Annotated in this window: 42 protein-coding genes (1 of these 42 running past the window's edge); 33 read left to right on the top strand and 9 right to left on the bottom strand. The window is 40.0% G+C overall.

The window, feature by feature from the left end; all coding sequences use genetic code 11:
* The first annotated feature begins 3 nt into the window (after window positions 1–3).
* Window positions 4–99 carry an IS3 family transposase gene (locus tag JKG61_RS23315; protein ID WP_394371087.1) on the top strand — a complete coding sequence of 32 codons (96 nt, stop codon included), beginning with the start codon at window positions 4–6 and terminating at the stop codon, window positions 97–99.
* 42 nt (window positions 100–141) lie between these two features.
* On the opposite strand, the gene JKG61_RS11815 is transcribed toward JKG61_RS23315, so the two are convergent.
* The 3 genes from JKG61_RS11815 to miaE form a co-directional block, all read right to left on the bottom strand.
* Complete coding sequence (locus tag JKG61_RS11815) at window positions 142–1,014, bottom strand: DUF4349 domain-containing protein (RefSeq protein WP_202103197.1); 873 nt, start codon at window positions 1,012–1,014, stop codon at window positions 142–144.
* A gap of 154 nt (window positions 1,015–1,168) precedes the next feature.
* Window positions 1,169–2,203: an Atu2307/SP_0267 family LLM class monooxygenase gene (locus JKG61_RS11820; protein ID WP_202103198.1), complete on the bottom strand. Its 1,035-nt coding sequence runs from the start codon at window positions 2,201–2,203 to the stop codon at window positions 1,169–1,171.
* A 113-nt stretch (window positions 2,204–2,316) separates the two neighbouring features.
* Window positions 2,317–2,898 (bottom strand): tRNA-(ms[2]io[6]A)-hydroxylase, encoded by a 582-nt coding sequence (gene miaE / locus JKG61_RS11825; protein WP_202103199.1) that lies wholly within the window; start codon window positions 2,896–2,898, stop codon window positions 2,317–2,319.
* A gap of 314 nt (window positions 2,899–3,212) precedes the next feature.
* Between miaE and JKG61_RS11830 the strand changes: the two genes are divergently transcribed.
* On the top strand, window positions 3,213–4,439 hold the full coding sequence (locus JKG61_RS11830) for a glycosyltransferase (RefSeq protein WP_202103200.1): 1,227 nt from the start codon (window positions 3,213–3,215) through the stop codon (window positions 4,437–4,439).
* Here the strand turns inward: JKG61_RS11830 and JKG61_RS11835 are convergent.
* The gene (locus tag JKG61_RS11835; RefSeq protein WP_202103201.1) at window positions 4,429–6,174 is read right to left on the bottom strand and encodes an aromatic amino acid hydroxylase; all 1,746 of its coding nucleotides are present in this window, start codon (window positions 6,172–6,174) and stop codon (window positions 4,429–4,431) included. The genes JKG61_RS11830 and JKG61_RS11835 overlap by 11 nt on opposite strands.
* A gap of 224 nt (window positions 6,175–6,398) precedes the next feature.
* On the opposite strand from JKG61_RS11835, the gene JKG61_RS11840 reads away from it, so the two are divergent.
* Window positions 6,399–7,454 carry a sugar phosphate isomerase/epimerase family protein gene (locus JKG61_RS11840; protein WP_202103202.1) on the top strand — a complete coding sequence of 352 codons (1,056 nt, stop codon included), beginning with the start codon at window positions 6,399–6,401 and terminating at the stop codon, window positions 7,452–7,454.
* A gap of 29 nt (window positions 7,455–7,483) precedes the next feature.
* Here the strand turns inward: JKG61_RS11840 and def are convergent, their stop codons facing one another.
* A complete protein-coding gene (gene def / locus JKG61_RS11845) occupies window positions 7,484–8,068 on the bottom strand; it encodes a peptide deformylase (protein WP_202103203.1) in 585 nt (194 codons plus the stop codon).
* 102 nt (window positions 8,069–8,170) lie between these two features.
* Here def and JKG61_RS11850 point away from each other — a divergent pair, with 102 nt between their 5' ends.
* The 11 genes from JKG61_RS11850 to JKG61_RS11900 all read left to right on the top strand — a co-directional run bounded on the left by JKG61_RS11850 (window position 8,171) and on the right by JKG61_RS11900 (window position 23,078).
* On the top strand, window positions 8,171–8,917 hold the full coding sequence (locus JKG61_RS11850) for a hypothetical protein (protein WP_202103204.1): 747 nt from the start codon (window positions 8,171–8,173) through the stop codon (window positions 8,915–8,917).
* Between the two features lie 49 nt (window positions 8,918–8,966).
* A complete protein-coding gene (locus JKG61_RS11855; RefSeq protein ID WP_202103205.1) occupies window positions 8,967–10,139 on the top strand; it encodes a Gfo/Idh/MocA family protein in 1,173 nt (390 codons plus the stop codon).
* The gene (gene miaA, locus JKG61_RS11860; protein WP_202103206.1) at window positions 10,136–11,047 is read left to right on the top strand and encodes a tRNA (adenosine(37)-N6)-dimethylallyltransferase MiaA; all 912 of its coding nucleotides are present in this window, start codon (window positions 10,136–10,138) and stop codon (window positions 11,045–11,047) included. Before JKG61_RS11855 ends, miaA begins: the two co-directional genes overlap by 4 nt.
* A gap of 127 nt (window positions 11,048–11,174) precedes the next feature.
* The gene (locus JKG61_RS11865) at window positions 11,175–11,738 is read left to right on the top strand and encodes an RNA polymerase sigma factor (protein ID WP_202103207.1); all 564 of its coding nucleotides are present in this window, start codon (window positions 11,175–11,177) and stop codon (window positions 11,736–11,738) included.
* A 136-nt stretch (window positions 11,739–11,874) separates the two neighbouring features.
* Window positions 11,875–12,996, top strand: coding sequence for a FecR family protein (locus tag JKG61_RS11870; protein WP_202103208.1), 1,122 nt, complete (start codon window positions 11,875–11,877; stop codon window positions 12,994–12,996).
* Between the two features lie 165 nt (window positions 12,997–13,161).
* Window positions 13,162–16,638, top strand: a complete 3,477-nt coding sequence (locus JKG61_RS11875) for a SusC/RagA family TonB-linked outer membrane protein (RefSeq protein ID WP_202103209.1) — start codon at window positions 13,162–13,164, stop codon at window positions 16,636–16,638.
* A 12-nt stretch (window positions 16,639–16,650) separates the two neighbouring features.
* A complete protein-coding gene (locus tag JKG61_RS11880) occupies window positions 16,651–18,087 on the top strand; it encodes a RagB/SusD family nutrient uptake outer membrane protein (protein ID WP_202103210.1) in 1,437 nt (478 codons plus the stop codon).
* 10 nt (window positions 18,088–18,097) lie between these two features.
* A complete protein-coding gene (locus JKG61_RS11885; protein WP_202103211.1) occupies window positions 18,098–18,865 on the top strand; it encodes a DUF4843 domain-containing protein in 768 nt (255 codons plus the stop codon).
* A 17-nt stretch (window positions 18,866–18,882) separates the two neighbouring features.
* Window positions 18,883–20,403 carry a PKD-like family lipoprotein gene (locus JKG61_RS11890; RefSeq protein WP_202103212.1) on the top strand — a complete coding sequence of 507 codons (1,521 nt, stop codon included), beginning with the start codon at window positions 18,883–18,885 and terminating at the stop codon, window positions 20,401–20,403.
* Between the two features lie 64 nt (window positions 20,404–20,467).
* Entirely contained in the window at window positions 20,468–21,685 is a 1,218-nt protein-coding gene (locus JKG61_RS11895; protein WP_202103213.1) for a thioredoxin family protein, read from the top strand.
* A 49-nt stretch (window positions 21,686–21,734) separates the two neighbouring features.
* On the top strand, window positions 21,735–23,078 hold the full coding sequence (locus tag JKG61_RS11900) for a TlpA family protein disulfide reductase (protein ID WP_237249464.1): 1,344 nt from the start codon (window positions 21,735–21,737) through the stop codon (window positions 23,076–23,078).
* 54 nt (window positions 23,079–23,132) lie between these two features.
* On the opposite strand, the gene JKG61_RS11905 is transcribed toward JKG61_RS11900, so the two are convergent.
* A complete protein-coding gene (locus tag JKG61_RS11905; protein ID WP_202103214.1) occupies window positions 23,133–23,729 on the bottom strand; it encodes a methyltransferase domain-containing protein in 597 nt (198 codons plus the stop codon).
* Between the two features lie 262 nt (window positions 23,730–23,991).
* Between JKG61_RS11905 and JKG61_RS11910 the strand changes: the two genes are divergently transcribed.
* From JKG61_RS11910 to JKG61_RS11970, 13 genes are all read left to right on the top strand, one after another.
* The gene (locus JKG61_RS11910) at window positions 23,992–24,573 is read left to right on the top strand and encodes an RNA polymerase sigma factor (protein ID WP_202103215.1); all 582 of its coding nucleotides are present in this window, start codon (window positions 23,992–23,994) and stop codon (window positions 24,571–24,573) included.
* Between the two features lie 67 nt (window positions 24,574–24,640).
* Complete coding sequence (locus tag JKG61_RS11915; protein WP_202103216.1) at window positions 24,641–25,783, top strand: FecR family protein; 1,143 nt, start codon at window positions 24,641–24,643, stop codon at window positions 25,781–25,783.
* A 39-nt stretch (window positions 25,784–25,822) separates the two neighbouring features.
* Window positions 25,823–29,320, top strand: a complete 3,498-nt coding sequence (locus JKG61_RS11920) for a TonB-dependent receptor (RefSeq protein ID WP_202103217.1) — start codon at window positions 25,823–25,825, stop codon at window positions 29,318–29,320.
* Window positions 29,321–29,332: 12 nt separating this feature from the next.
* Window positions 29,333–31,222 (top strand): RagB/SusD family nutrient uptake outer membrane protein, encoded by a 1,890-nt coding sequence (locus tag JKG61_RS11925; RefSeq protein ID WP_202103218.1) that lies wholly within the window; start codon window positions 29,333–29,335, stop codon window positions 31,220–31,222.
* Window positions 31,223–31,241: 19 nt separating this feature from the next.
* Complete coding sequence (locus JKG61_RS11930; RefSeq protein ID WP_202103219.1) at window positions 31,242–32,420, top strand: DUF5000 domain-containing lipoprotein; 1,179 nt, start codon at window positions 31,242–31,244, stop codon at window positions 32,418–32,420.
* Between the two features lie 3 nt (window positions 32,421–32,423).
* On the top strand, window positions 32,424–35,090 hold the full coding sequence (locus tag JKG61_RS11935; protein ID WP_202103220.1) for a M14 family metallopeptidase: 2,667 nt from the start codon (window positions 32,424–32,426) through the stop codon (window positions 35,088–35,090).
* Between the two features lie 231 nt (window positions 35,091–35,321).
* Window positions 35,322–35,903 (top strand): RNA polymerase sigma factor, encoded by a 582-nt coding sequence (locus tag JKG61_RS11940; RefSeq protein ID WP_202103221.1) that lies wholly within the window; start codon window positions 35,322–35,324, stop codon window positions 35,901–35,903.
* 88 nt (window positions 35,904–35,991) lie between these two features.
* A complete protein-coding gene (locus tag JKG61_RS11945) occupies window positions 35,992–37,131 on the top strand; it encodes a FecR family protein (protein ID WP_202103222.1) in 1,140 nt (379 codons plus the stop codon).
* Window positions 37,132–37,345: 214 nt separating this feature from the next.
* Entirely contained in the window at window positions 37,346–40,630 is a 3,285-nt protein-coding gene (locus JKG61_RS11950) for a SusC/RagA family TonB-linked outer membrane protein (protein ID WP_202103223.1), read from the top strand.
* Between the two features lie 11 nt (window positions 40,631–40,641).
* Window positions 40,642–42,087, top strand: coding sequence for a RagB/SusD family nutrient uptake outer membrane protein (locus JKG61_RS11955; RefSeq protein WP_202103224.1), 1,446 nt, complete (start codon window positions 40,642–40,644; stop codon window positions 42,085–42,087).
* A 9-nt stretch (window positions 42,088–42,096) separates the two neighbouring features.
* Window positions 42,097–42,804, top strand: a complete 708-nt coding sequence (locus JKG61_RS11960) for a DUF4843 domain-containing protein (protein WP_202103225.1) — start codon at window positions 42,097–42,099, stop codon at window positions 42,802–42,804.
* A gap of 12 nt (window positions 42,805–42,816) precedes the next feature.
* Window positions 42,817–44,322 carry a PKD-like family lipoprotein gene (locus JKG61_RS11965; protein WP_202103226.1) on the top strand — a complete coding sequence of 502 codons (1,506 nt, stop codon included), beginning with the start codon at window positions 42,817–42,819 and terminating at the stop codon, window positions 44,320–44,322.
* A 10-nt stretch (window positions 44,323–44,332) separates the two neighbouring features.
* Window positions 44,333–45,754: a TlpA disulfide reductase family protein gene (locus JKG61_RS11970; RefSeq protein WP_202103227.1), complete on the top strand. Its 1,422-nt coding sequence runs from the start codon at window positions 44,333–44,335 to the stop codon at window positions 45,752–45,754.
* Between the two features lie 297 nt (window positions 45,755–46,051).
* Here JKG61_RS11970 and JKG61_RS11975 read toward each other — a convergent pair whose 3' ends face one another.
* Complete coding sequence (locus JKG61_RS11975; protein ID WP_202103228.1) at window positions 46,052–46,516, bottom strand: hypothetical protein; 465 nt, start codon at window positions 46,514–46,516, stop codon at window positions 46,052–46,054.
* 104 nt (window positions 46,517–46,620) lie between these two features.
* Complete coding sequence (locus JKG61_RS11980; RefSeq protein WP_202103229.1) at window positions 46,621–47,187, bottom strand: RNA polymerase sigma-70 factor; 567 nt, start codon at window positions 47,185–47,187, stop codon at window positions 46,621–46,623.
* Between the two features lie 116 nt (window positions 47,188–47,303).
* Here JKG61_RS11980 and JKG61_RS11985 point away from each other — a divergent pair, with 116 nt between their 5' ends.
* The 6 genes from JKG61_RS11985 to JKG61_RS12010 all read left to right on the top strand — a co-directional run bounded on the left by JKG61_RS11985 (window position 47,304) and on the right by JKG61_RS12010 (window position 57,119).
* On the top strand, window positions 47,304–48,413 hold the full coding sequence (locus tag JKG61_RS11985) for a FecR family protein (RefSeq protein ID WP_202103230.1): 1,110 nt from the start codon (window positions 47,304–47,306) through the stop codon (window positions 48,411–48,413).
* Between the two features lie 62 nt (window positions 48,414–48,475).
* Window positions 48,476–51,739: a SusC/RagA family TonB-linked outer membrane protein gene (locus tag JKG61_RS11990; protein WP_202103231.1), complete on the top strand. Its 3,264-nt coding sequence runs from the start codon at window positions 48,476–48,478 to the stop codon at window positions 51,737–51,739.
* Window positions 51,740–51,750: 11 nt separating this feature from the next.
* Window positions 51,751–53,241, top strand: coding sequence for a RagB/SusD family nutrient uptake outer membrane protein (locus JKG61_RS11995; protein ID WP_202103232.1), 1,491 nt, complete (start codon window positions 51,751–51,753; stop codon window positions 53,239–53,241).
* A gap of 5 nt (window positions 53,242–53,246) precedes the next feature.
* Window positions 53,247–54,095, top strand: coding sequence for a DUF4843 domain-containing protein (locus tag JKG61_RS12000; protein WP_202103233.1), 849 nt, complete (start codon window positions 53,247–53,249; stop codon window positions 54,093–54,095).
* A 15-nt stretch (window positions 54,096–54,110) separates the two neighbouring features.
* Window positions 54,111–55,676, top strand: a complete 1,566-nt coding sequence (locus tag JKG61_RS12005) for a PKD-like family lipoprotein (RefSeq protein WP_202103234.1) — start codon at window positions 54,111–54,113, stop codon at window positions 55,674–55,676.
* Window positions 55,677–55,688: 12 nt separating this feature from the next.
* Complete coding sequence (locus JKG61_RS12010) at window positions 55,689–57,119, top strand: thioredoxin fold domain-containing protein (RefSeq protein ID WP_202103235.1); 1,431 nt, start codon at window positions 55,689–55,691, stop codon at window positions 57,117–57,119.
* A 326-nt stretch (window positions 57,120–57,445) separates the two neighbouring features.
* On the opposite strand, the gene JKG61_RS12015 is transcribed toward JKG61_RS12010, so the two are convergent.
* Window positions 57,446–57,671 carry the 3' portion of a hypothetical protein gene (locus JKG61_RS12015; protein WP_202103236.1) on the bottom strand. It continues 149 nt past the right edge of the window, so 226 of the gene's 375 nt are visible here — the last part of the coding sequence; its start codon lies off the right edge, out of view — the gene reads right to left on this strand; it ends in the stop codon at window positions 57,446–57,448.

The following is a 57,671-nucleotide window of genomic DNA, read 5'->3' on the forward strand; positions in this document are numbered from 1 at the left end:
TATATCGAATATTATAATAACAACAGGATAAAACTCAATTTAAACGGAATGAGCCCGATGGAATATCGAGCTCATTACAATAACAAATCTAATAACTAAATTTGTCTAAACTTTTGGGGGCACTCTATTTTGCCCCTTTTTTTATTTAGTTCTTTTATATTTTTTATATTTCCGCCAACCTATAAACGTACCGAGCAACAATAGTAGAATAGGCCAGATGCCAATTGCTCCAATAAAAATATTTTCTATAAGCTCCCAGCCGAAACCAAAAGCTTCCTTCGTTTTTAGCCAAAAGCCACTGTCACTATAGGCAATTATAGAGTCCGAGTTATAGAGGTTTAAGACAAGTGTACTATAGCTCACTTGATCCTTCATTGCTCTTAGGGCACTTTCTGTACTCTCTATCTCCTCTTGCAATTGTCTTATTTGTTCCTCTATTTCTAATAGTTCCTTTACGTTTTTTGCATTCGCTACCATATTTTGATACCGAGCTAGATATATTCTTTTACTTTTTACCCTTGATTCCAGGTCATAGTACTGAAGGGATACATCTTGAGCATGAATAGATTTTTCCGTTATTTTATCATTACTTTTCTCTATTCCCTGGAGAAAGGTGTCAAATTGAGAGGAGGGAATCCGTAGGGTTAGGTTATAGTTTGTGTAAGTTGTTCCTGTGGTGGTACTTTCCTGCTCATAGTAGCCATTAGCCTTTTTTACAAGGGCGTCGATTGCTGTTTTGCTTTTTTTGAGGTCCTTAGATTCTACCGATATATTTCCGGTTCGTATTATTTTTTTTCCTTGGTTTAGTTTTTCTGCTTCTAGTTTCTCGGTTCCTAATTCTGTTGCTTCGCTTTTTAAAGGCATCGCGGTTGTGGCAGCCGCATCTACTGTTTTTAAGTCATAAGCCGTTGCTTGGTCAGCGCTGCTTTCCATTGACACCTCTTTAGAGCCTTGCCCACATGCTAAAACACCTGTTAAGCTTAATAGAGCGAGTAGGAATGTTATCTTGTTCATCTTCTTGTTTTTTAGTTTGACAAATAGCTAAACCCTAAATATCGGTTTTTAGTTTTGGGGTTTTCAGATAGATGCACAAACAGGTACTATTCCATACTTGATCGATATATTATAACTAAAAATGCGCTTAATACTGTATTAAGCGCATTTTTAGTTATTTGGTAGCCTCTTTTACTTTTGGGGCTATTTTCGTTCCGTATATTTCGATGGCTTTCATCATGTCTTTATGGTCCGGACTTCCCACATCAGTATGAGCGGAGAATCGCGTTAAACCGAAAGCTTCCTTTACAGCCAGAATCTTATCTATAGACTCATTTGCATCTCCTACAATGAGATGTCCATGGGCCGAACGGCCAAAGTCATACTGCGATTTTTGATACGGTGGCCAGCCTCTGGAAGCTCCTATTCTATTCATTTGTGCTCCATATATAGGATAGTATTTTTCAGCTACGGCTTTACTGTCTTCTCCAAAGAAGGCGTGCATATGTACACCTACTTGAAATTTTTCCATATCATGCCCATTATCTTCATAAGCCTGTTTGTACATTTCGAATAGTGGTGTAAACTGTTCCCAAGCACCACCTATGATGGCAAACATAACTGGCAAACCTAGTTTTCCTGCTCTGATTACCGAAGATGTCGTGCCACCTACAGCAACCCATATAGGCAATCCATTTTCTGTTGCTCTTGGATGGATTTCCTGATTTATTAGCGATTTTCTAAATTTTCCGGTCCAGTTAATGGATTTGTTTTTCTTTATTTTGAGTAATAGTTCTAATTTTTCTTCGAACAATTCGCTATAATCCTTCAGATCATAACCAAAAAGAGGAAAGGATTCGATAAAAGACCCACGACCGGCCATTATTTCCGCCCGTCCGCCTGATATAAGATCTACAGTAGCGAAATCCTGATATAGTTTTACAGGATCTGTAGAGCTTAAAACCGATACCGCTGAACCCAATTTAATATTTTTTGTTACGGTTGCGGCTGCAGCAAGAATTATTTCAGGAGAGGCTACAGCATAATCTGGTCGGTGATGTTCACCCATACCAAAAAAATCAAGGCCCACCTCATCCATCAATTTGATTTCCTCAATTATTTCTTGAAGACGTTGTTGTGTGGATTGTATTTGACCTGTTTTAGGATCTATCTGAAGATCACCAAACATACCTATTCCTAATTCTAACATAGTTTTTTAATGTAAGCGTATAACAAAAGTCAATTTATCTATCTTGACCACTTTAAACTTATACAAATATACTCCTCCTTGGGTTTGCAAAAATTAAGATAGGTTAAGAAAACTTACCCATGTATATACTCTTTGGTACCATATGACTGTATCAGTTTACCTTCAAAATCCAACCATTCTTTCCAGCGTTTATCTACATCTACGTCTTTACTGTACTTTTTCGCAAAGTTTAAAAATGTAGTATAGTGGTTTGCTTCCGAGACCATCAGCTCATGGTAGAATTTTGCCAGTTCTCTGTCTTTAATGTTTTTAGAAAGGACTCTGAACCTTTCGCAACTTCGTGCCTCTATCATCGCTGCAAATAATAGGCGGTCTATAAAAGCTTGGTTTCTAGAACCATCTTTCTTTAAAAACTTCATCAGTTGTCCCACGTAATCATCTTTTCTTTCCCGTCCTAGTGTATATCCTCTTTCTTTGATAATACCAATTACCATTTTGAAGTGTTCTATTTCTTCCAGCGCAATATCCGTCAGTTCGTGTACGAGATCTTCAAACTCTGGATTCTGAGTAATCAACATTATAGCATTAGAGGCTGCTTTTTGTTCGCACCACGCATGGTCCGTCAAAATTTCTTCCAAATTGGACTCGGCAATATTGGCCCAGCGAGGGTCTGTAAGTAGTTTTAATCCTAGCATTATTATTCTCGATTTGTTTCCGAACTACAAACTTAGATAATTTCCTTTACATAAACTTTCTTTAGGAATGGTGCTTAGGCAGTATTGTGTCAAAGCTAAAAACCGGTCCCCAGAAAGAAAGATCCTTGAGACCGGTGTGGGCTGGGATTAGCCTGCCATCCCCATTCACATTATTCCCACAATCTTATCATAGGTAGTAACTGTCATGTATGAATTCAGAAGAAGCCATTTATTCGGTTAATTTAATTGTGTTATTTTTGCGTAATTAAGGTTGTTTAAATATAGTTAAAAAATAAAAGCAGAGATAGTTAAAAATGCTAAAAGTTCTCTTTATCGGTTTAGTATGGCCTGAACCCACTTCTTCAGCAGCCGGTTGGAGAATATTACATTTGGTACGCTTATTTTCAGAATATTATGAGGTTCATTTTGCTTCAGCGGCTGCAACCGGGCCTTATTCTTTCGACATGGATTCCATAGGAGTAATATCACATTCTATCCAGCTGAATGATTCTTCTTTTGATGATTTCATTAAGGACCTAAATCCTCATATTGTTGTTTTCGATCGTTTTATGGTCGAAGAACAATATAGTTGGCGGGTTGCGGAGCAATGTCCAGATGCACTTCGCATATTGGATACAGAGGATTTACATTTCGTCAGGTTGGCCAGACAGGAAGCTTTTAAGAAGAAAAGGAAAATAGACTATAGAACAGACCTTGCTAAACGCGAGATAGCATCTATATTGCGTTCTGATTTGTCTTTAATTATTTCCCAAGATGAGATGAAGCTTCTGATTAATGATTTTATGGTGCCCAATGAGCGTTTATTTTTTCTGCCTTTTCAGGAAGAAAAGTTAACACAGGTACATAAATTATCTTTGCCATCTTTTGAGCAGCGTAAACACTTTGTATTCATCGGTAATTTTATACACGAACCAAATTGGCGTACAGTAGAGATTTTAAAACACAAGATATGGCCTGAGATACGCAAAAGGGAAGGTCAGGCAGAGCTTCATATTTTTGGAGCATATGCTTCGGAAAAAGTATTTCAATTGCACAAGCCTAAGGAAGGGTTCTTTATTAAAGGAAGGGCGGAGGATGCAAGAGAGACTGTTGCCCAATATAGCGTATTGTTGGCCCCCATACCCTTTGGAGCTGGTGCAAAAGGAAAATTAGTCGATGCCATGTACGCTGGTACACCATCGATGAGCAGTACGGTAGCTGCGGAGTCGATGCTATCCGGCAGTGAGTGGGCTGGTTTCATTGCTGATGACACCGATTCTTTTGTTGAAAACACGTTGAGATTGTATCGTGACAAGAGCCTTTGGCAAGAAAAACAAGAGGTTGGTTTTCGTATCTTTAACGATTTATATGCCGATAATTCTTACAGTCAAGAGTTTATTGCTAAACTTCAAGTGCTTCAGGCAGACCTTAAACCCTTTAGAAATAGAAATTTTTTTGCAGATATATTGATGTATCAATCGCTTCAATCCACGAAGTATATGTCATTGTGGATTGAAACGAAGAATAAAACTAGGCCATAATCAATTCCATGCCATCTTTAATAAGATGAGCGATAGATGATTTGGTGTTTTGTAGATCATTTAGTCTTTTCGTGCATTGATCGAGCAGTTGATTATTTCCTGCTTGATAAGCAAGTTCAGCGATTTCTAGAGTCAATAGCCAATCCTCTGGGTAGATTTTGTGGACTTCATGGAAGATTTGCTCTAGATCAAGTTTTGAATTTGCTTCTTCGCGATGATTGCGGACAGCCAGATACAGGTTTTCTAGATCGATTTTTTCTTGAGTCTTGTGCTGTTTTATGGTTTTGGTCGCAGAAACATGTGAAATGAGATCAAAACTGCTATTATCTGCTGGCCCAGAATAGCAAGAACTCACTTTTTTTCCTATTGCCATATCATAGATTCCCCATTCCGGCTGGAACAAAATTTCATCCTGATGACGTACTGTACAGTTTTCCAAAGAGATCAGGATAATTTTTCCTTTTATATTTCTTCGACCTGTTATAATACGGCCCTCTACGGTGATATTACCTTCAAATTCCAATTTGATATCTTTTCCTTCTTCTATATTATAAGCCTGTAAATCTTTTGGGCTCATGTCTTCTATAGAAAGGTTGATTCCCTTGAGTTTACCTATGGGAGATCCAAATCCTTGGCTATGGTAATCGGTACCATGATTAATAAGTTCCCGATCATGATAAGCTAATGACGTCGGAGATGAAGTATGTATATATATAGGTTTTCCCTGGTGCTCAATTACCCGACTGAATATTCCGGATATCTGTATTCCTGTAGAGAGTTCTATCGTACCCAGTGCTTTGGATTCTATAAGCTTGTTTAATCCACTGATTCCTCCCGTCCGTAATGCCATTGTATTGGCAAATTCTTCCAAAACCAAGCTAAGGTAAGCAAAATCCGGTGTGACATATAGTTGGGGCTGTGGTTTGGTTATATCAAATCCTTGATAGGCAGCGCTGATATCATAAGGTATCTTCTTGACTTCTTCGCGCATACACGAAGCAGACTCTCCAATAGACGACAGTAGTCCTGCACCATATATCTTAGGGTCATTCAACGTACCGATTAAGCCATATTCTACCGTCCACCAATGTAAATTTCGAATCAGTGCCATCTCAGAAGGTTCTATTTTCTTGTTCTGAAGTTCGTTAACCAAGTATTCTACCTTTTCTATTTTTTCTAAAGGAGTACCTTCTGCTTCTTTAAGAATAGAGAGTTCGCGTATGGCCTCGTATATTTCATAGTCATGAGCAGAAGATATTGCCTTACTCCCGATCTCCCCAAAGCGCCTGAGATATTCTGCATATTCTTTATTCGCTATAATAGGAGCATGACCAGCCCCTTCATGAATAATATCGGGAGCCGGAGTATATTCAATATTCTCGAGCTGGCGGATATCCGAAGCTATTACGAGCACATGGTATGCCTGAAACTCCATAAAAGCATTTGGAGGAATAAAACCATCAACAGCAACAGCAGCCCAGCCTATTTCTTTCAGAATGCGATTCATACCATACATGTCCGGTATTTTGTCTATTTCCAATCCTGTTTTTTTTAGCCCTTCCAGATAGGATTCATGAGCTACCTTAGATAGATAATCTACATTTTTACGCATTACATAGCGCCACACCGCTTGGTTTATAGGTGTGTATTCATTGTAGTTCTGGGGTTTAATAAACTGCCTTAAATGTTTCGGAAGGCGGTCTAGAATTGGGTTTGACTCATAATTTGTATGCATGACTTGCTATATTATTTATCAAACTTAATAAATTCCGATATAAATTCTAAGGAAAGACTGTCGTAAGAAATTATATTTTTCACTACTTTCTTTGCCATCTTCAGAATAAGACCTATAATTTTATCAAAAAATAAGCTTATCTTTCATTACTTAAACTTATATATTACTAATGAGCTTGTGAACAAAGATGTTTGATCATAAGCCAATCAACAAAAACAAATTAGATGAAAACGATAAAAGGCCCCGGTATTTTTCTGGCACAGTTTATTGCTAACGAAGCTCCATTTGATTCTATAGACAATATTGCAAAATGGGCGAAATCTTTAGGGTTTAAGGGGCTTCAGATCCCGACAGGTGACCCTCATTACTTTGATTTGCAAAAAGCTGCCGAGAGCAAAACCTATGCAGATGAGTATAAAGGAAAGTTAAATGAATTAGGGCTTGAGATTACCGAATTATCAACCCATTTGCAGGGGCAATTGGTCGCGGTTCATCCGGCCTATGACAAGCTTTTTGATGCATTTGCCCCTGAAAAGTTCCGGAATAATCCAAAAGCGCGCACGGAGTGGGCTATACAACAGCTAAAGTACGGAGCTAAAGCCTCTCAGAATCTAGGATTAAAAGCTCATGCTACTTTTAGTGGGTCTCTATTGTGGCAGTATTTTCATCCTTGGCCGCAACGGCCAGAAGGATTGGTAGATGAAGCATTTACTGAGTTAGCCCGACGTTGGACTCCGATATTAGATACCTTCGAAGAATGTGGTGTAGATCTATGTTACGAGATACATCCCGGCGAAGATCTATTTGATGGTATTACCTATGAGATGTTCTTAGAAAAGGTAAATAATCACCCAAGAGCTTGCCTATTATATGATCCGTCTCATTTTGTTCTGCAGCAACTGGATTATATACAATATATTGATTTTTACCACGAACGTATCAAGGCATTTCATGTCAAAGACTCTGAGTTCAATCCCACAGGTAAACAGGGGACATTTGGCGGCTACCAAAGTTGGTTGAATAGAGCTGGTAGATATCGTTCTCCGGGAGATGGTCAGGTAGATTTTAAAACCATATTCAGCAAGCTGAGCCAGTACGGTTACGACGGGTGGGCAGTAATGGAATGGGAGTGTTGTATCAAAAATCAGATCGATGGAGCGACAGAAGGATCCAAATTTATCGCTGATCATATTATTCGCGTCACTGATAAGGCATTTGATGATTTCGCTTCTACAGGAGCGGATGCTGCCTTTAATAAAGAAATTTTAGGACTTAGTTAACAAAAAAGGCGCTCTGCAGAGCGCCTTTTTTATCTTCCTTTCTTTTGCATTGGGAATTTCATTTTATACCCCACACGTATTTGTCCTTTAGAAATCTGATCTAATTTCGCTTTCAGCATAGTCTTTTTCAATGGCCCCAATTTGTCCACAAAAAGCTTTCCCTCAATATGATCATACTCATGCTGTACGATACGTGCCGCTAGTCCAGTAAGTTCAATCTCATGCTCTTCAAAGTTTTCATCCAAATAGTTTATCACCACATTGGGCGGACGCATTACCTCCTCATTAATATCTGGAATAGAAAGACATCCTTCGTTAAAGGCCCATTTCTCGCCAGTTTCTTCAACAATAATTGGATTGATAAATACCTTTTTAAAATCCTTTAAATTAGCATCGCCTTCTCCATCCTCGTCTTCGGCAAATGGAGAACCGTCAACAACAAACATACGTATGGCAAGACCTACCTGTGGGGCGGCGAGACCCACGCCGTGGGCACCATACATCGTCTCAAACATATTATCAATCAATTCTTTTAATTGAGGATAATCTTCATCTATCTCCTCGGTTTTTTTCCGTAATACCGGATCACCGTATGCAACTATTGGTAATTTCATTTTTCTTAATCTTTTGCAAAGGTATGAATTTTTATTTTTCCTGATTAGGCGGTCGGATCTATAGTTTGATAGGTTACGATTATAAATTGTAATTTTGTGTCTGTGGATGATAAAAAAAAGAATATAAAGGACTTTATTCAAACACTTTCTTTATCTATTCCCGTAATACAGATAGATGAAGGAATAGACATGTTTAAAGTAGACATTGATCGGGCTATTCTTTATTTATATATGCCAGGGGCTTTACGAAGAGAGGAAGAAAATAATTATCCTGTAATACATATTGATTACGATCAATTGTGTTCTGCTCCCGAAAAGATAATTAACCGATTGAAAGGGCAACATGGTCTGGGGAAGCGATTTTATGCGCGGGCTACCGTCGTAGCCCGTATTGACAAAAGAGTTGCCTTAGCTTTTCAAGAAGAACACCACTTGCAGAGTGCATTGCCCGGAAAATATAGATATGGTCTGTTTTATCAGGGAGACTTGGTCTCTGTTGCTATATTTAGCGGAGGCCGAATCATGCGACAGGAAAGACTAGGTTATCGATCCTTTGAATTAATTAGATTTTGCCATAAGAGTGATACGTTAATCGTAGGTGGTCTTTCTAAGCTGCTCAAAGCATTTATAAAAGATTTTTCTCCACAGGATATTATGACCTATGCCGATAGAGATTGGTCTCATAATCACTCCTCCTTACAGACCATCGGTTTTGAAATCATAAAAGTAGTGGCTCCACAGCGGTTTGCGATCGTCGGGAAGCAACGATTTAGTGTTACCACCGAAGAGCAACAAGTAGACTATTATATTGAAAATAAAGGAAGTTTAAAATTAAAGCTCGTTCTTTAAATAGATTTTGTTATTTTAACATCCTTCAACATTAAACTTATAAATAATTATGGAACGTAGATTACGCATGGGCATGGTCGGTGGAGGAAAGGACGCCTTTATTGGTGCTGTGCACCGGATCGCTGCTTTTATGGATGGCAAAATTGAACTGGTGTGTGGTGCCTTTAGTATAGATCCTGATATATCCAAAGAATCTGGCAGAGAATTATTTGTTGCTCAGAACCGTGTATATCCCGATTATAAAACGATGATCGAACAAGAAGCCCTGCTTCCAGAAGGAGAGCGTATGGACTTTTTAACTATTGTCACCCCAAATTTTTTACATTTTGAACCAGCAAAGCTTGCCATGGAAAATGGTTTTGATGTGGTGGTCGAAAAGCCAATGACAGTCTCTTTGGAAGAAGCTTTGGCTTTGCAGGAGGTTGTGCAACGGACAGGTCGTACGTTATGTCTTACCCATACCTATTCTGGATATCCAATGGTCAAGCAAGCCAAAGCAATGGTACGTGAGGGGCACTTTGGTAAGATCCGTAAGATTGTCGTAGAATATCCACAAGGCTGGCTGAGTCGTCTTTCAGAGCGCGAAGGCAACGCCGGCGCGGCTTGGCGAGCAGATCCCAAGCGTTCGGGTAAATCTTTAGTAATGGGAGATATAGGTACACATGCGGCTCATCTGGCCGAATATGTATCGGGCTTGCGGATTACCGAACTGTGTGCAGATCTTACCACATTCGTAGAGGGACGTCTGCTGGATGATGATGGTTCTGTGCTTTTAAGGTTTGAAAACGGAGCAAAAGGCGTTTTGATGGCTTCGCAGATTTCCGCTGGTGAAGAGAATGCGGTCCGGATACGTATTTATGGCGAAAAAGGAGGAGTAGAATGGGCTAATGAAGATCCGAATAATCTTATTGTTAAGATGTTAGATCAACCGCGGCAGTTGTACCGTACCGGTAATGCTTATGCTGCGCCTTACACGTTGAGTTCTTTTGCTACACATAATACCCGTATCCCTGCTGGTCATCCCGAAGGTTTATTAGAGTCTTTTGCGAACATTTACCGCAATTTTGCGTTGACCGTCTCCGCAAAGCGCAAGGGAGAGACTCCGAGCCCTGAAGCTTTAGACTTTCCGACCGTTGATGATGGCGTACGTGGTATGGCATTTATTGATACTGTCGTAAAAAATAACGAGAGCAACGAAAAATGGACTAAATTTGTGCTGTGATAAACAGTAAACAGGTCCTTGAATATCTTTCTCGGGAGACATCGTTTCTTGAGAAAGATATTTTAGTAATAACAGGCCCTACAGCTTCTGGCAAAACCAAATTAGCCGTGGAGTTAGCAAGAGCCCTGAGCGGTGAGATTATTAGTGCCGATTCCCGACAGGTATACCGACAGATGGATATTGGCACGGGCAAGGACATCCAGGAATATGAAGAAATTCCCTACCACCTTATCGATATAGCCGACCCTGGCGATCAATATAATGTAAGCCGGTTTCTAGAAGATTTTGAACGAGCCTATCGCACGATAAAGGCCAAAGGCAAGATTGCAATAGTCTGTGGAGGTACAGGTTTTTATATACAGGCATTGTTGACATCTCATCCCTACAATCAGATACCTACCGACATGGCTTGGCGTGCAGCGCAAGAGCAAAGAAATAAACAGGAGATACAGGAGGAGTTAGGACGTTTTATTATCCCCACAGATTTTAAAATTGATTATTCTTCCAAAAAGAGAATGGTACGAGCACTGGAAATTCTAACCTGGTTGACTGATAGCAGAAATTCATTGCCCGAGCCAGTTCCTTCTTATATAGCGACGATTATTGCGCTTGATCCTTTGAAGGATATCCGACGCCAACGTATTAGCAAAAGATTACGTGAGCGCCTAGAACAAGGGATGGTAGAGGAAGTTCAGCAATTGATTAAAGGGGGACTGAATTATACCGAGATTGAGTATTACGGCTTAGAATACAAATATTGCAGCTATTATCTTCGCAAACTACTCAATTATGATTCTTTTGTCAACAAACTTGAAACCGAGATACATCGTTATGCCAAGCGGCAGATGACCTACTTGCGGAAGATGGAAAAGGATGGTGTTCATATTCATTGGTTTACCGCGGTGTAAAATAAACTACTTGTTTAGTCGTCTTTGTTTTGTATTTTTGAAATACGGCTAATCGATTGGGCTGTCGCAAAATATGCTTCACTCTCGTTTGTATTATAAAATTTGTTAGCTTTAGCGGCGAATAGTTATGAAGGATAGCAAATTAACGGATTTTAGGGCTCTGTTAGAGCGTATCGTTACTGGCGATGAAAGAGCCTTTTCCATTCTCTATGACTTATTTTCCGCTGATCTCACCAAGCATATTCTTTCCAAAGTATCCGATGCGCAAGTGGCAGAGGATATCCTTCATGATCTTTTCCTTTCCCTTTGGCGTAATCGTCAAAATATGTTGGAGATAGAATCATTACCAGCTTATCTGTATTCTTCCTGTCGTTATCTTATACTGGCCCATTATCGTATGGAACTTAAACGAGCGTCGTCTAAGGAAGTTGAAGATCTGGATATTCTAGATGAGACCGTTCCTTTAGAAGAGCGCCTTCATTACCGCTATATTATAGACATCGTTTCCAATGAAATTGAAAACCTCCCCGAAAAATGCCGGGAAGTATTTAAATTAAGCAGGAGCGAATTTGTCAGCAACAAAGAAATTGCGCAACGATTAGCCATTTCAGAATCTACTGTTGAGAAACATATTAATAAGGCAATCAGGAGATTACGTGATGTAACTAAAAAATTTTTACTTTTTTTCTAAAACGAGTAGAAGGTACCCTTCTTTTTATACACTTATCTAATAACTAGCCTTATATTTTGACCATTTTTTGTTTTTATGGTTAAAAAGAATGCCTGACGGCGCTCATTGTGGTTGGGACTAATACACACAAGCGGTTATGATGTACATCAAGCAATTATACCAACAGCTAACAAATTTTTTAAACACGAAGGAAGAAGACCGTCGTGAGGTGACTACTTGGTATGAAGGAGTGCATGTAAAGCCTTCTTTAGACGAGGACTCTCAATTTCTGATACAACAACAGGCCAAAGAAAGGATTCTTGCCTCTATAAAAAGTGAATCTAAGAGGTTAGATGTTAGGCGATTATATCGTTGGTCAGCGGTGGCAGCAATATTTTTGGTTGGCGGATACTTGATGTGGACAGCCCTTATGCAACAGGAGCTAGCTACACAAGAGCAGCTTGCTTTGATCGAACCTGCTAAGCAACGGGCCATCATTGTGCTTGAGAACGGTCAAGAAATAGATTTGGATCGATTGGCACTCAATGAGAGCCTCCAAGTAGGCGAGACAATCATTACGAAAGATGCAGAGGGTAAGGTGCGCTATCATCATGCGGCAGACGGCACTGAAAAGGTACAAGCGAATAGCTTGCGTATCCCCAAGGCAGCAACTTATCAATTGACCTTGGTGGACGGCACACGTGTTACACTTAACTCGGATTCCAAGCTTACCTATCCATCAGCCTTTGGTACAGGAGATCGAGTGGTCCAGCTCGAGGGAGAGGGTTATTTTGAAGTAAAAAAAACAAGCAATAAAAGTCGGTTTATTGTAGAGGCGAGGGGACAGAAAATACAAGTTTTGGGAACCAAGTTCAATGTAAAATCTTATCCTGAGGATAAGAAAGAACAGACCACCTTAGAAGAAGGATCTGTAGAGGTTTCTTTCGCTTCAAACACAGCCGTACTAAAGCCAAATCAACAGGCGACTTCTGTTGGGCAGCACTTAGAAACCAAAATTGTTGATATTGATGATGTTTTGAGCTGGACCCGTGGTCAGTTTAGTTTTGACGGAACCAATACTGCGGAGGTTTTGCAGGAAATAGCACGATGGTACGATATAGACATTGTCTATGAAGGGAAAAACAGCGTCGGGCAATATATAGGGAAGATCCCACGCAATCTATCCTTAGATCGATTGATAGAACTGTTGAACTATGCCGAGTTGGAGACCAAGGCTTTTATTGGAAATAATAAGAAAATTAACTTAATCATTACATAATCTAAAAACATGAAAGGAAACAAAATGGAATACTATAACACAGAATAATCTAGATCGTGCAAACAAAAATCGGATTCTGTTGGCGCAGAACCCGATGAGTCGTTTGATGCCGTAGATCAATAAGTGAACTAATTTTTAATCGTTACAACCAAACATTCGAAATTAATGAAAATTTCTTTAAATCCGTTCTTGCAGAATGGGAAAGGTGGCGTGTCTCTAATTGAGCCATCTCAAACCAACCCACGGGTGGTGTTTGATTATGCAAAGACCCCGGTTTTTCTAGCAAGACCGCTAACACGAACATTGATGAAACTCAACCTAATTGCCTTATTATTAGGACTGGGTTTGTCTCAGGTAGATGCAAGGACCTATGCCCAACAGGTCACGTTAAAACGTCAAAAGACAAACTTAGAAACTATCTTAAAAGACTTTGAGAAGCAGAGTGGCTATACTTTTTTTTACAAGAAGACTGATATTGCTCCAGTAAGGGGAGTAGATATAGATGTCAAGAACATGCCCTTGAATCAGGCCCTGAACAGCGTACTGAAGAACGGTAATTTTACTTACGAGTATTTTGATAAGACTATTGTTATAAAGAAAGGAAGATCTTTACAGCCTCAGTCGGTCTCCCGAGAGTTGCCTCAGAATACTATAAAAGTAGTGGAATCTTCTTTGCAACAAGTGGTGCGTGGACAGGTATTGGACGAGAATGGTAAACCTATCAAGGGCGCCTCGGTCCGGCTAAAGTCCGATCCAAAGCTGTCCATGGCTACTCAGGAAGATGGTTCGTTCAATCTGCCTATCACTTCGTTGAATGAGATCATTGTTATTTCTTATCTCGGCTATGAGAGCAGAGAAGTGAAAGCAAGTTTGGAGCGGGAGTCGATGGTGATAAGCCTTAAGAGGAGAGAAAGCAAAGTTGATGAGGTCGTTGTTACCGGAACAGGTATTAATCGTAATAAAGATAGTTTTACAGGGACCACAGCAAAATTCTCAGGAGATGAGCTTAAGGCTATAAGTAACAATAATATTATTCAGTCACTCCGTACTCTAGATCCTTCCTTTTTGCAGATTGAGAACAATTTGGCAGGCTCTAATCCTAATATGATGCCAGTGATAGAGGTTCGAGGTAAGAGTAGTATTCCCAGTTCTACTTTGAAGGATGAGTTCGGAGCCGACCCGAATCAGCCATTGTTCGTATTAGATGGTTTTCCTACCACACTACAGACTATTGTCGATTTGGATATGAACAGAGTCGCCTCGGTCACCATTTTAAAAGACGCGGCTTCGACAGCATTGTACGGTTCACAAGCATCTAATGGTGTTGTGGTCATTGAGACCATAAAGCCAAAACCGGGGGAACTACGGTTTACCTATAATCAAGATTTCCGATTCGAAGTAGCAGATCTTTCTGCCTATAACATGATGAATGCAGAAGAAAAGCTTCAATTTGAGCTTTTATCAGGCCGTTATACTTCTGGAACGATCAGTCAGCAAGTTTTTCTTGATAGCTTATATCAAAGCCACCTTTTTAATGTTAGAAAAGGGATAGATAGTTACTGGTTGATAGAGCCTATCCAGACGGGATATTCGACCAACAACTCCATAAATGCATCAGGAGGAGACCAAAATTTTACTTACAATTTGGGGTTAAATTACCGAAATGGAAGAGGAGTAATGAAGGGATCCGGAAGGGACAGTTATAGCGGTAGTATCAATTTGTCTTACAGAAAGGATAAAATTAGTTTCAATAACATTACCTATATACGAGGAAATAAGACCAACGAATCTAATTACGGAAACTTCTCCACTTGGGTAAATACAAATCCTTATTTTGAAAAATCGTATGACAACCCCTATTTGGAGAAAAGTCGGGAATCAGCAGGAAGAGATCTACTCATAAAAAACCCGCTATTTGATGCGATGTCTACCCAGTACGATCGTTCAAAGACAATAGAGGTACAGAATAATTTTAATGCCAACTATGATATTGTCAACTATCTAAGATTGACGGCAGGACTACAGATTACCAGAGGTGTTGTGGAATCCGAGAAATTCAGATCACCAGGCATGAGTGACTTTTTTAATACACCACTATTACGGAAAGGGAAGTATACAGAAAATGGTAATAACACTTTTTCTTATCAGGGAAACATGATGTTGACGTTTTATAAAACTTTTGCACAGAAACATAATATCAATGCAAACTGGAGAAATACAGTTTCAGAAAATAGAGGACAATCTTATGGAACGATAGCCGAAGGCTTTCCTGAAGGAAGCACAGGAAATCCGAAATTCGCGTATTCCTATTTACTAGATGGCTCTCCTTTGGCTTCAAGTAATATTTATAGGTCATTAAATACAACATTTAGTACCAACTATGCCTATGATAATCGCTATTTGTTTGATTTGGTTTATCGACTTGATGGTTCTACGGCATATGGTAGTAACAAACGATATTCACCCTATTATTCTTTCGGCTTGGGATGGAATATACACAAAGAGACCTTTGCTAAAAATATAGCTTGGATTAATTCACTCCGATTAACAGGAAATTATGGTACCACCGGTAATCAGAACTTTGCGAATGTCAGTTCTATTTCTGTTTACAATTATAGTTCGGGTTCTAACTACAATCACTTTGGACAGGGAACAAGTCTTTTAATGTTAGGGAACCCCAATTTACAGCCACAAAAGACAGGTCAACTCAGTGTATCTTTAGACTTTAGTTTATTTAACGAACGTTTCAGTGGCTATGTCAATGCTTATAACAAAAAAACAGACCCTTTAATAGTTCCCGTAGATCTACCGTCTTCTACAGGGGTCTTTTCTTATCCCTATAATGTCGGAAACCTAACTTACAAAGGTGTCGAAACCAAATTGACTGTATCGCCTATTTATAAACCTGCACAGGGTATTATATGGAATATCGGTTTAACAGCATCTAGTTATAAAAGTCGCTATGATGGGTTCGGAAATATCTTAGAAACACTGAACAAGCAACAGGAAACGAGTAAAACTCTCGTGCGTTATATTGATGGGAATAGTGCCGAAGCGATCTGGGCTACCAAATCTTTAGGGATTGACCCCGCAACAGGACGCGAGGTTTTTTTGGGCAGGGATGGTCAGTACAGCTATGATTACCGAGCCAGTGATATTGTGAATGTTGGCAATACAACCCCGAAAGTTGAAGGTGTTTTATCAACTAATCTTCGTATTCAGGGTTTTACTTTTGGTTTAGGCCTGAGATATAGGCTTGGCGGCGAAATCTTTAACACGGCATTATTTGATAAAGTTGAAAATATATCACTTGCTGGTACAGCCAATAATCAGGATAAGCGTGCGCTGTACGACCGTTGGCAAAAAACCGGTGATGTCGCAAAGTTTAAAGCGATATCGCAAACAGCGACGACCCCTATATCATCACGATTTGTTCAATCTTTAAGTACCCTAAGCAGTGAAACATTAAATATTGGTTACCTATTTGACGGGGCACCATGGTTATATTCCGCTGGATTAAAAACTCTTTCAATCAATCTAATGGCAAATGATTTTATGTACTTCTCGACCGTAAAGCGGGAGCGGGGGATAGATTATCCGTATGCTAGGACATTTGCATTTTCATTTAGAGCAACATTTTAAAATATTGGATTCATGAAAAAGAAAAACATCATATTATTTACTTGTCTTATAGCCGTGGGTATCGTGACATCTTGCAATAAGTTCTTGGATGTTCAGCCCGAAGACAAGGTTTTAGAATCCGAACTCTATTCCACAAAAGAAGGAGTCAGAACGGTACTAAACGGATTTTATTTGGACTTAGCTAACAGTAATCTCTATGGAGATAAATTGACGCTTTCTACTGTCGAAATTCTAGGTCAGCGATATAATCTGTCGTCCTCTAGTCATAATGAATTCAAAACAGCAACCTATGCCTATAAGGAAAAGCCGACGATTACGCACCTAGATGATATTTGGTCCAAATCATTTTCTACAATTTTGAATATTAATGCCTTTGTAGAGAATCTAGAAAAGTATAAAGGAGTAATTGATCAAAAGACTGAAGATATCTACAAAGGAGAAGCTTTAGCGATGCGGGCTTTTTTACATTTTGATTTGTTTCGATTATACGGGCCCCGTTACTCGACTGCTGATTCGACTAAGCAAAGTTTGCCGTACTATCAAGGTAGCAAAACAACTATTAACCCCCTCCTACCTGGTAACGAATTTATCGATAATGTTATTGCTGATTTAAATGAGGCAGAGACATTGCTTCAACAAGATGCAATTATCGCGTTAGGCCCCAATATCGCCAAACCCGAAGCGATGGTTGACTTCTTGATTAATAATAGAAATTATAGAATAAACTATTATGCTGTTAAGGCATTGAAGGCACGCGTTTTATTGTATAGAGGAGATAAGGTGAGTGCTTTAAAATATGCGAAAGAAATTATTGCAGTTTCTGAAAAGTTTCCTTGGACTACCTCGGGCAATGCGTTGGTTGAAAAACAAAATCCGGATAGGGCATTCACCACGGAGATGCTGTTTGGAATAATGAATTCGCAGTTATATGACCGGTATCAAAAACTGTTTGACCCATCCAACCAAGATAAGCAGATTTTGGCCCCTATTGAAGCCAGATTGTCTGCACTTTATGAAAATAATGAAAATGACTATCGTTATAATCTAAATTGGGCAAAGCCGTCAAATGGATCAAAACCGTATAAAACCTTTTTGAAATATGCTGATATAGTAGACAAGGAAAAAAGCTTCCGGTATACAATTCCCTTGATCAAGAAAAGCGAAATGTTTTTGATTGCTGCGGAGAGCGAGCCAGTTGCTGCAGAGGGGGTAGCCCATTTGAATGAGTTACGAGCCAATAGGGGATTACTTCCCCTTGCTGCAACTGCTAATATAAACACAGAATTACAGAAGGAATACCAAAAAGACTTCTTTGGCGAAGGGCAGTTATTCTTCTTCTATAAGCGTCGTAATGTTACCTCTATTCCTAACGGGTCGGCTTTGAGCGGTAATATTTCCGTTAACTATAATATACCAATGCCTGATTCGGAAGCTATCTATAGACCATAAAAAAAACAACATGAAACAGTTAAGTAATATAATTTTGCTCTTTATCTTTTTGATTGGTGTAATAGCCTGTGAAAAAGATCTTCACAGTTTTGACGTAAAGCCCGCTGTTTATTTTAATGAGACAGCTAGACTTCCTTTGTACCAAAATGAAGTGCTTCGGGATTCTACCATAATATCCTTTGGTTTAAGTGGGAATACAGTTGTGGACTCCATTATACCTATGGTGGTGACGTGTATCGGAGCTAAGGAAAGCTTTGATCGGCCGTATGAGTTACAAATCGATAGTAAATCGACGGCCGTTGAGGGAGTTCATTACCAAATCATGAATAATGAATATTCTATAAAAAAGAATAGGCTACAAGATACAGTCTTTTTGAAAATATTTCGATTAGAAGAGATGAAAACCAAGGAGTATACCTTGTTTTTCAGCCTTTTGGATAATGACAACTTTTCGACTAGCATGAAGGAAAAGGTTCGTAATCCTACCACAGGAGAGAAAATTTCATTTGTAACCTATAAATGGTATCTAAATGATATTGTGCGTAGACCAGGACGCTGGTTGGACGGGTTTTTAGGTCCATTTTCGAGAAAAAAACTCTACCTAATGGTTGATGTGTTGGGGATAGAAGCAGAGTATTTGGATAAGAATGTTTCTATCGCGGAGACTAATGCTTATGGACAGTATATGCAACGTTATTTAAATGAACAGGCGGCCCAGGGAAATATTATTTTGGACGAAGATGATCAACCTATGGTGATGGGGAGTTCTGTTCAATAATTTAAAAGAAGATAATCATGAGTATAAAACAATATATCGTTTTTTGTATATCGCTTCTAGCTTTGTACATAGCCGTATCCTGTCAGAAAGATATCGGTAACTATAGCTACAATGAGATGAATGCGTTGGACACCGTGTACAATTTGCCAAAAGAAGTTGTAGCAAAAGTTGGAAAACCATTGGAGATAAAGACGGATCCCAAGTTTGCATTGGATCCAGAGTTTAAGCAAGAAAATTACTCCTTCAGATGGTATTATATTGGCTTAAATGAGAAGAAAGTGACCACTTTTTTGACATTAAGCACAGAGAAAGACTTAAAGCTTCCCAATATGGGGTTGGCGGCAGGAAACTACGAGTTTTTTTATGCGATTACAGATAAGAACACAGGAGTAACCTATACCCAACGGTTTAAGTTGAAAGTCGAGAATGAAATCAATGAAGGTTGGATTATGATGAATGAAGCCAATGGCGTCGCTCGGGTTGATATGTTGGTGTTGAATAGCCAAGGAGGGTTTGATCTCTATAACAATCTACTCTCGCTTACAGGTTCTGAATTAAAACTCGAGGGCAAGCCTGTCATGACTTACAACTATTCGACAGGGTTATTGATCGGACCCGATCAAATAAGCTTTGGTTTGTATTTAGGCACAGACAAGAGGACTACTAAAGTGGAACCTAATACTTTCAAGTGGACTTATACCATGGATTTGACGTACGAGATGTTTGGAAACATTCCCCCAAATTTTTACGCGGAGGTCATACGACAAAAAAATGGCGGAGCATCATATATGCTTGGAAATGAAAATCTGTATTTTTACGAAAGAGCTAGACAGATTGTTTATTCTGCACCTTTAAACTATATCTCGGAGGAGAAAAAATCGTTTGCTTTAGCACCGTTTATTGCGACGGATCAGATGAACAGTGTTAGCCCAGCGTTTTTATATGATAAGACGAATCGCCGCTTTGTAAAAAATATGAATGGCAGTACCACATGTATTACTATTCCAGACCCAACCGACAAATTGTTTAGTTTCTCTACTGGAATGGATGTAATGCACATGCGATGGATGGCGTTCAATGGCGGAGAGATCTTCTCCGTGTTAAAAGACCCCAATTCTTCCAAAAAGTATTTAGCTAGATTCAACGCCACAAGTCACGACCAGACCTATTACAGTGAGATCATTGGCACAGATATCGCTAATGCCGAGCGTTTTGCGTTTAGTCCCGAATTTGGTTATGTATTTTATACGGTAGGAGGTAAGCTGTATGAATATGACATGGTTTATAAGACATCCAAACTTATGTTGGATCTTGGAGGCCAAAAGATAAGCTACTTAGATTTTTATGAGTTTAAGAAAACGACTAAATATAAAGATAGTAATAAGCTAATGGTCGGTAGCTATGACCCCTCCAAATCCGATGGAACAGAAGGACGTTTAGATATTTATACCGTACCAAGCTTAAATGACGATTTGATTCTCGATCAGAACTATTCTGGCTTCGGTCGTATTAAGAGCTTGACTTATAGAGAGCGTTAGACCTGTTTTTATAATACATCCCATCCTGGTAAATACAAAATAGGATGGGATCAACATTTTCATAATGGAAAAAATAAGATACCTATTACTTGCGCTCTGCTTTGTTATAGCAGGAGCGAAAGCGCAGGAGCAAGCGTTTGAGGGATCGTTTGAAGACTGCAAAGCAAAAGCGCAGAAAGAAAATAAACTGATTCTTATTGATATGTACTTTGTGGGCTGCATGCCCTGTGCTGAGATGGACAAAAAAGTATTTCCTGATCCGCAGGTACAGGCAGAGGTTCATAAGAATTTTATTCTCTATAAGACCGATGTGATGAAAGAAACGGATGGAAAGAAACTGGCACGCAAATACGGAGCAAAAGGATTTCCTACCTATGTTATTCTAAATGCTGAGGGTAAAGCTATTTTGACGGAGTCCGGGTTCTTTGGTGTACCTCGCTTTGTTCCCTTGCTACAGAAGGCCGTTCAGTTAAATGAGCAAAAGCGTTATTTGGCATTTGATACAGACCTGGACAAGGAATATCCTGCGGCTTATAGCGAGCGGTTTATCAAGACAGGAGTCAATCATCCTTTTTCAGAGTTAGAGCCTTATTTGGCTCAACAAAAAGATTTGTTTAGCGAAGCAGCATTTCTAGCTAATTCGGTGACCCAGTTCCCGCAATACGATGATTGGACATATGACAACCTTACTAAACTGATCGAAATGTACGGCGGCAACCTATTAATGAACAAGATTAATGGTCTCGCAAAAATAAAAAGCGAACAGTTTGGTAGTAAGCAAGATGTTGATGCACTTTGTAAGATGTTTGCCTATATAAAGCCTGTATTTAACGATCATCTTTGGGAGGTTTTCTTGCCCAGTTTTGTTACTGAATTTTATAGTGCATCAAAAGATGCTGAAATCTATTTTACGTTAATGGATGAATTCAATCTTTATCTCAAATGGGGAGAGCGAAGCAATGCGCTCGGGCAAGTAATTATTGACCAGAAGGAAAACTCCTCGGTGCTTAAAAAAATCCTTGCCCAATACGAGGAGCAGGCCAAAAAAGACAAGCTTGAGTTTTCCGACCAGTACAAGCTCACCTTGTTGTACACCTACCTTGGCGATTTTAAAAATGCTGACCAAGCAATAGAGCAATTGCTGACAGATGATTTCAAAAACCCATATTATAAGATTAAAAAAGAAGACGTATTAGCGATACAGGCTGCTATTAAACGTAAAGATATTAATGGTTTCGTCGCTATGGATTTAAAACGTCCTTTAGGGTTTTCCATGAATTAAATCAATTAAAATTCTGAGTTAAACCCAAGAAAATAAATACAGATTATATATGATCAAGAAAATAGTTTTAATGTTTGTTGCAGTAATCACGACCATGATGGCTATAGCACAGACAGCAAGTAATATCAATGGTACGTTAGATTCCGCTCCGTATCGGAAGGTGAGTCTATTTAAAATTTACAATGGTCGCTTAGTTGAGATCGCGACATCTACCCCAGATCAGGAAGGTCGTTTTGGCTTTCGTTTTACGCCCACTTACGAAGGGTTGTACATGGTCGGCACGGGTACTTCTCAAAACCAACAGGGGCTTCACCGTTTCTATTTTAAGGGGGGAGAGGATCTTAACGTTAAGATATCAAAAGAAGGGTATGAGCTGATCGGAAAGAACAGTAAAGAGAACCAAGCGCTTTATGGATGGGATAAGCAGTCTGCAAACTTCAAAGACAAAGGAACAAATTTGGCCGGTATGAGTACCTATGTAGATTTTTTTCCAGAGGTAGAGACTTTTAAAGGTAATATAGCAAAGATTGCGAAATCTGTCAAAACAGGCAATGCGAAGTTTGATGCGCTGTTTCCAATACTTGTAGATTTTGACTTTGCCTATTACACGATATCTTACCTCTATATGCCGCGTTCTGCTCATCCAAAAGCAGAGGATATGACTGCGTATTATACTTCATTTAATGCTGATCAATATTTAAAAGATGAGTTGCTTCAATTACCCTATGGAGATCGTTTTCTAAACATATTAGTGTTTAAAAAGATAGATTTGGCAACAAAGCCAGACTTTGACCAACAGGTGGCGGCTATTCCTTCCAAGGCGCTAAAAGGACAGTTTATAGTCAACCGTTTGGAAGGAGCCCGTTCGTACAATGATTTCTTAGAGATGAGCGAGCAGTACAAGGACCACTTTATTCTCAAAGAGCAGCAGGAGCGTGTAGCAGCTGTAGGAGCCAAACTTGTAGAGACCAAAACAGGAGTTCCTGCCTTTAAATTTGCCTATCCAGATATTGATGGTAAGAAAATAGCTTTGGATGATTTGAAAGGTAAAGTCGTCTTGGTAGATCTTTGGGCCACTTGGTGTGGACCATGCCGAGCCGAAGAACCATATTGGGAAAAGCTGAATGCGGAGTATGAAGACAAGGCAGTCGCATTTGTCGGTGTATCTGTAGACCAAGATAAACCAAAGTGGGAAGAATATGTGAAAACGAAAAGCATGAAGGGCATACAGATTCATGCAGGATCCGGTAATGACCTGTCAAACGCCTATAAAGTAACCGGTATTCCACGTTACATCCTAATCGATAAAGCAGGAAATCTAATTACAGCGGATAGTCCACGTCCATCTGATCCTAAGCTAAAAACACTTTTGGACGAGTGGTTAAAGAAATAAAAGTTTTATCATGTTGTTTGTGTTAGAGAGGTTATCGAAAGGTAGCCTCTTTTATTACACCGTTTTCTTCCAGAAGTTCAATAGGCCATTGCAGGCCGAGCCATCCTGCTCAAAACTTCCAGGCACTTCATTCCATCCGCCCCAATAGGTCGCCAATCGGGTACCGATAGGCAATTGATCAAGCTCATTTTTCATATACCTCGTATAGATCCTAAACAGCTTTCTGTCTATAGGTATCAGGTCATCGATAGGACAGGAAGTGTCTATATTTTCGTAGAAAGAATTGTAGAAATAAAAGGCATCGTAGTCTGCAAAGTTTACCTCACTGATATTACCATGCATAAATTCCACATTCTGTATATCATACTTTTCAGCAATATCCGTAGAAAGCTTTATCAAAGACTCCCGTTGTTCGATTCCATAGAACATTCCGTCCGTACATGAGGCACCCACAAGGCAGAACTTGCCGACACCAGCGCCGATATCCAGTACCTTCGTTTTTCCATCCTGTACGAGGTATTCCGCGGCAAGCTTGGCTACTGCGACAGGTGTCCAATGCCGATCCGCAAGATCCTTTATATGCGAAGGATACAGATCATTGAACAAACTGTCCTCTACATCCATATTTGATTGCAGTGCTTTAAAAATCATTCGATGGCGTATATTTTTGGTTTGCAAACTAGAATAACTACAAAGATAAGGACATTTTGTCGAAATGCACATTTGCTTTAACTTTTGGACTTTAATGACTCTATTGTATTACGAATTATTGACTGTGCATTTGATAAAGTTATTTCATCTCATTTTGATGCTTGTGTATATTTTCAAAGCGTGTTCATGTTTTGTAAACAGGAGAGTCCACTGTTTTTCTATATATTCGTAGATTAAGCTGACACTATATACCTAACCAGCCATGAATAACAAATATACAGATGAGAAAGAACTGCTGATTGGACTTAAGAGTAGCGATGAACATTCATTCGATATGCTTTACAAGATGTACAGTAAAAGACTCTTTCATAGTATACTTTTACTTGTCAAATCAGAGCAGCTTACCTTAGATATTATCCAAGATGTTTTTATGAAGGTCTGGCAACGAAGGCACTATATAGATACCGAAAAGAGTTTCAAATCCTACCTATATGTAATTTCAAATAACTTTGTGAAAGATTACTTTAGAAAGGTCAGTAAAGACCAGAAGATGAAAGATTATTATCTGAATCAAGGTATAGATTCTTTTGAAGGTATTGAACCTTCTTTGGCGTTTAAAGAGACCAATCAATTGCTCGAAAAAGCTTTGGATACGCTGAGTGAAAATGAAAGAGCTGTGTTTGTATTATGCAGGCTAGAAGGAAAATCCTATAGCGAAGCAGCTGAAGTTTTAGGTTTATCTTCATCAACTGTAGGAAATAATCTAGTCCGTGCAACGTCTAAAGTAAAAGTATATCTGTCTGGATCAGTGATGTTCTGGGCCCTAATCATATCGTCTTTGTAACTTATTTCAATTTGTTGAGGTATGATTTGCTTGTAGCCACGTATTATATATAGTACAGGCCAGAGAAATGAAGAGAATAACCAAGGAGCTATTATATAAATATATTAACGGAGAGAGTACTATTGAAGAAATCAATAGTCTATTATTTTTTTTAAAGGAAGAAGATATAGATTTTGACTTACTTGAAGATTTGCAAAACAAAAAACAACAGGCTGCCTCCATGGGGCACGTCGACGATAGGTTAGAAAAAGTTCTTCTCAATATTAAAAATGAAATAGCTTATACATCAACATACAAGCCGTTTAATTTCAAGGTTTTATATACGGCTGCGGCATCCTTGATCCTATTGATAGGGTTTTATGCTATTTTCGTAACCTATTTTGGAAAAATAGAAGAGCGGGAGGTAATGGCAGAGATCATTCAACCCAAAGCTTCCATCAAGTTTGGCAATGGGGAAGTTCAGCATTTGGACAATATTGATCGAGAAGCTAAAGAAGGTCGTTCACTCGTTGTTTTAGATAGCTCTGGATTTATGTCTTTGGGCAAAAGTGAATCCAGTCACGAAACAATATCCTATAATACTCTAAAAACTCCAGCTCGGGAGATTATCAAGTTTATACTTCCCGACGGTTCTAAACTTTGGTTAAATGCCAATTCCGAATTAGAATTTCCTGATAGGTTCTCTTCTAATGAAAGAAGGATAAAACTGACCGGAGAGGGATATTTCGAAATCCAAAAAAGCAAACTCCCATTTATCATAGAGACCAATAACCAAGAGCTGAAAGTCTTAGGCACCCAGTTTAATCTCACGTCCTATAAGGATGACAATTCGGATGTAACCACGTTAATTGAGGGAAGTGTCGGTGTCATGTCTAAGCACGATCAGGATGGTAGGTCTACTATCTTAAAGAACAGAGGTGAACAGTTGGTGCTGAATAAAACTATTCAGAAGATCACTATGGTAGATCTTGAATCCTATACCGGATGGAAAGAAGGATGGTTCATCTTTCATCAGTTAAGCCTACATGAAATGTGTAAGCAGATCGCAAATTGGTATGGACTGGATTTGGATTTTAGGATAAAAACGACTAATTCTTACTATGGCGAAATAAAGAGAAATGTGTCTTTGGAAGAGGTTATGGGGCTAATCGAAGGAATTGCTGATGTAAAATTGCAAAAGCATGGAAATATATTAAAAGTCTATAAATAGAACACAATTATTTAATCGTTAACCAATTAATTTAATTTTATGAAATTTAAAGGTGGAAGGTACAACCCATTAGGGAGGTGTCCTAGCGGGGTACGTTATGGTATTATTTGTGCCCTTATTGTATGTTTAAATATACTCAACATTCAGGGTACTATCGCGTTTAGTTACGGACAGGTCATCAGTATTGATTTTAAAAATTCTCATTTAGAAAAAGTGATGACAGAGATTAGAAAGCAAAGTAATTATAGCTTTCTTTTTGATACAAAGATTCTAGAAACAGTTCCATTAGTAACCGTAAAAATAAAATCGGAGTCTATTGACGAGGTACTTAAGGCAATGGTAGAAAAAGTAAACCTTGACTACCGAATAGAAGGAACAGTTATATATATTCTGCCTAAGGCAGCCTATGACAGAGGAAGAAAGCGTAGTACATTGAAGGTTAATCCTGAGGTGACCCAAGAGCTCATCAGGGTAAGCGGAGCTGTCAGGGATTTGGACGGGATACCGCTGCCAAATGTGACAGTAATTGAAAAAAATAAAGACATTAATGGTACGGTAACAGATAAGGATGGAAAGTATACAATTGACATCGCTAACAACGGGACATTGGTGTTTAGATTGGTCGGGTATGAAAACAAAGAGTACTTCATTCAAGGACAAAGTATCTTAAATGTTGAGCTGGCACAAAGTGCCAATCAGTTAGACGATATTGTAGTGGTTGGTTTTGGAACTCAGCGTAAGGTTGATATGATTGGTTCCGTTGTATCTGTTAAGCCATCTGATTTGAAAGTTCCATCGAGCAATCTTACGACCGCTTTAGCAGGAAAGGTAGCGGGTATCATTGGTTTTCAGAGAAGTGGAGAACCGGGGATGGACAACGCCGATTTCTTTATACGTGGTGTTACCACATTCGGGTATAAAGTAGATCCGCTTATATTAATCGACAACGTCGAGGTGACTACTACTGATTTAGCACGATTACAGGTTGACGATATTGCTAGCTTTTCTATTATGAAAGATGCCACAGCTACGGCAGTGTACGGAGCAAGGGGAGCCAATGGAGTGATTCTGATCCAGACTAAAGAGGGTAAAGAGGGCAAAGTTAGTTTGGCATTTCGCTTTGAAAACTCTATTTCGAATCCTACCTCTGATGTAGAGTTGGCAGACCCTATTACTTATATGAAATTAGGAAATGAATCGGTATTGACACGTAACCCTAGTAGCTCAACTTTACCATACTCATTAGACAAAATTATTAATACTGGGATGGGAGAGGATCCTATTCTTTATCCCGCTGTAGATTGGAAAAAGGCATTAATTAAGGATTACACGATAAACCAAAGATACAATCTGAGCGTAAGTGGTGGCGGAAGTGTGGCGAGATACTTTGTATCAGGAGCATTGAATCAGGACAACGGTTTGTTGCGGGTCCCGAAGATTAATAACTTCAATAGTAACATTGATTTAAAGACCTATTCGTTGAGAAGTAATGTTAATATAAACCTTACAAATACCACTGAGTTACTGGTGAGGATGAGTGGTTCATTTGACGACTATACTGGGCCAATCAAAGGGGGAACCCAAGTCTACAGAGATGTTATGCGTACCAATCCCGTATTATTTGCACCCTATTATGAGCCAGGAGGTGATTATCAGTACCTCCAGCATATCATGTTTGGAAACTATGATGATGGTGAATCAGCTTTTTATCTTAACCCATATGCACAGATGGTTAGAGGTTATAGAGATTATTCAAGATCTATGATGTTAGCTCAGCTTGAACTGAAGCAAAACCTTTCTTTCATTACACCGGGGCTTAACTTCAGAGCGATGGCCAATACGACGAGAAATTCCTTCTTTGAGATATCCAGAAAATACGACCCGTTTTGGTACAAAGCGGTAGAGTCTGGATCGTCAGATAAGCACAGTTTTATTGCATTAAATGAAGACCAAGGCGCTGAATATTTGGATTACGGTGAATCGGACAAGAAAGTCAGTTCAGTTTTTTATCTAGAGTCAGCTTTGAACTACAGTCGGACCTATGCAGAAAAGCACTCACTTAGTGGTTTGTTGGTTGCAATCCTTAGAAATAGGTTGGACGGGAGCGCCGGTAGATTACAGCTTTCTTTACCCTATAGAAACCTAGGTTTGTCGGGGAGGTTTACCTATTCATATGACAACCGATACTTTACAGAGTTCAACTTTGGATACAACGGATCCGAGCGGTTTGCAGCTAAGAATAGATTTGGATTTTTTCCTTCAGGAGGTGTAGCTTGGAGTGTCTCAAATGAAAAATTCTGGGAAGATATAAAGCCTGTTATCAATAATTTTAGGATAAGAGGTACCTATGGTGTGGTAGGGAATGATGCTATTGGAAGTGCTGGGGACCGGTTTTATTATTTATCGGAAATAGACATGGCGTCTACAGAAAGAGGAGCTAAGTTCGGGACAGAGAAGGGGTATTCAAAAAAAGGAATTTCTGTGAAGCGATATTCTAACCCCGACATTACCTGGGAGACAGCATATAAGAGTAATGTTGCTCTAGAATTGGGCCTTTTTAATAAAGTTCAATTCATGATAGATCTGTTTAGAGAGCATCGAAAAAATATATTTATGCCAAGGAGCAATATTCCAACTACAATGGGACTTGCTGTTGACGTTTCTGGTAATGTGGGTGAGGCTATGGGTAAAGGGGTAGATCTCTCTTTGGATTTTAACCATCAGTTTTCAAGTGATTTCTGGATGCAGTCGATGGTAAATTTTACGTATGCAAAAAGTGAATATAGAGTATATGAGGAGCCAGAATACCCTCACGCATGGATGAGCAAAGTTAGAACCCCTTTATCTGCTACATGGGGATATGTGGCCGAGCGTTTGTTTATTGACGACGCAGAAGTTTTAAATTCACCAGAGCAGGCATTTGGTGATTACAGAGCAGGAGATATCAAGTTTAAAGATTTGAATGGCGATAATAAAATTGACGAAATGGATCGGGTACCACTTGGCTACCCAACAATTCCTGAAATTAACTATGGTTTTGGGATTTCGGCAGGCTATAAAAACATTGATATTTCTGTTTTCTTCCAGGGATTGGCTAGAGAATCTTTTTGGATTGATACAAAAGCAACGGCACCATTTATGAGATACACATATAGTGGTGAGACTGTGGAGCCAGGGACTATTCTACAAAATCAGTTATTGAAAGCATATGCTGACAGCTATTGGTCTGAAGACAATAGGGATATCTATGCTACTTGGCCCCGATTATACTCGTCCAGTTTATCAGATGCCAATTCTACTAATTCTTGGTTTATGCGAGATGGTATATTCTTGAGACTGAAACAGGCCGAGATCGGTTATACCCTTCCAAAACAGCTTTCCGAACGGATGAAAATATCAAAATTAAGAGTCTATGGATCGGGGACAAACCTTCTATTGTGGAGCAAATTTAAGCTCTGGGATGTTGAAATGGCGGGAAATGGATTGGGGTACCCTTTGCAGAGAGTTTTTAATCTAGGTATTCAGTTATCAATTTAAATATAAATAAAGATGAAAATATTGAATAATAAAATATATGCCCTTATTACGTCAGCTGTTTTAATGGCAGGCTGCTCTAATTACTTGGATATAGTACCTGATAATGTGGCTACAATCGAATCGGCATTTTCTTTAAGAAGTACTGCAGAAAGATATCTTTTTACCTGTTATTCATGGCTTCCGTCACATATGAATCTGACTTCCGATCCTGCCATGATGGGAGGAGGAGAGCTGACTTCGTTGTACCCTCAGAATACGATCAGTGGTTTCCGATATGCTCGAGGAGAGCAGAATGCCACTAGTCCCTTATTAAACTTTTGGTCTGGATCCGGTTCGCTTTATCGTGGTATAAGAGATTGTAATATCTTTCTGGATAATATTCATAAAGTTCATGATATAAATAGTCAGGAACGCGAAAGGTGGGTGGCAGAGGTGAAGTTTCTAAAAGCATATTATCATTTTTATTTGCTTAGGCTCTATGGTCCGATTCCTTTAATTAAGGAAAGCCTTCCTATTTCAGCTGGAATTCTGGATGTAAGAGTATTTCGAGATCCCATCGACGATTGCTTCGATTATGTTGTCCAACTTTTGGACGAGGCTATTATGGATTTACCAGAGATGATTATAGATGAAAATTTTGAGGCAGGTCGTATCACGAAACCGATAGCGATGGCAATAAAGGCAAAAGTTCTTGTAACATCTGCTAGTCCATTTTTTAATGGAAATTTAGACTATCAAGATATGATCGATAAGCGAGGAATTGCACTTTTTAATACCGAGTATAATCATGAAAAATGGAAGTATGCAATGGATGCTTGCAAAGAAGCTATTGATATATGCCACAAAAATGGGATCCAGCTGTACGAGTTTGAGCCCAAAGCGGGCGAGGAAGTTAGCGAATCTATAAGATATCAGATGAATGTTCGTAATAGTGTCTGTGAGAGATGGAATGTGGAATCGATCTGGTCAGATCCAAACAATGAGGTTAATCAGGCGGGATTGACACCGAGATCTTGGAATCCAGACTTATTGAATACCAATACCACGGGGAGGTATGCGCCGGGTATCGCCTTTGTAGAGTTGTTTTATACCCAAAATGGTCTTCCTATCAAAGAAGACAAGACTTGGGATTACGATTCTAGATATGAGATTAAAGCTGCTTCATCAGAAGACAGGTACCATATCGAACCAGCATATAAAACAGCAAAGCTTAATTTTAACAGAGAAAACAGATTCTATGCTAGTATCGGATTTGATGGTGGAAAGTGGTATGGTCAAGGTAAATTTAAAGATTCTGACATGTGGACTATAAAGGGCAAATTGGGGCAACACACCGGAATTTCTATACAGACTAATTATAGCCCGACAGGATATTGGCCCAAAAAGTTAATTAACTATCGCAATGTTTTCACTAGTACGACTGCAGCTTCTCATTCTGTTGTGTGGTACCCCGTACCCGTAATGAGATTAGCGGATTTATATCTTCTCTATGCAGAGTCCGTTAACGAATATCTAGGGCCTAATGATGAAGGATACAATTACATTAATAAGGTAAGGATGCGATCTGGGGTACCAAGTGTACAGGACGCTTGGAGTCAATTTGCAAAAACACCGTCTAAGTACACTGAAAAAGAAGGTTTAAGAGCAATAATACAGCAAGAAAGACAGATTGAGTTAGCATTTGAAGCCCAGCGTTTTTATGATATTAGAAGATGGAAGATCGCATTGGATATTTTAAATGAGCCAATTATGGGATGGAGTGTGAATCAGGTTGCTGAGACAGACTATTATCGACTAAATACTGTTTTTGAACCACATTTTGAAAAGAAGCATTTATTAGAGCCGATACAGTTTAGTGATGTTCTTGTAAATAATAATCTATTACAGAATCTAGGATGGTAAAATTTTAATGAAGATAGAGATGAAAATATATATATGGATTTTATTGGTGCTGTGCGTTATTTCATGTAAAGAGGAAAGCCATAAGCCAAGCCCAACCGGAGATGTACCAGCAGTGATAAAAAATTATACAGTTCAAAACTTTCATGGTGCATCAGAAATTGACTTCGTATTTGAAGATAAAGTAGCGAGTTATATTTTGGCGGAATACGAACCGGTCAAAGGCATAAAAAAGGAGGTCAAGGCCTCAAGGTTTGGTAAAACATTACGTTTGGATGGTTTTGAAGCCGAAGGAGAGTACACCGTCAAACTGTATGCGGTCAGCGAGTCTGAGCGAAAGTCTGCTCCGGTTATTATTCAAGTCAATCCATTGACTCCGCCATATGAACTGGCTGTTAATAGTTTGGAGGCAGGGCCAGCATTTGGTGGTTTTGTAGTTAATTATAAGAATATTGAAAAAGCAGATTTGATACTAGAGGTCTTAACCAAGGACAATTTTGGGAGGTGGAAAGTGGTTGAAAGAAGTAATAATAACATTGAAGATACCCGTTTTGTAGCTCGGGGTTACCCTCCTCATCCTCAAGATTTCGCGTTTTATATTAGAGATCGTTGGTCCAATCTTAGTGATACAGTTTTCAAAGAGATTACTCCTTATGAGGAGAAGCTGATAGATATGTCTAAATTTTATGAAACCAATTTCCCTACGGATAGCTATGAGGGGCATCTGACGGGTGTATCTGGAGGGAGGAAAATTTCCTTTTTATTCGACGGTAAGTTTACACAGCAGGGCTCTTGGTATACGCCTCCAAACTCGGGTATTCCTATGCATTTCACCATCTACCTCCAAGGAAAATATCAATTGAGTAGATTAAAGCTATGGCAGCGCGGAGGGAATGATTACTATTATCAGTCGGCTAATGTTAAAAAGTTTGAAGTCTATGGTAGTAACAACCCCAACTCTGATGGTACATGGGATAGTTGGACTTTGTTGAAGGTTTTTGAAAATATTAAACCATCAGGGAAGCCTTTGGGAGATAATACAGATCAGGATAATGAAACTGCAGCTGCGGGGGAGGATTTCGAGTTTGATCTAGATATACCTTCTGTCAGTTATCTTAGGATAAAGGTGGTAGATACATGGGGCAATCAAAGCTTTATGCATATCGCGGAGATGGAAATTTATGGAGCAAAAGCCAAGTAAGCTATGAAGAAAAAAAAACGTAATCTCATCACACTGGTAGCGCTCTTACAGATCTTTTGCCTACTCGATGTATATAGCCAGATCACCAGTCCGTTGGCTCACTTTGGGTTTGAGATAGGAAAAGATTATCACCTCACCAATTATACACAGACTGAGGCGTATTTTCTCCAACTGGCAAAGGAGTCAGACCGGATTGTTACACAAAACTTAGGGCTCACTGAAGAGGGACGTAATCAATATATGCTGATCGTAAGTTCCGCAGAGAATTTGGAGAAAATGGAGCATTATCAGGAGATTTCGCGAAATCTCGCGTTGGCAGACCTAGCGGATGTTGCAGCACAACGGTTAGCCGAGGAGGGTAAAGCTGTCGTTTGGATAGATGGAGGATTACACTCGACAGAAACTGTTGGCACCCATCAGTTGATCGAGACCATATACCAGATGGTCAGTAGAGATGATGATGAAGTGAAGAGAATTCTAAACGAAGTAATTATTCTCTTTGTTCATGCCAATCCCGACGGACATGAAATCGTTGGAGACTGGTACATGCAAGAGCCGGTTGCTACAAAACGCAAAATGGGGAAATTACCCGTTATGTATCATAAATATATTGGGCATGATAATAATAGGGATTTTTTTATGTTTAATATGGCCGAATCTCGCAATATGGCAAAGCCACTGTTTATAGATTGGATACCTCAGATCGTTTATAATCATCATCAGAGTGCACCAGCAGGAACAGTAGTGGTTGGCCCGCCTTATAGAGATCCTTTCAATTACGTGTATGATCCTATTTTGGTGACGAGCTTAGATGCAGTTGGAGCAGCGATGCACACGCGCTTGAATGTTGAAGATAAACCAGGATATGGACAACGCGGTGCATCACGATATTCTACGTGGTGGAACGGAGGGCTTCGTACTTCTGTATACTTTCATAATATGATCGGTATTTTGACGGAGATAGTTGGGGGACCTAATCCGTCTAGCATACCGCTATATTTAAATCGGATACTACCCAATGGAGATTCTCCCAACCCCATTCATCCCCAACAATGGAACTTTAGAAAATCGATAGATTATTCGGTAACACTTAATATGGCTGTTTTAAACTATGCTGCTAGAAATAAAAGAGACCTGCTATACAACATTTACAAAATGGGGAGTAATTCTATCCGGAAAGGAAAAGAACCCAATCTATTAATGAGACCTGGACAAATCTCCTTTATGAGAGAAGTCTCGAAAAACAAAGCTGATAATAAGATTGCTGAAAAATGGTTTGCCGAGTTGAATAATGATCCTGAGCGAAAAGATCCTGTTGCTTATATAATTCCTGCGGACCAAACGGATATGGGGACAGCGGTTAAGTTTTTGAATAAGCTGATATTAGCAGGGGTAACTGTTGAAAAGGTCAATGAAGACTTTGCTTGCGAGGAAAAGACAGTTTCGGCTGGAAGTTATGTCGTACGATTGGCGCAAGCTTTTAGACCACATATTTTAGATATGTTCGAGCCACAGGACCATCCCAATGATTTTGAGTACAAAGGAGGCCCCCCAATTCCCCCGTATGATGCAGCAGGTTGGACATTAGCATACGTTATGGGAGTGAAATTTGACCGTGTTAAAAGCCCTATCTCTTCATCCAAAACGACGATACTTGTTAGAGGACAGCAGATCGAAAATGAAGGTATGACCATACCCAAGGGTAAGTATATGGTGTTTACGACAAAAGCAAATGACAACTATAAATTGATAAACAAGTTGTTAAAAAAAGGAATAATCGTACAACGAGATAAAAAGGGAAACTTCTATGTAGAGAATACTGTTCGGAATAGAGAGGTCATACAATCCGAAAAATCTATAGCATACCATGTGAATATAGTATCTAAATTGCCTATAGATTGTCGTAGATTAGATAGTTTGCGTATAGCATTGTGGGACAATTATGGAGGAACGATGAAATCCGGTTGGATGAGATGGCTTCTCGAGGACTTTGGATTCGATTTTGAGGTCATCTATAATCCGGATATTGATAGAGGAAATCTAAAAGATCAATATGATGTGATCATTTTTCCTGGTGGAGGAATAGCACGCAGTTTAAAGAAATCTGGTGTCGATGTGCCTGAGCCGGATCAAAGGGCAGGTGATTTAAACAAACGTTTAGGTAATTTTACCGCTGATATTTCCCTCCCATCTGTAACAGAATTTGTACATCAAGGGGGTAAAATTATTATGATTGGAGAAAGTAGTAATTTGGCAAAACACCTTGGTATCCATTCTGAAAATCCACTGATCAAAAATGTTGATGGAAAGAAAAAGCCCCTATCTAAGGAAGAGTTTTATATACCGGGGAGTATTATGAATTTAAAAGTCAATACCATAGCCGCGGAAACCAGCGGATTAGAAGATCGCGTTGATATTTATTTCGACAACAGTCCCATCTTCCGCTTTAATGACGATGGTGTAGATAATAAGATTACGCCCTTACTGTTATTTGATTCTGAACATTCACTCAAAAGCGGCTGGGCATTGGGACAGCACTATCTTAATAATACTGTTGCGGCCTACTCTGCTTCAATGGGGAGAGGTAGATTGTTTGTTTTTGGCCCAGAAATAGTATTTAGAGCACAGGCTCATAGTACATTTAGGCTAGTTTTTAATCAATTATACTAGTTAAATATTAAAGAGGTAAGTGTTATCCAAAATGGATAGCACTTACCTCTTTACATTAAATTTTAAAATTTTAGTTTCTGTAAGGCGAACCTAGACCAGACGATTGATTCTTTTATTGACTCTTCTGCCATGTGTGACCAGTCACAAGCAGTTTGCATGACGTTAAAAAACAAATTTCAACCATTTGTAAAATATTTGTTAAGTTTAGGCCGATTAACTGACCGAGATTTAATGACCACTGTGTGTCCATACGACGAGAGAGACTTATTGCTTCAGCTACAGGGAGGAGACGAAGTCGCTTTTGGGCATCTATACGACCACTATTGGGCTTCACTTTATAGCTATGCATATAATAGGTTGCGGTCAAAGGAATTATCGCAGGATATTGTCCAAGAAGTGTTTATGGACATGTGGCGGAGAAGAGAAACGTTACAAATAGATAATTTGTCTGCATATTTACACACTGCAGTCCGCTTCTTGACTTATAAAGAGCTCAAAAAACTACCTTTGGATCATTCTTATTACCTCGAATTCGAAGAATATCTGGTTTCTTATATCTATGCAGATACCGCAGTCCAAGAAAAGGAATACCAACAGCTGCTCGCTTCTTGGATAGAATTGCTCCCAGAGAAAAGGAGAAAAATATTTCTCCTCCACTATCTAGACGGATTGTCGACAGAAACCATTGCAAACGACTTAGGTATTTCTCGTAAAACCGTTCAGAATCAGCTCCAACGAGCCAAGACAGAACTTCACGAAAGATATGCACATTACCTCACAACACTTCTCATTATAACTTCGCTTTTAAAATAATTTTATTTTTTTCACTTTCTTTTGGGACTTTCTGAATTTTCCTGCACATACACTATAGACCGATCTATAAACCGGATCGGTATAAGTTATGAAGGAGCAAGCAAACAGTCAATATTTAAAGGAAATAATCGCCCGTTATCTAGCGGGTACAGCGACAGCTGCAGAGCTAGAGTTTCTCGAACAGCGGGATATGCTTATTGATAAGGACGGCGGCGATTTTTCAAAGATAAATGGGCCAGAAAAACAAGATATTAAAGATCAGATCAAGCAACGTCTTGATCTAGAGATTCGTCGTTCTAGGCCTAGTATAAGGTTTGTCCGATGGGCACGATATGCGGCAGCAGCCTTACTTTTTGCTACGGTAGGAACAGAAATATATTACTATTCTCAATCCAACTCAACCCAGGTTAACGAAGAGCTTAAAGCCGAAGCCAATATAGCGTCATCCGCAACCATCTCGCCAGGAACCAATAGAGCGACGATCGTGCTGGATGATGGTTCGGAGTACCAACTCAGCGAATCGCAATCCGGAATTGTTAACGCGGTCAACGCGATTACTTACGAAGATGGTAACCCCATCAGTACCAGTGCATATACCTCTGCTACAATTGTGGTACCTGCCGCAGGGCAGTATCGTGTCACACTGAGCGATGGGACCAAAGTATGGCTCAATTCGATATCCTCCTTGCGCTATCCGGTGCAATTTAGCGGATCCGAACGCCGAGTAGCTCTTAGTGGCGAGGCCTATTTTGAGGTACATAAGGATGCTTCCCGTCCTTTTATTGTCGAGAGTGACGGACAGGAAGTCAAAGTATTGGGTACCAAGTTCAATGTCTCAGCTTATCAGACATTTCCCCTTATCACCACCCTTTTAGAAGGGGCTGTAGAGGTATCTGCTGATGCTGCAGTTCAGAAGCTGACACCGGGACAACAAGTCCGGGTTTCTGATGGAAAGATGAAGCTTATGAAAGGCAAGGTCGATCTGGAGGAAGTAACCGCCTGGAAAAATGGATATTTCAAATTCAGCGGTAATCTGGAGAGCATCATGGATAAAGTAGCCCGGTGGTATGATATTGAGGTGATCTATAAAGTCAAACCCGATCCCAATATGACTTTTGAAGGAAAGATATCGAGGGACAAGAATATAGAAGAGATTTTTGAAATCATGGAACTAACCAAAGAAATACATTTTGAAGTACAAGGAAGGAGCGTAATTGTTATGAAATAATCATTATTGACCATGGTTGGTTCGGAACTAAAAACTAGGAGTGTTGGTAGCACCCCTAGTCACAAATGCCGGATCCACCCTTCCCATTTTGGGATAAAGAAATTATGGATATAAACACTTTTGGATAAAACCCAAGCGACTTAAATTTATGAATTATAAATCAGACTTCAGGCGTGAAAGTCAAAAACACGTCCTGATTAAAATTTTGCTGAAGATGAAACTAGTTATGTTTTTTCTGACGGCGGCGATATTACAGGTAAGTGCTACTAGTTTTGCACAAAAAATTACCCTTAATAAAACCAATGTACCATTAGAAAGGGTTATCAATGATATTCGGGAACAGAGCGGCTACGATTTTTTTTATAATAAGAAGCTGATAAAAAATGCGAATCCTGTCTCTGTTAATATTAAAAATGAGCCTCTTGCAAAGGCCTTAGAAGCCTGTCTTCAAGGGCAAGAACTAACCTATGAGATAAAGAACAATGCTATTATCATCATGGCGAACCCCGAACGGGAGATTCTTGAAAGACCTATTACAGGCGTAGTTACCAACGGATCCGACGGGAAGGCTCTGGTTGGTGTGACCGTTCAGGTCAAGGGTACCAAGACGATCGCTCAGACCGATGATAAAGGACGTTTTTCTTTAGTGGTACCCGACGGAGGAACTCTTTTAGTGATCCGTTATATGGGGTATAAAACACAAGAGATCACCATTGCCGATTTTAAGCATTTTGTGATCCGGTTGGTGGCAGATGACAAAGAATTAGATCAAGTTGTCGTGACGGGGATATTTCAGCGGCCTGTGGAGAATTTCACGGGATCTGCTGTAACACTAAAAGGAGAAGAGTTACGAAAAGTAGGTGTTACGGATATCTTCAAGAACGTTGCTACATTAGACCCAGCATTTAATATTGTTACCAATAATATCACAGGCGGCGATATCAATCAGTTGCCTGATATACAGATTCGTGGACAGAATTCTTTTCCGACTTTAGGTGATGCCGTATCGAATAGACCCAATCAGCCCCTGTTTATTTTAGATGGTTTCGAGGTTAGTTTGGAACGTATCAAAGACTTGGATATGAATATGATCAGTTCGATTGTGATCTTAAAAGATGCTTCGGCAACAACGATATACGGTTCTCGAGGTGCCAATGGGGTTATGGTTGTTACGACACTGCAACCCGAACCGGGTAAATTCCGGGTATCCGTGACCAATGATATGAGCATCTCCACGCCCGATTTGTCGGTTTATAGATTGCTTGATTCCCGTCAAAAGCTAGATTTTGAGCAGCGTGTAGGTATCTACTCAAATGATGATCCTAGTTATCAATATGCACTCGACCAGTTGTATAACAAAAGGCTGAAAGATGTACAGGGAGGTATTAATACCGATTGGCGTAGTCTAGCTGTACAGACCGGAATCAATAACCGTACGACTGTGTCCTTGAGCGGAGGAGAGAATGCTGTACGTTATGGTCTCAATGTTACAGCCAACGCACAGAATGGAGTGATGAAAAAACAAGACCGGACTAATTATCAGGGACAATTTGACTTCAGCTATCAGGTTAACAAATTCCGCTTTAGCAATTCCGCACGCTATTATCAGACCACGTCTAATGGTTCTCCTTATGGCTCGTTTTCAACTTATCTGGATTTGAATCCCTATTGGGCTCCTTATAATACAGATGGTACTTTACGGTATTATCTAGAAGAGTTCAAAGCTCAAGGGCCTTATTCTTATGAAACAAAGACAACCAACCCTTTGGTTGATGCGACTTTAAATAGTATTGACAAAAATCGATCTATCGGATTTCAGGATAATCTAAATATCCGGTATGATGTCCATCCTTCATTGTTTATCGAAACCAAGCTAGGTATTACGAAAGAGTTGGTGGCGTCCGATCTATTTCTTCCTGGTACCCATACAAAGTATGCTCGAGAGGCTAATCTAGCGCTCAAAGGTGAATATACCAAGGGGCAGACCGAGCGACTCGACTATGAGTTTGCTACCTATTTAAATTATAACAAACGTATGGGGAAAAGCTTGTTGTTGGGTACGTTTAGTTTTGAGTTGGGAAGTCGTAAGACCGATGGTTATAGCTTTACTTCGGTAGGCTTTCCTACGGACAATCTAGATCATATCCTTTATGCTACACAATATAAACCCAATTCACGCCCAGGAGGCACGGAGAGTACGGCCAATCGGATGGGCTTCCTGCTCAATGGTAACTATAGCTACGACAATAGGTATTTGGCTGATCTATCCGTGCGTAGAGACGGTTCCTCGGCTTATGGTACAGATCGCAAATTTGGTGACTTTTGGTCGGTAGGATTGGGCTGGAATCTGCATAACGAAGCTTTCTTCAAGGAGCATAGGAATATTAATCGATTGAAGTTACGGGCTAGTTACGGATCTACCGGATCGCTCGAAATCCCGGCCTACGCATCGCTGACAAAATACATCTATGATGTGGACAATGTCTATGATGGAGGTCTAGGTATTGGAATAGCTAGTATAGGAAATCCCGATCTAGGTTGGCAGGAAAAAAGAGAGCTTAATGTAGGTACGGATATGGAGCTGTTTAATACACGATTGACTGTTAGGGCAGAATATTATAACTCAACTACCAATCAGGCTATTACCCAATTGACATTAGCGCCTTCCATAGGCTTTGATTCTTATTATGAAAACTATGGTAAAATCAATAACAAAGGCGTTGAATTGGCAGTACAGTATAAAGTCGTTGAAGATTTGGAACGTGATTTTACTTGGATGTTATTTGCCAACGGGCTTCGGAATACCAACACCTTGTTGAAAATATCGGACAATCTGCGCTCGCTAAACGAGAGCCTTAATGAAAAATCGAAGACCATTCCCAATTTCTTATTTGAGGAAGGCAAGTCTACCACTAGTATTTTTGCGGTACCTTCCTTGGGAATCAATCCGGCTAATGGTCGGGAAATATACTTAAAGAAAGATGGTAGCCAGACCTACGACTGGTCTGCAGCAGATAAAATTGCTTATGGTAATAGCATACCTAAAGTGCAAGGTGCTTTTGGTACGAATATTTATTACAGAGGTTTTGAGTTAGGACTGGCATTAGACTACCGATATGGTGGGCAGATCTATAATCAGACGTTGGTAGATCGTGTAGAAAATGTGAACCCTCGTAACAACGTTGACGAGCGCGCATATAACTTAGGCTGGGCCAAACCAGGGGATGTGTCTCAGTTCAGGAGGATTTCTGTTTTTACTGGTACACAGACCTTTACTACGACACGTTTTGTAGAAGATGAGAACACAGTTAACCTCAATTCGCTTTCTTTTGGTTATTTATTCCGAAATCAACTTTTTATGCAACGAATTGGTTTTAGCTCACTGCGGGTAAGAGGCATCATGAATGATGTTGCTCGCTTTAGCACGGTTCGGATAGAACGGGGCAAAGACAATCCTTTTGCTAGAATATACTCTTTGACTATTAATGCATCTTTTTAAGCCAACATAATATGAATCGTAACAATTATATATATATCGTCTTCATCAGTCTGATCGTGTTAACGGGCTGTGAGAAGTTTTTAGAGAATACGCCACGGGCCAGTATCTCTGACGATAAGTTATTCGAGAGCGAAGCTGGTTTTGAGCAGGCACTCAATGGGGTGTACAGTATATTGGCAACACAAGATTTATATGGTGACAATCTGACTATGGGCTATCTGAGTGCTTTGGCCAAAAATTATAATATCACAGTGAATAGCCATATCTTCTTTTTGACTAAGAGTTTTAACTATGAGAATTCATCTCGAGTGAAAGCTATCTGGAATAGAAGTTACAATGCCATTGCTACACTCAACAATATCTTATCCCACATCGACAACCGTCAATCCCTATTTAGTAGGGACAAGTATCGTCTAGTTAAAGGGGAAGCCCTAGCATTGCGGGCCTATTTACATTTTGATCTTTATCGGTTGTTTGGGGAAAATTATCGAACCAATCCAGATGCCTTAGCTATTCCGTATCGTAACGAGTTTAGTCTTTCTGTTAAAGCCCCTAATACCGCACAGGAGGTGGTTCGTATGTCCTTGGCTGATCTGAACCAAGCTGAAGAATTGCTGTCTATCGACCCGATTACTAAAGAAGATGCGCATAGGCAATACCGTATGAACTACTATGCTACTTTGGCACTGAAAGCTAGGATATATGGCTACATCGGCGAGGGTAGTGAGGCTAAAAAGTATGCTAATTTAGTGGTTCAAGGTAAAAAGTTTCCTTTTGTGAAGGAGGCGGCTATTGCTACTAGTATAGCAGATCAGAAAGATCGATTGTTTTCCACTGAGCTTGTTTTTGCCCTTCGCGTCAAGGATATTGCTAAATGGACAGAAGAGGCGAATGGAGGTACCACTCGTTATTTTCGTTATAGTATGTTCAATGCAAATAATAATGCTTTAACGACTACACAAGCCAATTATAGAGATCTATTCGAAGGAACTCTCTATCCTGATGACTTCAGGTATAAGTATTTGTTTGAGGACGAAAAGACTAATGTATCTGGAGGCGTGGAAAAATATCCGTCTAAGTATTGGCAGAAAAGCGGTAGTGGGACTTCCAGTACCGACCGGATTGATCAGACGGTGCCTTTAGTTCGCATTAGCGAGATGTATTATATTCTTGCTACCTATGAGAGCTCCGTTGATGAGGCATTAGGTTATCTCAATACAGTTCGTCGGAACCGTGGAATTAAAACAGACCTTGATGCAACTAAGATCGATGCTGTCCAGTTGATCAATGAGATCACCAAAGAGTACCAAAAAGAGTTCTATGCCGAAGGACAGACTTTCTTCTGGTATAAACAGATTGGTGCCGAAAGAATTAAGTTTTACGAATCTGTGGTGTTGCCCAGCAACTATATTTTCCCAATACCGGTCGACGAACTAGAGTACAATCCCAATTATTAAAAGCTAGATATGATGAAAAAGATATTTCTATTTACACTTTTGGTGAGCATATTATATAGTTGCTCTAAAGAGGACTATATTACTTATACTGAAAAAAATGGCCTTTCTTTTACAAGAGGAGGCAACTTTCCAAACAGTGATTCCATTACCTACTCGTTCGCAACACAGGTTGTAAAGAAGGAGGCTGACACCTTATGGGTGCCGATAGCACTGACAGGTGTAGCTGCTCAGGTCGATCGTCCGTTCCGGATTAGTATCAAACCAGGGGCTAGTGCCCAAGAAGGTGTACATTTCAAACTGATGGAGTCTGTTTTTCCGGCCGATTCGGTTTTTTTCTACTACCCAATTGTCTTGTTTCGTACCACAGACCTCTTGGAGACCAGCCGTACATTTTCTTTGACTATTGAAGAGAATGACAATTTTTCATTAGGAGCATTGTCTACTTCGTATTATCCTTCCATCCGGATCCGTGTGTCTGATCAGGTGATGAAACCAACTTGGTGGGGAATCGCAGAAGATCATTATTATGGTAACTATTCCAACGGTAAATACCGATTTATGATTGAGGTATGTGGCATTGTTGATTTTTCACAGGGTACGTTGAATTATCCACAGATATTGAATTACCAAGGATTACTCCGAGCTAAACTGCAACAGTATGAAATAGATCACGGAGAGCCACTAAGGGATGAAAACGATAATGCCATAACCATTTAACCCACGAAAGAGATGAAGTACGATATATATAGCTATGTGATAGCTACTGTTATCTTATGTAGTAGCTGTTACAAAGACAAGAATAATTATAATGTAGAAGCTATCAACGAGGCCAAGATAACCATGGAGGCAGATAGTTTTAGCGTTATGCAACTATCCGAATTAATTTTAAGCCCCGAGGTAAAATCTTCGTTGCACGAAAGCGATAGCTATACCTACGAATGGAAAATATTTGGCGAAAAAGCAAAAATGAGCACAACGGATGCTGCTGCCTATAGCGAGGTTTTGGCCAATACCAAAGATCTGAAAGAAACCATTACTACGCCACCAGGCAAGTATACGCTACTTTATACGGTGACTAATAGGACCAATGGTGTCAAAAGCTTTAAAGATATCAAGCTGACGGTTAATTCGGGATTTTACCAAGGATTGGTTGTTGGCTATGAAAAAGAGAACCGTGCCGAATTAGGATTTATCCGGGCTGATAATGAGGTACGTTATGAGCTGATTCATACCTTAAACGAAAAAAGTGAATTAAATGGAAAGCTACAATCTGTCAATACCTTGATTGTAGGCTTGCTGAAGCAAATGGCTGTAACTACTTCTACAAATACTTATTTGATCGATGTGGATGATTTTAGCGTATTGAAGGATAAAAACTCCCTTTTTAATACTGCTCCAGAAGATTTTATGAACAGCTATTTAGGAGGTAATAAGCTGTATTATAACTACGATGCGCCATCGGATGTATACTATATCAACCATGGGAAAGTTTATGCCGATATGGGGCCTGATTTTGGAGGAAGTATGGCTGGTATGTATTCACAGGCTTTTTATTATGCTGGGGGTGCCTATAATTTGTTTCCATTCCTTTTCAACGGTGATAATGGTGCTGATATTTATTTTTATGATAATCTCAATGGAAAATTTCTAAAGACTGGTTTTAACCAACGTAGTCTTAGTGATGTTTCTTTTGTTAAAGATGTAGACAAATTCGACCCTACAAAGGTTAAAAAAACAGCAATATCTGCTATGTTGGGGTATGATAATAAGGTGTACTATATCATGCAGGACGGGAATGCTTATTATATCTATACAATGCTTCAGTATAAAGGTAACATAGCAAGTGAGGCCAAATTAGTGAATCTAGCAAAAGTGCCTGAGTTTGCACAAGCTCGTATTTTTGATGCGCGAAGTGATCAGCAAGATATATACTATGTAGTCCAGAATAAACTGTATCTGTACAATCTGGCTAGCAATGCCGCGCGTGTGGTGCTCACACTTGGGGACGGAGAGGATATTGCAGGTATTCATGTGTATCGATCCAATATGTGGCAGAACAGTACTGATACAAATTTTAATAAACGGATCTATATTGCGACCAACAAGGGCGATCAGGGTAAAGTATACCAATATGGTATTTTAGCCGACGGCAGTTTGTCTAGTAATGCCGAAAAAGAATTCAATGGTTTTGGGAAAATTGTGAGTATTACATACCGAAATCCTAATGAAAAATAACCCAATTACAATGCATTTATATAAAAAAGCCATTTTAGCTATCGTCTTATCAGCGGTACTAGGAGGCACGGCTCAGGCGCAATTGGCGAATCGGTCAAACCTGACTTTCAAAGATATTCAGGATCGCGTCAATGGTCTGTTGGCGAGCAAGGATCCATTGGCAAAAGATTCTATTAAATGGGAAGCTTCCCATTTAATAGAATCCAAGAACGAAGAGTATATCAAACACGGTAAATCTGTTTTTAGTTTTCTGGGAGATAACAAGTCCGTGGAGCTTGCTCATCACAATCTATTAAAGAAGTTTCCTAAGAGTACTTATGCTGCAGGTAGCCGTCTAGATGATATATTGAAAGATTATACTGACGAATCCAGTTTAGATAAAGACATCAATACCTGGAAGAAGCAGTATAAGGTGGCATTACAGACAGAATCGTTTGCGGATGCAAGCTATGCTAAGATTAGCAATAAATTAGCCGATAATGATGCAATTATTGGTGCTAGAAAATATGCCGCTCTGATCGTTAAAGACAGCCCAAAAGCAAACTTTGAGTTTAAGCTGTCGCAACAGGCACTTGAGCAAGGCGATATCTCCCAAAGTGGACAGCTCCTTGATGAGCTTATTTCGAAGTATCCCAATGTGTTTCAGGAGAACAAATACCTTGCACAGCAGGTATATACGCTGCAGGCACAGCTCTTTAGCAAGCAGCAGAAATGGGCAGAGGCCCTAAGCCTCATCGAAGAGCATAAGCTTTCTCTGGAGGATATCAAATTTCAGGCGCTCATGCAGACCGGTCGTAACTTTGATGCTTTCCTGCTGCTCGATACCCGATATGCTAAAACAGCACTTACGCCAATCCAAGAGCGTGAAGGGCCTACACTTTTCGAGAATCTAGGAAGTAATGCCGCACAATGGGAAGCTTACAAGGCTCGTATCGACCAGAAAAAAACCAAAGAGAATGAGGCTTATTGGAAAAATTCGATGATCAATGAGAACTCTTTTGACTTTGAGCTAATGGATATGGATGGGAAGATCGTAAAATCGTCTGACTATAAGGGCAAAACTCTCATTCTTGATTTTTGGGCGACCTGGTGCGGACCGTGTGTCAATTCATTTCCTGGCATGCAAGCAGCAGTAGACAAGTATAAAGATGATTCAGAGGTCGTATTCCTGTTCATTAATACTTGGGAGCGCAGCGAAGACTACAAAGAAAAAGTGAAGGCCTTTATCCAAGAAAAAGGATACCGTTTTCATGTGGTCTTTGATAAGATGGAAGGAGCAGGAGCATTGGTTGAACAGTACGGTATTACAGGCATTCCTACGAAGATTATTATTGATAAGAATGGCAAGGTCCGGTTCAAGTCATCTGGCAGCTCATCTGTTGAAAAGGAGATTGTAGATGAAATCAGCTATAAGGTCGATCTAATTAAATAATAACCTCTCATATAGGATTATAGCGAATAGCCGTTTGGATCATCGTTTCCAAACGGCTATTTTGTTATAGTTTACTGTTAGGATAACCTAGATAAAATGGCCTATCCTAATGATTTACGAACCTAAGGAGGAAAGAAAAATTACTACAGAGAGATTACGATATCACCGTCAAGCGTCTACAGAACGTCTTTTTTTGTGTTTTTCATCTTTTCTAGACCACGGGCTCAATTAACAGGAAGAGTACTTTTGGAGCAATGCTGTATCATAATCATAGTTTTTGGGGCAAATACTAAAACGTTATTGTTTTCCAAAAAGCTTATTGACATCCTTCTCGCTCAATCTAACGCTTAGCATCTTTTGATAAGGAGCGCTTTTGTAAGCATGTCCTATTCTTAATACGCGCCCCCCTATCAACTTGTCATAGTGCAGAAATAGGTAAGAGTCCCCCATATCTATTTTAACGGGGAGATCCACTTTCTCCGTAAAGCCATCTATGATGACCGTATAGAGATAATCAAAATCCTGCTGGGTCTGTATGACAATTTCACCAAAGGACATTTCCTCCTTTTCTTCACCATAGCTGCGGTAATAGATTTTTTTCTGTCCATTTTTTAGCTCGAGACTTCCGATCTCGTAGACGGTATTCTTTCCGGATCGGTATATTTCTCTTTCGACTTCTTCTATTATACGTAGCTGTCCATAAGCCGCTTGCATAGTGCCAGCAGCTAGTAGCAAGAATAGTATGAAATAATTTGACTTCATGATCGTGTTTTTTTCAATTTAATAATTAGCTATGAGAATGCAGTATGTTATTTATCTCTTTTTTCATGCTTCCATTCTCTAAGGGCTTATTTCGGAAAGTAGGATTAAGGTTCTCTATCAATCAGATAGGAAATCACAAGGTAGATGCTTATGTTGTGATCTCGAATAAATGCGAGGGATTTTGTGATGTAATTTTCGACGGTGCGTTTGGAAATCTGTAACTCCTCGGCAATTTCATCATTGCTCTTGTGTTCGAAGCGGCTCATCGTAAATACCTTTCGACACTGGGGCGGTAACTGTGCTACCAGTGCTTCGATCTGTTCCATTATTTCTTTTGCTTCCAGATATTTTTGAGGAGTGATCGAGTTGATATCCTGTAGAAAGTTACTGAGATGGATAAGGTACTTTTCTTTTACTTTTTCGGATCTATAGTGGTTGAGTATCTGGTATTTAGTGCTGTTGAAAAGATAGCCATATACTGATGATTCGATACAGTCTAATTTATTCCAAAAATCAATAAACACTTCTTGTAGAATATCCTCGCTACGTTTTTTGTCACCTGTTTTGGTGTATATATAATACAGCAGTTTTTCTGAATAAGCATCATATGCTTGTTCAAATGCTTTGACCGTATCCCGGCGAAGCGTCAAAAGCAAATCCTGTTCCTTCATCTCTCCACAATTGTTCACCACTGTATCATCTACAAAATAAATTTATTTGTATGTGTGTGTTCTTGGTCTGTTAAGTTACTATATAGCAAAGTTACTGATAACAGGCACATTTGAAAATGGAAAAAGATTATTTCGATAAGCTTATTGAACAATATAGTAAAAACGAGCTCGGCAAGGAGAAGAGAAAAATAATGGACGATTGGTTTGAAGGAATCCAGCATCCATCGGGAGGAGAATTGTGGACGGATGAAGAAAGGAAGAATATCAAAGCGATGATCCTATCGGAGGTAAAGCCAGTGAAAACGTTTGTGCCTCTATGGAAGAAAGTGGCGGTAGCGGCATCAGTACTGCTTGTCGGCACAGCTGTACTATGGATATATCAGCAGAAGAATATGGAGATAGATTCTGTGTCACCGCTCGTAACAACCGATACGATCAAACCGGGAGAGGATAAAGGTATTCTGTATCACGCTAGCCAAGAACAGGTGCAGTTGAATAACCTTAGAAAAGATAGTGTATATGTGTTTGGTGGAATTGCGATAGAGCGGATCGCGGATAATGAGGTTAGAGTAATGCCCGGTGCCGACGGCGGGACCGAAATACAACATATACACGCACCTAGAGGGGGCAACTTTATCGTGCAGCTGGAAGATGGATCAAGACTGACGCTCAATGCTAACTCCAGTATCTCTTTTCCTTCTTCGTTTGACGGGAGGTTGCGCGAGGTTAGTACGTCGGGTGAAGTTTTCTTTGAGGTCGAGAAAGATCGGTACAAACGTCCTTTTATCGTTAATGCGGGAAGCAGTACCATCAAGGTACTGGGGACTAAATTTAACGTCAACTTTAAAGAAGGCGAGTTCTTGAGGACGGCGCTGTTTGAAGGCAGTGTGCAGGTATCGAATAAAGGCTTTGAGGTTCGATTGGCACCTGGAGAAGAGCTGTGTGTGGATGCCAAAGGAAAATATACGGTACGCGAATTTGAGAGTGAACGTGTGGGAGCTTGGAAAGAAGGATATTTCGCTTTGGATAACAAGAATATCGAGGAGATCATGGAGGAAGTAGCCGACTGGTACAATGTTGAAGTAAGCTATGCCGATGTAAATCTAGATATCCGATATCAGGGTAGTATATCGAAATTTTCAGACATACATACAGTTTTGGAAATATTAGCACTCGCTAAAGGAAATACATTTGAAATCAAAGGAAGGAGGATTATGGTAAAGTAGTCCGTGATTAATACCAATTCAGAAAAACTTATTTTTTATAACTAACCTATAATTATTAAATAATGAAGTACCTATTGGGAATTTGTTTGGCGATACTGACCAATATAAGTTGGGCGGTGTCATTACAGCGAATTCATATTGAAAAAAAACAACCGACACTACAGGAGTGTCTAAATGAAATAAAGAAGCAAACAGGGTATTCTTTTGTACATCTAGAGCATACTTTTGATCAAAAAGCTATTGTCTATGAAGACCTGAAGAACACTTCATTAAACGAGGCGTTGGATAAGATTTTTGCAGGCAAAGAGGTGAGTTACGTCGTCCGAGAGAAGACGATCGTGTTGTCGCAGACCAAAAATTTGCAGAAGCAAAGACCTTATGAAATCATCGTGCGCAATGGTGAAGGAAAGGCTGTCACGGGAGCTACCATTGCCTCTTCGGCGACAGGAAAAGCTTTTGGACAGACCAATAGCTCTGGAGTATATAAGGGGATGATTTCTACAGAACTTAAAACAATCCTTATAAAACATGTTAATTATGAAGATCTGATAGTTTCATTGGGTGAGCATATTACAGTGCAAGTTACCCTTAGGGAAAGAGAAAATGCTATTGATGAGACGGTTATTACAGGGATCTATGTTCGGGACAAAGAAAGTTTTACGGGATCATCTTCCACATTTACCGCCAAAGAACTGAAGATGATTGGCAATACGAATGTGCTACAAGCGTTGAAGACGTTAGATCCCTCTTTTGCCATTACAGAAAATAATCTCGCAGGGTCTGATCCCAATGTATTGCCCGATATCAATATCCGCGGCAAGACGAGTGTAATCGGTCTGCAGCAACAGTATACGGCCGATCCGAACCAACCGCTATTTATTCTAGATGGATTCGAGTCCAGCCTTGCAGCAATCTTTGATTTGAGTATGGACCGCGTTGCGTCGATTACCTTACTCAAAGATGCGTCGGCGACTGCTATCTATGGTGCTAAAGCAGCAAATGGTGTTGTAGTGGTGGAAACTGTCAAGCCCCAAGCAGGGCAATTGAGACTCTCCTACAACAACAGTTTGAATTTCAGCTTTGCCGATCTGACGGATTACAATTTGATGAATTCGGCAGAAAAATTACAGTTTGAAAAGCTATCTGGATTGTACGGCTCGCTAGATCAGTCTGGTAATATTCTTAATGAGACAAGCGCGGAGGTATATAATAAGCGATTGGCAGAGGTGCGCAGAGGTGTGGATTCTTATTGGATGAATGAGCCTTTACGCAAGACACTGTCGGATAGGCATAATATTTTTGCCGAGGGGGGTGACGAACGTATCCGTTATGGGGTTGGGTTTAATTATGGAAATACGCGAGGTGTTATGAAAGGCTCCGATAGAAACCTTATAGGTGGAAATGTACGGTTGACTTATCGTCTCCATAATTTTTCTTTTAGCAACTACTTTACAGTAGATCATAATAAAGCAGATAACAATGTAGTTCCGTTCTCTAGATTTTCGGAAACCAATCCCTATTACCGAAAGTATGACGAACTTGGAGCTATCAAGCGTGTACTTGAGCCTGCTACTGGTGGTAATAAGCAGATTCTAAATCCAATGTATGACTACTATCTGAAGAGTTTCAATACTGCAAGCAATCTTGATCTCCGCAATAATTTTGAAGCTGACTGGCGGGTATTGAACGAGCTGCGTTTGCGTGGGAGGTTCTCGTTTGCTAGGACGAGTAGTGATTCAAAGCTATTCAATTCTCCATTATCCAGTGAGTTTGAAGAAGCTTCTGCAGATACTAAAGGACGTTTTAATGAGACAAATGGCAAAGGCAACAATTTTGATCTCGATTTTAGTGCTACATATGGAAAATCTTTTGGAGCCTCCCAAGAGCATATCTTAAATACGGTGCTTGGCATGCGGGCCAACAAAAATAAAATTGAGAATAATGGCTATACAGTGGTCGGATACAAAGATGAAGACTTATGGGCACCCAACTTTTCAAATGGTTATCTAGAAGGGAGCAAACCGGCCTTCTCTTTTACAGACAAGCGGTCGCTCAGCTACTATATAAATGCAGGCTATTCTTACAAAAACACCTATTTACTGGATGCTAATTTCAGATACGACGGATCTTCTATATTCGGTGTGGACAATAAGTTTACCAATACATGGTCATTGGGATTGGCGTGGAATGCGCACAATGAGGCTTTTTTTGCTGGTATCCGTGACCATATCTCCTTGTTGAAGTTGAGAGGATCAATGGGGAATCCGGGAAACCAAAACTTTGATGCCTATATGATGCATAATATGTATACGTATAATCTGGTTTACTCTAACCCGTTTGGATTAAGTGCATTGATCGGTAAATATGGAAATCCAGGTTTGCAGTGGCAGAAGACCTTAGACAGAAATTTTGGTCTTGATTTGGAGTCTATGCATAGAAAATTGCGTGTAAATATTGATTATTTCTATAAAACTACGGATCCGCTACTCATCTATGTGCAGATACCTACCTCAACGGGCACCGGAAGTATGGCAATGAATATCGGAGCTCAAAAAACCACGGGTCTGACGGCCTTGGTCAATTACCAATTGATGAGAAAGGCAGATTTTATGTGGTCGGCCAATCTCAATGCACGCCGCCTCAATTCATCATACTATGACATCGGTAATACACTAGGTCAGCTAAACAATGAGAACACGAGCAAAAATCTACAGCGTTATTATGATGGAGGCAGTACGACAGCATTATGGGCGGTAAAGTCGTTGGGTATAGATCCAGGCACAGGGCGAGAGATGTTTGAGAAAAAAGACGGTACACAGAGCTTTGCGCACGATTACAAAGACGAACAGGAAATGGGGAATACCACACCTACATGGGAGGGAGTGGTCGGATCGAGCTTTTTCTACAAAGGCTTTAGTGCCTCGCTTAATTTCCGATATCGTGTGGGGGGGCAGATTTTCCTGAATACGCTTTATAACAAGGTGGAAAACATCAGCGTCGAAGGCTTGCAACGTAATCAGGATAAACGAGCATTGTATGATCGTTGGCAAAAGCCTGGAGATAAGACCCAATTTAAGTCTATTTCTTTAACAGAAAGCACGCCTATCTCCTCGAGGTTTATTGCTAATGAAAATACCTTTTCATGCGAGTCAGTTTCTTTAGGGTACGAAACTGATGCTGCATGGACCAAGAGGTTGGGTATACATGGTTTTAATACTAGGGTTTACATGAATGAAATATTCCGGATTTCTACTGTCAAGAACGAGAGAGGTATTGATTATCCATTTGCACGTTCGATTTCATTGTCTATAGGGGCGCGGTTTTAAAAATGATTATTATGAAGTTTAAAAATATATTATTGTACGGAACTGTTTCCTTGGTTTTGGGTTTTTCAGGATGTTCTAATTTTCTGGATGTCAAGCCTCTGGATAATATCATGGAAGATCAGCTTTTCAATTCGGTCAAGGGGTTTAATACAGCGATAAATGGTGTTTATATCGAATTGAATACACCAAATGTATACGGAGAAAACCTTTCTGTCGGATTGGTTGATGTTATGGCTCAATATTATAATGTGACTAGCGCCGGGGAGCATAATTTTCGCTATTATAATACCTATGATTATGGTAATTCTAGCTACAAAGCCAAAACTGAAGCTATTTGGCAAAAATCCTTTAGTCTGATATCAAACCTTAATGCGGTGGTAGAGCAGTCCGAAAAGCAAAAAAGTATGCTGGGGGATACTTATTATGGTATATATCGAGGAGAAGCTCTAGCTATGCGTGCTTTTTTGCATTTCGATCTCTTGCGTCTCTTTGGATCCACTTATAAAGAAGATCTTCACACAGCAGTAATGCCCTATGTGACCAATACTGACCGGAAGGTACAGCCTCTGGCGACTAATCAGGAAATGGTAGACTACATCTTGGGCGATTTATTGGCGGCAAAGACATTGCTCGAAAAAGTAGATCCTATTCTGACTCAGGGTGTCCTTAATGTAGATGGAGTGGATAATAATTATCTGACCTATAGACAATATAGGATGAACTATTTTGCTGTCTGTGGTTTATTAGCTAGGGTATATTTGTGGAGAGGAGACCGGATCAATGCACATAAATATGCGCTCGAAGTGATTGATTTGGGCCAGAAGTCAGGCAGCGAAATCTTTCCTTTTGTAATCCCTGCTGCTATATTCAACCGACCAGGGTATCCGGATCGCGTTTTTTCTACAGAGGTTTTATTTGCCTTGTATAACGATGGACGGACAAATGTCTACAACAAGCTGTTTAATTATACACTGAATTCCTCTACGATTTTAACGTTTACAGGAGCTCTATCTAGCCCGACAGGGCGTGTCAAGCAGCTGTATCCTGATGAAAATGATTATCGCTATAAAGAGCATTGGAAAGAGGAGACGGTGTCGAATACCAAAGTGTTGTATTTTTCGAAGTTTGCCAATGTCACCGATAATAATGGTGTTTCTAATTCCTACAGATATATGATGCCTTTGATGCGTATTTCGGAAATGTATCTGATTGCCTCAGAAACAGCATTAACACTCACTGAGGGTACGAAATACTATAACAAAATTCAGGTGAATAGGGGGCTTCCGGAAGTTAGCTTTGCTGGTGTTGAAGAGCTGTCGGCTGCATTGCAGAACGAATATCTCAGAGAGTTTATCGGCGAAGGGCAGTCGTACTTCTATTTTAAGAGACTGCAACGTAGTGCTATACCTAGTCCTGTTCGACCTGGGATTGATGTCGTAAAGATGGATAAGGTACATTATATGATGCCTCTTCCAGATAGTGAAACTAGCCAAAGAAATTAACAATTATGAAAAAGTTATTATTTAGACTATTGGGCCTGGTTGTAGTATTGTGTTCTGTGGCCTGCCAAAAAGATTTATTGACTTATGCCGGTAAAGAAGGGGTTTATTTTGGTGTACAATGGGGACCTGCACACGGAGATTCTACGGTATGGGCCTATCAACAGTATACCCCTATCGAATTCGTTAAAATGCAACATGTGATGACGACTACCATTACACTTCGTGTTATGGTGACAGGAGAGGCTAAAAACTATGATAGAAGTTTTGGCCTTGTGGTCAATGCGGATAGTAGTGATGTGATCGAGGGGGTAGATTTTGAGAAACTCCAGGCTAGTTATTTTATTCCTGCGGGCAAATCCTATATAGATGTACCGCTGACATTCAAACGGACGCCTGCGCTTCAGACTTCGACCAAGGTGCTTGGTGTCAATTTAGTGCCGTCGGCAGATCTGGATCTCTCTGTACCGACATGGTATCCTATCAAGCCGCATTGGTCTACATCAGGCAATCCAATATTTGATGCCACTTATCATCGTCTCGAACTGTCGGATTTTCCATCCCGGCCTGACACATGGATGGGGCTAGCCAATAATGGGGTTGAAGCAGGTTATCTTGGATTGTTTACGACCAAGAAATTCAACCTTATATGCGATTTGATGGATTTGTCGTATCAAGATTTTGAATCTACTGAGACCATGCCCAGTATACGGGTTGGCGTGATTAATCAGGCTATGCGCACCTATCTGGTCAGGGAGCATGATGCGGGTAGACCTGTGTTGGAAGATGATGGTCGGTTGATGTGGGTGATGAGCGTTCCTTGGACTTCTGTGGTAGGGGTTCCTTATAAACCTTAAAAATTACGAGATAAAATGAAAAAACTAAGCAGTTTGTTTTATATCCTATTAGTTCTGTTACTACTTGCAGGATGTAGTAAGGATCTGGGAAATTATGATTATGAAAATATTAACGAGGTCACTATATCGGGGATAGCTACTAGCTACACGTCAATATATGAAGACGTGTTGAAGATAGAGCCTGAGCTTAATATTACGAAGCCAGGAGAGGCGAGTGATAGATACACCTATGAATGGAAATTGGTAAAAAGCATGCCGTTCTCCGATGCAGATTGGGCTGGCGTGATTGTAGGGCGTACACGTGTATTGAATTACGTCGTTACGGCTTATCCCGGCAGTTATATACTGTACTGCAAAGTGACCGACACGGATACCGGTGTCACCTGGAGCACTCGTGCTTCGTTGACTGTAACGACACAGACTGCTACAGGGTTTTTACTGATCGGCGAGGATAGTGAAGGCTATGCCGAGGTAGAAATGATCACTATGCGGCCTGGAGCAGATACAGTGATCCTTAAGGGATTGATACAGGACAAAGGTCTGCCCAAATTCAAAGGAGCTGTTAATATATTTCATACAGGTGGCACTAGTCGACCAACAGAAGCAAAATTATGGCTAGCTGGTGCAGAGGCTGGCTATTACGTCAATACATCTACATTTGAGTCTTCAGAGCGCAATGTGTTTAAAAGACTGATGTTCTCGAGTTATAATTTGCCCTCTACTATTTTTCCTGTAGACTATGCTCCGAAAGCAGCTGCAGTAAACGGGTCAGTTACAGGATCTCAACGCGTTATACTGACCAATACGGGCGACCTGTTTACGGCTGGTATCATTTCAGGTGATATCTATGGTAATCCAGTGAACAGACTGTCTGTTGTGGATGGAGATCCTTTAATTAAGCTTGCGCCTTATATCATGCACGGCGGTACCAGTGGGCTTTCGGGGTATGTAGTTTTCGATAAGGACACTAACCGATTCCTGCGTACCTCCTCATCGAGTGCCACTAATCTTACGGTTATGGCCGATGGAGCACAGGACCCTTTTCCGTGGAACCAACCGCAAGGGCGGCGACTGATCTATGCTGAGAATACTAAAAATACGGATGGGGGTGCCTCGACAGGAAACGTTTTTGCCCTGATGAAAGATACACAAGGAAGCCACTATATCTATAAATTTTCGGCATATGGTACACCGAGCAAAAAGAACGGATATACCATTCCAGATCGTTTCAATACTACCATAGCTCAATCGAGTCTGTTTGCTTTTGCGAGTACACGTACTGCAATGTATTTTGCTGTGGGCAGTGTCTTGTATGCGTATGATTACAACCCCGGCAATGAGCGGATTGTTCTTATAAAAGATTTTGGAGAGGAGATTACCATGCTTCATGCGGATATTCAGGCCAGTACTACCAGTTTAGACCTGTATGTGGCCACGTACAGTCCGCAGGCACAAGGGACGATCCGTAAGATGGTACTCCAAAATAATACCAATACAATCGAGTTGAAAGAGGATCAAGAGGCCGTTTGGTCGGGTTTATCGAAGATCAAGACGATGAGCTGGAGAAATACTACACACTAAATTTAAAAAACAATGAACAAACTACTATTTTGGATATATATTATCTGTTGCCCCCTATTGACGGTAGCGCAGCAGCAACCGCTTCAGGTTCTTACTTCTTATCAGGATGCGCTGACGGCGGCCAGGAAGAGCAACAAATTGATCTTTATCGATTTTTATACAACCTGGTGCGGTCCCTGTAAGACGATGGACAAGGAGGTGTTTACTGATGGTGCGGTCAGCACTTATATGAATAAAAATTTTTTGACAGTCAAAATCGATGCCGAGAAAGGAGAGGGCATAGCGCTGGCAAAGCAGTACAAAGTAAGAGCTTATCCGACTTTTGTCGTTTTGGATGGGCAGGAAGTCGAGAGATTCCGATTCTCCGGTGCTCAGCCGGCACAAGAATTTTTAGAGACTTTAGCGAAAAACCTGGATCCAGCCCGTCAGCCTGCTGCGCTGGCACAACGTTACGAAAAGGGAGAGCGCACACCTGCACTGATCAATGATTATGTACTTGAAATTATGAGGAGCGGTGACGAGAAAAAGGGCTTTGAAATCGTTAATGATTATTTCGGAAAATTGAGTGCCGATGAAAAAACGGATCCGGTCAATCTGTTTTTATACCAACGTTATGCTTTGGATATCAATGATGTCAAAGCGAAGTATTTGATAGCCCACAAAGAGGCGTTTGCCAAGCGGATCGGAGCGGAGCAGGCCAATGCATTGGTGTATCGTTTTGTTCGTTCGGCTCTTATTCCCTATGCCAACGGATACTATGTGAAAGAGAATAAATACGATGAGGCGACTTATCTATCGTTAAAGAAAACACTGGCCGAAGTCACATTGCCCGATAGCTTAGGAATAGGAGCACTGCTAAAGATAGCAGATGCTCAGGTCACCGCTCAGCCATCGGTAATAATGGATGCCTATGCGTCTGAATTTCCTAAGATTACTAAGAGCGATCGCTTTCTGATGATGCTGCGGATGGGCGCTTTTAAAGATGATCGAGTGCTGGCAGACCGAGCGAAGGCACTGATTACAGCTTATATATCAGAGTCTGAAGGCAATTCGGTAGACATGTTGAAACGTATACTGTTCGAACTGGAAGAAAAAGGTCCATCGATCAATTTTCAACAGCTTAGTTATCAAGAAGCTTTAAGTAAAGCTAAAAGTGAAGGTAAGTTGGTTTTTATCGATTGCTTTACCGATTGGTGTGGCCCCTGTAAATGGTTAGATGAAAACACATTTAGAGATCCTGGCACTGTCAAATACTTTGACGCCAACTTTATTAATTTAAAAATCGACATGGAGAAGGGAGAAGGCATAGCGTTATTAAAAAAATTTGGGGTGACTTCTTTTCCAACGATGCTTTTTATCAATGGAGAAGGTACTATCCTGCACAAGGTGACTGGCGCACTACCTGCAGAAAAGCTGATGAAAGAAACGACAGCTCTTCAGTAGACGAGGACTCTTGATCTTTTGGATTGTTTAATTGCCCCTACAGCAGATGTAGGGGCAATTCTTGTATCTATCGGATGATTATATTTCGTTTCCTGTAAATTTACAGATCGTCAAGATATTTAAGGATATGGGGATATCGAACGGTACGGAACTGGCATAAAGCGCGTCCTGTAGCTTATGGTCTGTCAGAGTCAGAGTTTAAGTCTATGCAAGGTTTTTTTGTCCGACTATCTTGCCGTGAAGAATTCCTGAAGCCGTACTGCGCGATTAATTGATCTCTAAGTAACACTCGGTATTTCTTTTTTTAAACTACTACCGTTTCAAATTTACTCCTGTGGGACATGTTGTTGGCTTTTTCGCATGATGAATACAATACCGTCCAATGCGCCTGCATTGGTGGAGTGCGGGTGTTGTTTTGCTATGGTCTCTACCAGTTCGAAGTTCTTTTCTGCCATATAGTTGAGTATCGCTGCGTGCGATTCTTTGTTGTATAGCTCGTCAGAGAGACGGTTGCCCTCTTCCTGCTGCTCGGGCGTATCGCCGAGGTCAACA

Origin of the sequence: Sphingobacterium faecale (assembly GCF_016746095.1) — a bacterium.
GTDB classification, from domain to species: Bacteria; Bacteroidota; Bacteroidia; order Sphingobacteriales; family Sphingobacteriaceae; genus Sphingobacterium; species Sphingobacterium faecale.

Excerpts from the sequence above, each read along its gene's own strand:
- JKG61_RS11815 (WP_202103197.1), bottom strand. The coding sequence starts at position 1,014 with ATGAACAAGATAACATTCCTACTCGCTCTATTAAGCTTAACAGGTGTT.
- JKG61_RS11820 (WP_202103198.1), bottom strand. The coding sequence starts at position 2,203 with ATGTTAGAATTAGGAATAGGTATGTTTGGTGATCTTCAGATAGATCCT.
- miaE (WP_202103199.1), bottom strand. The coding sequence starts at position 2,898 with ATGCTAGGATTAAAACTACTTACAGACCCTCGCTGGGCCAATATTGCC.
- JKG61_RS11830 (WP_202103200.1), top strand. The coding sequence starts at position 3,213 with ATGCTAAAAGTTCTCTTTATCGGTTTAGTATGGCCTGAACCCACTTCT.
- JKG61_RS11835 (WP_202103201.1), bottom strand. The coding sequence starts at position 6,174 with ATGCATACAAATTATGAGTCAAACCCAATTCTAGACCGCCTTCCGAAA.
- JKG61_RS11840 (WP_202103202.1), top strand. The coding sequence starts at position 6,399 with ATGAAAACGATAAAAGGCCCCGGTATTTTTCTGGCACAGTTTATTGCT.
- def (WP_202103203.1), bottom strand. The coding sequence starts at position 8,068 with ATGAAATTACCAATAGTTGCATACGGTGATCCGGTATTACGGAAAAAA.
- JKG61_RS11855 (WP_202103205.1), top strand. The coding sequence starts at position 8,967 with ATGGAACGTAGATTACGCATGGGCATGGTCGGTGGAGGAAAGGACGCC.
- JKG61_RS11865 (WP_202103207.1), top strand. The coding sequence starts at position 11,175 with ATGAAGGATAGCAAATTAACGGATTTTAGGGCTCTGTTAGAGCGTATC.
- JKG61_RS11870 (WP_202103208.1), top strand. The coding sequence starts at position 11,875 with ATGATGTACATCAAGCAATTATACCAACAGCTAACAAATTTTTTAAAC.
- JKG61_RS11875 (WP_202103209.1), top strand. The coding sequence starts at position 13,162 with ATGAAAATTTCTTTAAATCCGTTCTTGCAGAATGGGAAAGGTGGCGTG.
- JKG61_RS11880 (WP_202103210.1), top strand. The coding sequence starts at position 16,651 with ATGAAAAAGAAAAACATCATATTATTTACTTGTCTTATAGCCGTGGGT.
- JKG61_RS11885 (WP_202103211.1), top strand. The coding sequence starts at position 18,098 with ATGAAACAGTTAAGTAATATAATTTTGCTCTTTATCTTTTTGATTGGT.
- JKG61_RS11890 (WP_202103212.1), top strand. The coding sequence starts at position 18,883 with ATGAGTATAAAACAATATATCGTTTTTTGTATATCGCTTCTAGCTTTG.
- JKG61_RS11895 (WP_202103213.1), top strand. The coding sequence starts at position 20,468 with ATGGAAAAAATAAGATACCTATTACTTGCGCTCTGCTTTGTTATAGCA.
- JKG61_RS11900 (WP_237249464.1), top strand. The coding sequence starts at position 21,735 with ATGATCAAGAAAATAGTTTTAATGTTTGTTGCAGTAATCACGACCATG.
- JKG61_RS11905 (WP_202103214.1), bottom strand. The coding sequence starts at position 23,729 with ATGATTTTTAAAGCACTGCAATCAAATATGGATGTAGAGGACAGTTTG.
- JKG61_RS11910 (WP_202103215.1), top strand. The coding sequence starts at position 23,992 with ATGAATAACAAATATACAGATGAGAAAGAACTGCTGATTGGACTTAAG.
- JKG61_RS11915 (WP_202103216.1), top strand. The coding sequence starts at position 24,641 with ATGAAGAGAATAACCAAGGAGCTATTATATAAATATATTAACGGAGAG.
- JKG61_RS11920 (WP_202103217.1), top strand. The coding sequence starts at position 25,823 with ATGAAATTTAAAGGTGGAAGGTACAACCCATTAGGGAGGTGTCCTAGC.
- JKG61_RS11925 (WP_202103218.1), top strand. The coding sequence starts at position 29,333 with ATGAAAATATTGAATAATAAAATATATGCCCTTATTACGTCAGCTGTT.
- JKG61_RS11930 (WP_202103219.1), top strand. The coding sequence starts at position 31,242 with ATGAAAATATATATATGGATTTTATTGGTGCTGTGCGTTATTTCATGT.
- JKG61_RS11935 (WP_202103220.1), top strand. The coding sequence starts at position 32,424 with ATGAAGAAAAAAAAACGTAATCTCATCACACTGGTAGCGCTCTTACAG.
- JKG61_RS11940 (WP_202103221.1), top strand. The coding sequence starts at position 35,322 with ATGACCACTGTGTGTCCATACGACGAGAGAGACTTATTGCTTCAGCTA.
- JKG61_RS11945 (WP_202103222.1), top strand. The coding sequence starts at position 35,992 with ATGAAGGAGCAAGCAAACAGTCAATATTTAAAGGAAATAATCGCCCGT.
- JKG61_RS11950 (WP_202103223.1), top strand. The coding sequence starts at position 37,346 with ATGAAACTAGTTATGTTTTTTCTGACGGCGGCGATATTACAGGTAAGT.
- JKG61_RS11955 (WP_202103224.1), top strand. The coding sequence starts at position 40,642 with ATGAATCGTAACAATTATATATATATCGTCTTCATCAGTCTGATCGTG.
- JKG61_RS11960 (WP_202103225.1), top strand. The coding sequence starts at position 42,097 with ATGATGAAAAAGATATTTCTATTTACACTTTTGGTGAGCATATTATAT.
- JKG61_RS11965 (WP_202103226.1), top strand. The coding sequence starts at position 42,817 with ATGAAGTACGATATATATAGCTATGTGATAGCTACTGTTATCTTATGT.
- JKG61_RS11970 (WP_202103227.1), top strand. The coding sequence starts at position 44,333 with ATGCATTTATATAAAAAAGCCATTTTAGCTATCGTCTTATCAGCGGTA.
- JKG61_RS11975 (WP_202103228.1), bottom strand. The coding sequence starts at position 46,516 with ATGAAGTCAAATTATTTCATACTATTCTTGCTACTAGCTGCTGGCACT.
- JKG61_RS11980 (WP_202103229.1), bottom strand. The coding sequence starts at position 47,187 with ATGAAGGAACAGGATTTGCTTTTGACGCTTCGCCGGGATACGGTCAAA.
- JKG61_RS11985 (WP_202103230.1), top strand. The coding sequence starts at position 47,304 with ATGGAAAAAGATTATTTCGATAAGCTTATTGAACAATATAGTAAAAAC.
- JKG61_RS11990 (WP_202103231.1), top strand. The coding sequence starts at position 48,476 with ATGAAGTACCTATTGGGAATTTGTTTGGCGATACTGACCAATATAAGT.
- JKG61_RS11995 (WP_202103232.1), top strand. The coding sequence starts at position 51,751 with ATGAAGTTTAAAAATATATTATTGTACGGAACTGTTTCCTTGGTTTTG.
- JKG61_RS12000 (WP_202103233.1), top strand. The coding sequence starts at position 53,247 with ATGAAAAAGTTATTATTTAGACTATTGGGCCTGGTTGTAGTATTGTGT.
- JKG61_RS12005 (WP_202103234.1), top strand. The coding sequence starts at position 54,111 with ATGAAAAAACTAAGCAGTTTGTTTTATATCCTATTAGTTCTGTTACTA.
- JKG61_RS12010 (WP_202103235.1), top strand. The coding sequence starts at position 55,689 with ATGAACAAACTACTATTTTGGATATATATTATCTGTTGCCCCCTATTG.